The 57,671-nt window shown below is 65.5% G+C and carries 44 protein-coding genes (1 of these 44 running past the window's edge); 26 read left to right on the forward strand and 18 right to left on the reverse strand.

Translation table 11 applies throughout. The features are described 5' to 3' along the window. Positions 1–82: 82 nt before the first annotated feature. Positions 83–1,498, reverse strand: a complete 1,416-nt coding sequence (gene glgA / locus ACQR0Z_RS23530) for a glycogen synthase GlgA (protein WP_434856598.1) — start codon at positions 1,496–1,498, stop codon at positions 83–85. A gap of 240 nt (positions 1,499–1,738) precedes the next feature. Between glgA and ACQR0Z_RS23535 the strand changes: the two genes are divergently transcribed. The 3 genes from ACQR0Z_RS23535 to ACQR0Z_RS23545 all read left to right on the forward strand — a co-directional run bounded on the left by ACQR0Z_RS23535 (position 1,739) and on the right by ACQR0Z_RS23545 (position 5,425). Next, positions 1,739–2,908 carry a CaiB/BaiF CoA transferase family protein gene (locus ACQR0Z_RS23535; protein ID WP_434920223.1) on the forward strand — a complete coding sequence of 390 codons (1,170 nt, stop codon included), beginning with the start codon at positions 1,739–1,741 and terminating at the stop codon, positions 2,906–2,908. A gap of 232 nt (positions 2,909–3,140) precedes the next feature. Then, a complete protein-coding gene (locus ACQR0Z_RS23540) occupies positions 3,141–4,208 on the forward strand; it encodes an alcohol dehydrogenase (RefSeq protein ID WP_434920527.1) in 1,068 nt (355 codons plus the stop codon). A gap of 137 nt (positions 4,209–4,345) precedes the next feature. Continuing rightward, on the forward strand, positions 4,346–5,425 hold the full coding sequence (locus ACQR0Z_RS23545; RefSeq protein ID WP_434920224.1) for an isocitrate/isopropylmalate dehydrogenase family protein: 1,080 nt from the start codon (positions 4,346–4,348) through the stop codon (positions 5,423–5,425). Here ACQR0Z_RS23545 and ACQR0Z_RS23550 read toward each other — a convergent pair. The 3 genes from ACQR0Z_RS23550 to ACQR0Z_RS23560 all read right to left on the reverse strand — a co-directional run bounded on the left by ACQR0Z_RS23550 (position 5,422) and on the right by ACQR0Z_RS23560 (position 8,264). Next, entirely contained in the window at positions 5,422–6,243 is an 822-nt protein-coding gene (locus tag ACQR0Z_RS23550) for an enoyl-CoA hydratase (protein WP_434920225.1), read from the reverse strand. The two genes, ACQR0Z_RS23545 and ACQR0Z_RS23550, sit on opposite strands and share 4 nt — an antisense overlap. Before the next feature lie 391 nt (positions 6,244–6,634). Further along, the gene (locus ACQR0Z_RS23555) at positions 6,635–7,030 is read right to left on the reverse strand and encodes a helix-turn-helix domain-containing protein (protein ID WP_015668220.1); all 396 of its coding nucleotides are present in this window, start codon (positions 7,028–7,030) and stop codon (positions 6,635–6,637) included. A gap of 7 nt (positions 7,031–7,037) precedes the next feature. Next, positions 7,038–8,264: a LysR family transcriptional regulator gene (locus tag ACQR0Z_RS23560; RefSeq protein WP_434920226.1), complete on the reverse strand. Its 1,227-nt coding sequence runs from the start codon at positions 8,262–8,264 to the stop codon at positions 7,038–7,040. Between the two features lie 526 nt (positions 8,265–8,790). On the opposite strand from ACQR0Z_RS23560, the gene ACQR0Z_RS23565 reads away from it, so the two are divergent. Continuing rightward, on the forward strand, positions 8,791–9,036 hold the full coding sequence (locus tag ACQR0Z_RS23565; RefSeq protein WP_434857227.1) for a hypothetical protein: 246 nt from the start codon (positions 8,791–8,793) through the stop codon (positions 9,034–9,036). 310 nt (positions 9,037–9,346) lie between these two features. Further along, positions 9,347–10,081 (forward strand): cytochrome c biogenesis CcdA family protein, encoded by a 735-nt coding sequence (locus ACQR0Z_RS23570; RefSeq protein ID WP_434920227.1) that lies wholly within the window; start codon positions 9,347–9,349, stop codon positions 10,079–10,081. A 16-nt stretch (positions 10,082–10,097) separates the two neighbouring features. Here ACQR0Z_RS23570 and ACQR0Z_RS23575 read toward each other — a convergent pair whose 3' ends face one another. Together ACQR0Z_RS23575 and ACQR0Z_RS23580 are read right to left on the reverse strand one after the other, a co-directional pair. Beyond that, positions 10,098–11,612, reverse strand: a complete 1,515-nt coding sequence (locus tag ACQR0Z_RS23575) for a sensor histidine kinase (RefSeq protein ID WP_434920228.1) — start codon at positions 11,610–11,612, stop codon at positions 10,098–10,100. Between the two features lie 234 nt (positions 11,613–11,846). Then, on the reverse strand, positions 11,847–13,121 hold the full coding sequence (locus tag ACQR0Z_RS23580; RefSeq protein WP_434920229.1) for a serine hydrolase domain-containing protein: 1,275 nt from the start codon (positions 13,119–13,121) through the stop codon (positions 11,847–11,849). 560 nt (positions 13,122–13,681) lie between these two features. Between ACQR0Z_RS23580 and ACQR0Z_RS23585 the strand changes: the two genes are divergently transcribed. The 9 genes from ACQR0Z_RS23585 to ACQR0Z_RS23625 all read left to right on the forward strand — a co-directional run bounded on the left by ACQR0Z_RS23585 (position 13,682) and on the right by ACQR0Z_RS23625 (position 24,750). Beyond that, positions 13,682–14,998 carry a CmpA/NrtA family ABC transporter substrate-binding protein gene (locus ACQR0Z_RS23585; protein ID WP_434920230.1) on the forward strand — a complete coding sequence of 439 codons (1,317 nt, stop codon included), beginning with the start codon at positions 13,682–13,684 and terminating at the stop codon, positions 14,996–14,998. Between the two features lie 64 nt (positions 14,999–15,062). Next, the gene (gene ntrB, locus ACQR0Z_RS23590; RefSeq protein ID WP_434920231.1) at positions 15,063–15,971 is read left to right on the forward strand and encodes a nitrate ABC transporter permease; all 909 of its coding nucleotides are present in this window, start codon (positions 15,063–15,065) and stop codon (positions 15,969–15,971) included. Between the two features lie 10 nt (positions 15,972–15,981). After that, positions 15,982–16,776 carry an ABC transporter ATP-binding protein gene (locus ACQR0Z_RS23595; protein ID WP_434920528.1) on the forward strand — a complete coding sequence of 265 codons (795 nt, stop codon included), beginning with the start codon at positions 15,982–15,984 and terminating at the stop codon, positions 16,774–16,776. 87 nt (positions 16,777–16,863) lie between these two features. Beyond that, positions 16,864–17,289, forward strand: a complete 426-nt coding sequence (locus tag ACQR0Z_RS23600) for a globin family protein (RefSeq protein WP_434920232.1) — start codon at positions 16,864–16,866, stop codon at positions 17,287–17,289. 5 nt (positions 17,290–17,294) lie between these two features. After that, positions 17,295–18,509: an NAD(P)/FAD-dependent oxidoreductase gene (locus ACQR0Z_RS23605; protein ID WP_434920233.1), complete on the forward strand. Its 1,215-nt coding sequence runs from the start codon at positions 17,295–17,297 to the stop codon at positions 18,507–18,509. A gap of 17 nt (positions 18,510–18,526) precedes the next feature. Next, on the forward strand, positions 18,527–21,220 hold the full coding sequence (locus ACQR0Z_RS23610) for a nitrate reductase (protein ID WP_434920234.1): 2,694 nt from the start codon (positions 18,527–18,529) through the stop codon (positions 21,218–21,220). 162 nt (positions 21,221–21,382) lie between these two features. Then, positions 21,383–22,222, forward strand: coding sequence for an aldo/keto reductase (locus ACQR0Z_RS23615; RefSeq protein WP_434920235.1), 840 nt, complete (start codon positions 21,383–21,385; stop codon positions 22,220–22,222). 196 nt (positions 22,223–22,418) lie between these two features. Next, positions 22,419–23,372 (forward strand): DMT family transporter, encoded by a 954-nt coding sequence (locus ACQR0Z_RS23620; protein WP_434857225.1) that lies wholly within the window; start codon positions 22,419–22,421, stop codon positions 23,370–23,372. Between the two features lie 205 nt (positions 23,373–23,577). Beyond that, positions 23,578–24,750, forward strand: coding sequence for a fumarylacetoacetate hydrolase family protein (locus ACQR0Z_RS23625; RefSeq protein WP_434920236.1), 1,173 nt, complete (start codon positions 23,578–23,580; stop codon positions 24,748–24,750). A 130-nt stretch (positions 24,751–24,880) separates the two neighbouring features. On the opposite strand, the gene ACQR0Z_RS23630 is transcribed toward ACQR0Z_RS23625, so the two are convergent. The 4 genes from ACQR0Z_RS23630 to ACQR0Z_RS23645 form a co-directional block, all read right to left on the reverse strand. Next, positions 24,881–25,831, reverse strand: coding sequence for a hypothetical protein (locus tag ACQR0Z_RS23630; protein WP_434920237.1), 951 nt, complete (start codon positions 25,829–25,831; stop codon positions 24,881–24,883). 739 nt (positions 25,832–26,570) lie between these two features. Then, positions 26,571–27,827, reverse strand: a complete 1,257-nt coding sequence (locus ACQR0Z_RS23635; RefSeq protein ID WP_434862090.1) for a 2Fe-2S iron-sulfur cluster-binding protein — start codon at positions 27,825–27,827, stop codon at positions 26,571–26,573. A gap of 57 nt (positions 27,828–27,884) precedes the next feature. Next, on the reverse strand, positions 27,885–29,066 hold the full coding sequence (locus ACQR0Z_RS23640; protein WP_434920238.1) for a ferredoxin: 1,182 nt from the start codon (positions 29,064–29,066) through the stop codon (positions 27,885–27,887). Between the two features lie 1,602 nt (positions 29,067–30,668). Further along, complete coding sequence (locus ACQR0Z_RS23645) at positions 30,669–31,130, reverse strand: Lrp/AsnC family transcriptional regulator (protein WP_006613390.1); 462 nt, start codon at positions 31,128–31,130, stop codon at positions 30,669–30,671. Between the two features lie 142 nt (positions 31,131–31,272). Here ACQR0Z_RS23645 and ACQR0Z_RS23650 point away from each other — a divergent pair, with 142 nt between their 5' ends. Together ACQR0Z_RS23650 and ACQR0Z_RS23655 are read left to right on the forward strand one after the other, a co-directional pair. Continuing rightward, complete coding sequence (locus ACQR0Z_RS23650; protein WP_434920239.1) at positions 31,273–33,672, forward strand: transketolase; 2,400 nt, start codon at positions 31,273–31,275, stop codon at positions 33,670–33,672. Positions 33,673–34,163: 491 nt separating this feature from the next. After that, positions 34,164–35,594 (forward strand): aldehyde dehydrogenase family protein, encoded by a 1,431-nt coding sequence (locus tag ACQR0Z_RS23655; RefSeq protein ID WP_434920240.1) that lies wholly within the window; start codon positions 34,164–34,166, stop codon positions 35,592–35,594. 130 nt (positions 35,595–35,724) lie between these two features. Here the strand turns inward: ACQR0Z_RS23655 and ACQR0Z_RS23660 are convergent, their stop codons facing one another. Beyond that, on the reverse strand, positions 35,725–36,693 hold the full coding sequence (locus tag ACQR0Z_RS23660) for an SMP-30/gluconolactonase/LRE family protein (protein ID WP_434920241.1): 969 nt from the start codon (positions 36,691–36,693) through the stop codon (positions 35,725–35,727). Between the two features lie 89 nt (positions 36,694–36,782). On the opposite strand from ACQR0Z_RS23660, the gene ACQR0Z_RS23665 reads away from it, so the two are divergent. Both ACQR0Z_RS23665 and ACQR0Z_RS23670 read left to right on the forward strand, forming a co-directional pair. After that, on the forward strand, positions 36,783–37,601 hold the full coding sequence (locus ACQR0Z_RS23665; protein ID WP_434920242.1) for an NAD-dependent epimerase/dehydratase family protein: 819 nt from the start codon (positions 36,783–36,785) through the stop codon (positions 37,599–37,601). 135 nt (positions 37,602–37,736) lie between these two features. Beyond that, the gene (locus ACQR0Z_RS23670; protein WP_434920243.1) at positions 37,737–39,443 is read left to right on the forward strand and encodes an IlvD/Edd family dehydratase; all 1,707 of its coding nucleotides are present in this window, start codon (positions 37,737–37,739) and stop codon (positions 39,441–39,443) included. 8 nt (positions 39,444–39,451) lie between these two features. Here the strand turns inward: ACQR0Z_RS23670 and ACQR0Z_RS23675 are convergent, their stop codons facing one another. Continuing rightward, entirely contained in the window at positions 39,452–40,237 is a 786-nt protein-coding gene (locus ACQR0Z_RS23675) for an enoyl-CoA hydratase/isomerase family protein (RefSeq protein ID WP_434920244.1), read from the reverse strand. A 150-nt stretch (positions 40,238–40,387) separates the two neighbouring features. On the opposite strand from ACQR0Z_RS23675, the gene ACQR0Z_RS23680 reads away from it, so the two are divergent. After that, on the forward strand, positions 40,388–41,623 hold the full coding sequence (locus tag ACQR0Z_RS23680; protein WP_434920245.1) for an NAD(P)/FAD-dependent oxidoreductase: 1,236 nt from the start codon (positions 40,388–40,390) through the stop codon (positions 41,621–41,623). Here ACQR0Z_RS23680 and ACQR0Z_RS23685 read toward each other — a convergent pair. Then, entirely contained in the window at positions 41,620–42,528 is a 909-nt protein-coding gene (locus ACQR0Z_RS23685) for a ribokinase (protein ID WP_434920246.1), read from the reverse strand. The two genes, ACQR0Z_RS23680 and ACQR0Z_RS23685, sit on opposite strands and share 4 nt — an antisense overlap. 21 nt (positions 42,529–42,549) lie before the next feature. Then, positions 42,550–43,443, reverse strand: coding sequence for a sugar kinase (locus ACQR0Z_RS23690; RefSeq protein WP_434920247.1), 894 nt, complete (start codon positions 43,441–43,443; stop codon positions 42,550–42,552). A gap of 203 nt (positions 43,444–43,646) precedes the next feature. Between ACQR0Z_RS23690 and ACQR0Z_RS23695 the strand changes: the two genes are divergently transcribed. From ACQR0Z_RS23695 to ACQR0Z_RS23710, 4 genes are all read left to right on the forward strand, one after another. Next, positions 43,647–44,906 (forward strand): Glu/Leu/Phe/Val family dehydrogenase, encoded by a 1,260-nt coding sequence (locus ACQR0Z_RS23695; RefSeq protein WP_434862078.1) that lies wholly within the window; start codon positions 43,647–43,649, stop codon positions 44,904–44,906. Beyond that, positions 44,903–45,751: a VOC family protein gene (locus tag ACQR0Z_RS23700; protein ID WP_434920248.1), complete on the forward strand. Its 849-nt coding sequence runs from the start codon at positions 44,903–44,905 to the stop codon at positions 45,749–45,751. The genes ACQR0Z_RS23695 and ACQR0Z_RS23700 overlap by 4 nt, the downstream gene beginning before the upstream one ends. 172 nt (positions 45,752–45,923) lie before the next feature. Beyond that, the gene (locus ACQR0Z_RS23705) at positions 45,924–46,247 is read left to right on the forward strand and encodes a hypothetical protein (RefSeq protein WP_434920249.1); all 324 of its coding nucleotides are present in this window, start codon (positions 45,924–45,926) and stop codon (positions 46,245–46,247) included. A gap of 140 nt (positions 46,248–46,387) precedes the next feature. Next, positions 46,388–47,329 carry an NAD(P)H-binding protein gene (locus tag ACQR0Z_RS23710; protein WP_434920529.1) on the forward strand — a complete coding sequence of 314 codons (942 nt, stop codon included), beginning with the start codon at positions 46,388–46,390 and terminating at the stop codon, positions 47,327–47,329. A gap of 1,163 nt (positions 47,330–48,492) precedes the next feature. On the opposite strand, the gene ACQR0Z_RS23715 is transcribed toward ACQR0Z_RS23710, so the two are convergent. After that, complete coding sequence (locus ACQR0Z_RS23715) at positions 48,493–49,713, reverse strand: cytochrome P450 (protein WP_434920250.1); 1,221 nt, start codon at positions 49,711–49,713, stop codon at positions 48,493–48,495. Between the two features lie 269 nt (positions 49,714–49,982). On the opposite strand from ACQR0Z_RS23715, the gene ACQR0Z_RS23720 reads away from it, so the two are divergent. The 3 genes from ACQR0Z_RS23720 to ACQR0Z_RS23730 all read left to right on the forward strand — a co-directional run bounded on the left by ACQR0Z_RS23720 (position 49,983) and on the right by ACQR0Z_RS23730 (position 55,047). Then, on the forward strand, positions 49,983–50,669 hold the full coding sequence (locus tag ACQR0Z_RS23720) for a TetR/AcrR family transcriptional regulator (protein ID WP_434862097.1): 687 nt from the start codon (positions 49,983–49,985) through the stop codon (positions 50,667–50,669). A gap of 1 nt (position 50,670) precedes the next feature. Continuing rightward, on the forward strand, positions 50,671–51,861 hold the full coding sequence (locus tag ACQR0Z_RS23725; RefSeq protein ID WP_434875268.1) for an efflux RND transporter periplasmic adaptor subunit: 1,191 nt from the start codon (positions 50,671–50,673) through the stop codon (positions 51,859–51,861). An 84-nt stretch (positions 51,862–51,945) separates the two neighbouring features. Next, on the forward strand, positions 51,946–55,047 hold the full coding sequence (locus ACQR0Z_RS23730) for a MexW/MexI family multidrug efflux RND transporter permease subunit (protein WP_434920251.1): 3,102 nt from the start codon (positions 51,946–51,948) through the stop codon (positions 55,045–55,047). A 231-nt stretch (positions 55,048–55,278) separates the two neighbouring features. On the opposite strand, the gene ACQR0Z_RS23735 is transcribed toward ACQR0Z_RS23730, so the two are convergent. The 3 genes from ACQR0Z_RS23735 to ACQR0Z_RS23745 all read right to left on the reverse strand — a co-directional run. Continuing rightward, a complete protein-coding gene (locus ACQR0Z_RS23735; protein ID WP_434920530.1) occupies positions 55,279–56,109 on the reverse strand; it encodes an ABC transporter permease in 831 nt (276 codons plus the stop codon). 61 nt (positions 56,110–56,170) lie between these two features. Further along, complete coding sequence (locus ACQR0Z_RS23740) at positions 56,171–57,112, reverse strand: ABC transporter permease (RefSeq protein WP_434920252.1); 942 nt, start codon at positions 57,110–57,112, stop codon at positions 56,171–56,173. Between the two features lie 409 nt (positions 57,113–57,521). Continuing rightward, positions 57,522–57,671, reverse strand: partial view of an ABC transporter substrate-binding protein gene (locus tag ACQR0Z_RS23745; protein ID WP_434920253.1) — the 3' portion only. 1,323 nt of this gene lie beyond the right edge of the window; only the last 150 of its 1,473 coding nucleotides appear in the window; its start codon lies off the right edge, out of view; it ends in the stop codon at positions 57,522–57,524.

Raw genomic sequence — 57,671 nt, forward strand, 5'->3', positions numbered from 1 at the left:
AGCGTCTCGCGAGCGCGCTTATAAATCGCGCCGTAGCGAGCGAGACGCTCGGGTGGTCGGCCCGTTACCCCATCTACTGCAATCAAGACGCCAGCATCTTCCGATATAGCGCGTTGTAGCAGGCGGCCGAGAGGTCCCAGCTGAACGAGCGCGCCATCGCCGACAGCCGCATCGCGTTCAGCTGTTCGGTGCGTTTGAAGGCCGAGAAGGCGCGCTTGACGCCGCCGAGGAAGGATTCCGCCGACGGCTTCTCGAACAGGAAGCCGGTCTCGCCGTCGGTGATCGTCTCGGCGAGGCCGCCGGTCTGATGCCCAATCGGCAATGAGCCGAAGCGCTGCGCATACATCTGGCTGAGGCCGCAGGGCTCGAAGCGCGACGGCATCAGGGTGAAATCGCTGCCGGCGAAGATGCGCCGCGCCTGGGCATCGTTGAAGCCGATCGCGACCCCGATCGCATCCGGCCGGCGGCGATGCGCGTCCATCAGCGCCCGCTCGATCGACGGCTCGCCGGTGCCGGTCACGACGATCTGGCCGCCGGCGCCGACGATCTCGTCGGCGGCTTCCAGCACCAGATCGATGCCCTTTTGATGCACCAGCCGCGCCACGATGCCGAACATCGGACCACGCGACACCGCCAGCCCGAACTGCTTGCGGACGTAGTCGGCGTTGGCCTTCTTGCCGTTCCAGTCCCCGGCGGCGAAGGGCTGCGCAAGCTGCTGGCAGTAGCGCGGGTCCCAGCTCTCGTCGATGCCGTTGAGAATGCCGGTCAGCTCATGCGCATTGGAGCGCTGGCGCAGCAGGCCCTCCAGGCCGCAGCCGAGCTCGGAGGTCGTGATCTCCTTGGCGTAGGTCGAGCTGACGGTCGTCAGGTGCGAGGCATAGATCAGGCCGCCCTTGAGGAACGACAGCTTGTCGTAGAACTCGAGACCGTCGATGTGGAACGAAGACTCCGGCGCGCCGATCCGGCGCAGCGATTCCCGCGGGAACAGGCCCTGATAGGCAAGGTTGTGGATCGTCAGGATCGAGGGAACCTCGACCCCGCGCCACGCCAGATAGGCCGGCACCAGCGCAGCCTGCCAGTCGTTGGCGTGCACCAGGTCCGCCGCCCAGCTCGTGTCCAGGGTTCCGGCGGCAAGCTCGGCAGCGGCTGCGGCCAGCCGGCCAAAGCGGATGTCGTTGTCCGCCCAGTCGTTGCCGTTCTCGTCGCCGTAAGGGTTGCCCGGCCGGTCGTACAACTCGTCGCAGAGCAGGACATAGACCGGCAGGCCGTCGCGCGTCGATGATCGGCCGAGCGCGCATCCGGGCATCTCTGCCAGCGGCGCGCAGTGGCCGACGATCTCGATGTGAGTGAGTTGCTCGATCACGTCCCGGTAGCCGGGCAGCATGATCCTGACGTCGGTGTGAGAGCGCAGTGCCCGGGGAAGTGCTGCGGAAACCGCAGCCAGTCCGCCCACCCGGACGAAATCGTCCATTTCGGTCGTAACGAACAGAACCCGCAAGAGATGTCCTCGATCAAGCCCCATGTTCGTCCTATGCAAGAAAGGGTCCAAAGTCTGCCATCAATAAAAGAGCGATGCCGCAGCGCCGCAAAAGGCCAAACGCTTTCGACATCGAATGGTTCGATCTAGACTCTGAGCTCACCGCAGCCGATGGCTACCGCTTCGTGAATCGGCGAAGGCCGGTCGGAAGTTCCGTCCCGATCTGCGGAAAAGAGAGAACTCCACGAGGGAGCTACGTCTGTGAGTCTAGTTGGGAACGATGAGGGCCGTTTGACAGGGTGTTTTGCAGGACTACGCGTCCTGGATTTTTCGACGACGATCGCGGGCCCGCACTGTGCACGCATGCTTGCAGATATGGGTGCGGAGGTGATCAAGATCGAGTCAGCCGAAGGTGAAACCATGCGCACCCGGCCGCCCGTGCGCAGCGGCTGCTCCACCGCCTTCGGCCAGCTCAACGTCGGCAAGAAGAGCGTCGTGCTCAATCTGAAATGCGCAGGGGATATCGACGCGGTGCGTCGGCTGGTCGCAACCGCCGATATCCTGGTCGAGAATTTCCGGCCCGGCGTGATGCAGCGGCTCGGGCTGTCCTATGCCGCCCTGAGCGCTTTGAACCCGCGGCTGATCTACTGCTCGATCTCGGGCTACGGCCAGACCGGCCCGTCGGCGGAACTGCCGGCCTATGCGCCGGTGATCCATGCCGCTTCCGGCTACGACATGGCGCATCTCGCCTATCAGCCCGGACGCAACCGTCCAGATCATTGCGGCATCTATCACGCCGACGTCGTGACCGGGACCTATGCCTTCGGCGCCGTCGCCTCGGCCCTCTACCAGCGCGAGCGCACCGGGCAGGGCCAGCATATCGACTGCTCGATGCTGGAATCGATGCTGAGCCTGACGCTCAACGAAATCCAATGGTCGCAATTTCCGGTTGCCCCGCCGTCACGGCCGACCTTCGGTCCGGCGGAGTGCCGCGACGGCTACGTCATGATCGCGATCGCCAGCGAGAAGACCTTCCAGAACCTGATGGGTGTCATCGGCCATCCGGAGTGGGTGCAGGATGCGAGGTTCGAGAAATATTCCGACCGGCGGGCAAACTGGGGTGCGCTGATGGATGGCGTCGAGGCCTGGTCGCGGCGGCTCAGCGTGGCCGAATGCCTGGAGGCGTTGAACGCGGGCGGCGTGCCCAGCTCGGCCTATCGCAGCGTGGCCGATGCGCTGGCTGATCCGCAGATCGCGCATCGCGGCGCGCTGGCGGAGGTCGAGGATGCGGCCGGCACTTTCAAGGTCGTCAATTTGCCGTTCCGGATGTCGGCGGCAAAGGTCGGCGCGGCGCCATGGGCGGCGGGTCTCGGGGAGCATACGGCGGACGTTCTCAGCGAGGTCGGCGCCGACGCCGCCGCACCGCGCTGACTCGGCCGAGGCAAAAGGCTGCAGGGCAGCCATGACCGCGCGCATTGCGCGCGGCCTTGCCGCTCCGCGCGTTTCCCGCCAATGTTCCCGGCGTTGCAACAACAGTCCGGACCAGCCGGACGCGCTCGTGCCGGGAGGATGTCCGAAGGCGCTGCTGTAATGCGCAGCCGCCGTTCGCCCCGTCGATGCGCCGTCCGGTCCCGCCAGCCAACCGGACCACGGGAGTGAAATGATGAAGAGCTTCAAGGTCACCGATTTCAATGCGGCGCTGACCGAGGTCGACGAGCCGACGCCGCAGCCGTTCGGCAAGCAGGTGCTGATCAAGGTGAAGGCGGCGGGCGTCTGCCACAGCGACCTGCACATCTGGGAAGGCGGCTATGATCTCGGCCACGGCCGCAAGCCGTTGTCCTTGAAGGACCGCGGCGTTTCGCTGCCGCGGACGATGGGCCATGAGAGTGCGGGCGAGATTGTCGCATTCGGCCCTGATGTGACCGAGGCGGAGAAGGGCGGGCTGAAGGTCGGTGACGTCGCGCTGGTCTATCCCTGGATCGGCTGCGGCAAATGCGCCACCTGCCTGGCCGGCGACGAGAACATGTGCCTAAAGCCGGCCTCGCTCGGCGTGTATTGCGACGGCGGCTATGCCGACCACATGACCGTGCCGCATCCGCGCCACCTGATCGACCTCAAGGGCCTCGATCCGGTGACCACAGCGCCTTACGCCTGTTCGGGCGTCACCACCTACAGCGCGCTGAAGAAGGTCGAGAAGGATTTCGACACGCCGATCGTGATCTTCGGCGCCGGCGGCCTCGGCCTGATGGCGCTGTCGCTGCTCAAGGCGATGGGCGGCAAGGGCGCGATCGTGGTCGACATCGACGCGCGCAAGCGCGAGGCCGCGCTCGAGGCGGGCGCGCTGGCGGCTGTTGACGGCAAGGCGCCGGACGCGCTGGAGCAGCTGAACAAGGCGGCCGGCGAGCCGATCCGCGCCGTGATCGACCTGGTCGGCAATGCCGCCACCGCGCAGCTCGGCTTCGACTGTCTCACCAAGGGCGGCAAGCTCGTCATGGTCGGCCTTTTCGGCGGCGGCGCGCCGTGGGCGCTGCCGCTCATCCCGATCAAGGCGGTGACGATCCAGGGCAGCTATGTCGGCAATCTCCGCGAAACGAAAGAGCTGCTCGATCTCGTCCGCACCAAGAACATCCCGCCGATTCCGGTGACCCCGATGCCGCTCGCCAAGGCCAACGACGCCCTGCACGGCCTGCAGAAGGGCCAGCTGGTCGGCCGCGCGGTGCTGACGCCGTAGTTCTCGTTGTCATTCCGGGGCGATGCGAAGCATCGAATCCGGAATCTCGAGATTCCGGGTTCGGCCCTCTCGACAGAATTGAAGTCAATTCTGTCGAGAGGACCGCCCCGGAATGACAATCCCCGTAAGGACAATTGATGCCCTCCACCAACGCCCTCCACATTGCAGTTCTCCCCGGTGACGGCATCGGGCCGGAGGTCATGTCGCCCGCCCTTGAAGTGTTGCGCAAGGTCGAGGCCAAGGCCGGCCTGTCGTTCCGCTTCACCGAGGCTCAGGCCGGGGCCAACAACTATCTCGCGACCGGCGCCTCGATCGCGGAGTCGACGATCCGGTTGTGCGAGGAGGCCGATGCCATCCTGCTCGGCGCCTGCGGCCTTCCGTCGGTGCGCTATCCCGACAACACCGAGATCGCGCCGCAGATCGAGCTGCGCTTCCATTTCGATCTCTATGCCGGTGTGCGGCCGGCGCGGCTGATCCCGGGCGTGCCGAGCCCGATCGTCGGCGCTGATGCCAAAGGCATCGACTTCGTCGTCATCCGCGAATCCACCGAGGGCCTGTTCGCCTCGATGGGCAAGGGTGTGGTGACACATGAAGAGGCGCGCGAGACGCTCGTCATCACCCGCAAGACATCCGAGCGGCTGTTCAACTTCTCCTTCAAGCTCGCCGAGCGGCGCAAGGCGCGCGGCCGCCCGGGCACGTTGGGCTGCGTCGACAAGGCCAATGTGTTCAAGGCCTTCGCCTACTTCCGCAAGATATTCGACGAGGTCGCGGAGCTTCATCCTGACGTGAAGACGGAGCGGCTCTACATCGATGCCTGTGCGCTGATGCTGGTGAAGCGCCCGTGGGATTTCGACGTCCTGGTCACCGAGAACATGTTCGGCGACATCCTGTCTGACCTCGCCGCGGGACTCGTCGGCGGCATGGGCATGGCGCCGTCGGCCGACATCGGCGACCGCCACGCCGTCTTCCAGCCCTGCCACGGCACCGCGCCTGACATCATGGGGCAGGGCAAGGCCAACCCGACGGCGATGATCCTGTCGGCGGCGATGATGCTGGACTGGCTGGCGGACACCCACGGCATCGAGGGCGCGGCCGAGGCGGCGCAGCGGATCGAGCGGGCCGTCGATCAGGTCTACGCGTCCGGCCTCAAGCCGTTCGAGTTCGGCGGCCACGCCGGCACGATCGACGTCACCAAGGCCGTCCTGGAGGCGCTTTAGCGTCCTTTGAACCGCGGCTTGCGCTTCTCCATGAAGGCGCGGCGGCCCTCGCGAAAGTCGTCCGAGTCCATGCAGGCGTCGCCGATGCGCTTGATGGCGTCCATGTCGCGGCGGCTCTCGTCCTTGAGCACCTCGGCGATGGTGATCTTGGCGGCTTGCACGGCCAGCGGCGCGTTGGCGGCGATGGTGCGGGCGATGTCGAGCGTGGCCGGCATCAGCTGGTCCGCGTCCATCATCCGGTCGATCAGCCCGACCCGCAGCGCCTCCGCCGCATCGATCCGCATCCCCGTATAGAGTAGCAGCCGCGCCTGGGACGGGCCGACCAGCGACACCAGATTGCGCAGGCCCTCATAGCCATAGGCGATGCCGAGCCTGGCGGCGGGAATGCCGAACTGGCTGTCCTCCGATGCGAAGCGCATGTCGGCGTACATCGCGATCTGCAATCCCCCACCCAGGCAGAAGCCCCGGACGCAGGCGATCGTCGGCTTCGGATAGGCCGCGAGCAGCGCGCGCTGGGCGGCGCTCTTCTGCGCATAGGCCTCGGAGGCCGCGGCGTTGTGGCGGCTCTGCTCGAACTGGCTGATGTCGGCACCGGAGACGAACGCCTTGCCGCCGGCGCCGGTGAGCACGACGACCCGGATGTCCTGGTCGTCGCGCAGCGCGACGAGCGCCTCGCCGAGCCCCTCCCACATCTCCAGCGACATCGCATTGCGCTTGTCGGGATTGTTGAAGGTGATGGTGCCGACGCCGTCGCCGGTCTTGCCCATGAGGATCTTGCCGTCGGCAAAGGCGGAGGAATGCGCGGGACTGGTCGGCATGAGAGTCCGTCGACTGGAGGGCAGGCGGCCTGCATCGTTCGCCGTTTCGCGCTGCGGCGTCAATGCGAGATCAAACGGGTAATGGATCGGCCCGCCGAAGGCGGATGGCTCCGGCCCCGACCTGCGGAGGCGGGACGCCGGCATGCCGCCACTTCCTATGACGGCAGTGATCACGAGATCAGAACAGTGACGCAGCCTCGGGCCGCTCAGCCATTGCCGGGCGGACGAGAGGGGCCGGGAGGACCGGCCGCGTCGATCGGTCGGCCTTCAGGCCGATGCAGTGAACTCGCCCGAGCCGGCAGAGCGCCTGGCGCCCCCAAGTTGCGCCCTCGAGCGAAGATGGCCCATACCCATCACGGGCAAGCCGGTCTGACGGAGCAGACGGCGTTGCCTATTCTTCGTTCGCTGCGATCGATTCCATCAGGGACACCAGCTGACGCTGAACGGTCTGGTCCTTGATCTTGCTGTAGGCGCGCAGCAACCGCAGGCTGAAGGCCGAATCCAGGAACAGGAGGCTCTCGACCTCGCGGGCCTTGCTGTCGCCGTCGTAGAAGAACGTCACGGGCACGTCGAGCGCGGTGGCGATCTGCTGCAGGCGCGCAGCGCCAACCCGGTTCACGCCCTTCTCGTACTTCTGGACCTGCTGAAAGCTCACGCCGAGCTTTTCGCCGAGTTCAGCCTGCGAGATCTTCTGCTCCACACGCCGGAGGCGAATGCGCTTGCCGAGCTCAATGTCCGGCTTGCCGGCACTGCGCTGCTTCATTTTCTTTGCCGCTGATTTATTCATACTGATTTTACCGTCCTTCCATCGGAAATCCCCCGAAAAGATGGGTCAGGGGTTCACCCATATATACTGTTTTAAGTTGCTGTGGATGGATGAATTCGTCTTTAAACCACGGGTATTTGCCAGGGTTAAAAGCCTCCACCAGCCAGTCGATCATGTGGCGCACCCTAGGGATGCGGCCGGTGGTGGCGTGGTAGGACAGCCAGATGTCGTACGACCATTTCAGCTCGACCTCCAACGGGACAATCTTCCCGCCCAGCGCACTCGCATAGGTTGGGAATACCCCGATACCGGCGCCATGGGCGACCGCCCAGTAGTTGGCGCTGGAGACGTTGGTGGTCATGACGATCAGGTCGCGCTGCTCGTAGCCGGGGAAGATGGTCGCGAAGGCTGCATTGGCCGCGGCCTCGTCCGCCACCTGCAGCACCAGCCGGTGCTTCACCAGCTGGTCGATCGACTTCGGCGTGCCATAGGTTTCGAGATACTTCTCGCTGGCGAAGCACATCAGATGCATGCGGCCGAGCCGCACCAGCTTGACGTCGAGCGCCGCCGGCCGCGACAGGTGAATGGCGACGTCGGCTTCATGGCGCGACACGTCGGCCGAACGCATCGCGCAATAGAGGTCGACCATGACGTTCGGGAAGTTCTGCTGAAACTCCACCAGCCGCGGCGCCAGCCAGAACGTGCCGAGCCCCTCGGTGACGGCAACCCGCACCTCGCCCGAGGCCGCGCCGGCGAGCCCGTCCCCAGCGCGCAGCAGTTCGAAGGAGGCTGCCTCCATGCGCTCGACGGCGGAGACCACCAGCGCGCCTTCGTCGGTGAGGCGAGCGCCGTGAACGTCGCGCGTGAACAGCGTCGCGCCGATCTGCCGCTCGAAATCGTCGATCCGGCGCCGCACCGCGTTGATCGAGAGCGTCAGCCGCTCGGCAGCCGAACGGAAGCTGCCGGCCCTGACAACTTCGAGGAAGATGCGCGCGGCATCCCAGTCGGTGAGACTGGCGAGCGCGGATTTGCTGATCGCGGCCTTGCTTGGTGTGGGCCGGCCGATCGCGCTACGCGTCGACGACTTGGTCTCGGTCGCGCCCTTCGGGTTGGCGCCGCTGTCGGTCGCGGACTTGCTGTCAGAGTCAGGCACTACGGACGAATCACTTTCGCTCGCCGGCGCCAGCGGCGCGCCAGGGTCGGCCAGGTCCTGGCGTTCCTTTTGAGGAACGCCCCGTTCCGCCGCAACGCGCATACAAGCTGTCTCCGCCTGCTAGAGTGATTCCGAGAAAGTACGGACATGGCCAGTCGTGGCCGGGGTTGGTTCAGAGATCGAGGATCGATTGGGTCGAGTGTCTTCAGTCCTCTGCAGCATGCTGTTACCGCCCGCAACGGCGCGGAAGGTCATGTCTTGTACGACGTGGACACGTTTAGCGCGAGTCGGCGCCAGCATCGACGGTTTTTGTCCCGACTGCAATGAAATGGTATTCGAAGATGGCCCCTCGTCATGCTATCTTGATGAACGGATTGTGGCGCTGACTCCTCGAATGCCGGGATTTTCTCATTCGTCTTTGCGACGGGTCATGGCAGGATGCGTGTGGACGGGTCATGTGTCTGGGCGCGATGGTGCGGCCGGAACACGAGTCTCGGCAAGACGCACGGAGAACGCGCAGGGGAACAACGACGCGACGAACTTGGAAGCCATGTGGTCGGGACTTGCTCGGCTCCATCTCGTTGCACGCTAGAACGGAACGACGCCGGTGGCCAATTCAGACGAACAAATGCTTGCAGTGCTTGCATCCCTGGAGCAGTGCCGCGCGGCTCTCGCCGCGACGGGCAATCGCGAATCGGCGCATCTGGTCTCCGTGGCCATCCTTGACCTGCGCATGAAGCTCAACCGGCTGAGCGAGGACGATCTGAAGTCGCTGTGCGATGAGATGGTCCAAGCCGACAACCCCGACAAGCTGCGTGATTCGAAGCTGCAGCCGGGCCAACGTCGTCAGCCGCTCCTGCGCGTCGTGAAATAGCACGGTTCGTTATGTGCACAAAGGTGCATTTAGCGCAATCGTGATATGCTTTCCTTACAGATTTGGGCTGCGCTCCGGTCGCACGATTCGGGCTTGAGTTTTTGATGCCGGGCTCGCGGGCGGGCTGCGGCTTGCCTGGAGCGCGCGGCGCGGTCGATTGGCCGGCGTGGCCGGGCCGGCTGCCGGGGCCCGCGCTGTCCGGCGCCTTCCGTAATATCGGCGCGTCTGTTGCGTATTCCCGGTATCGGCGGCAAGAAGCGTCGTGCCCCGGCCTGATCGCGCCGCTCGTGGGGCGTATCGCGGGAACAGCATGATCCAGAACGTATCGATACCGGCCGCGTTCATCGCCGGACTGGTGAGCTTTCTTTCTCCCTGCGTGCTGCCTCTGGTCCCGCCCTACCTGGTCTATCTCACGGGTGCCACGATCGAGCACATCGAGAGCGAGGAGCCGCCGTCGGCCTCCCGCCGTGCGGTGATGATCTCGGCGGCGCTGTTCGTGCTGGGCTTCTCCACCGTGTTCGTCATGCTCGGCGCGAGCGCCTCGCTGATCGGCGGCCTGATCCGGGCCTATTCCGAGCAGCTCTCCATCCTCGCCGGTATCGTGATCATCGTGATGGGCCTGCACTTCCTCGGCCTCACCCGGATCGCCTTCCTGATGCGCGAGGGGCGGCTGCCGATCCCCAAGCCGGTCGGTCTCTGGGGCGCCTACGTGATGGGGCTCGCCTTCGCCTTCGGCTGGACGCCGTGTATCGGTCCGATCCTGGCAGCGATCCTGTCGATCGCGGCCGCCGAGTCGACCGTCGCCAAGGGTGCCGGGCTGCTGGCGGTCTATTCCGCGGGCCTCGGCATTCCTTTTCTTGCCGCAGCCTTCATGATCGAGCAGTTCTCGGCGCTGTTCATGCGCATGCGCGGCCACCTCGCCAATGTCGAGCGCGCGATGGGCGTGCTGATGATCGCAACCGGCATCGGCTTCCTCACCGGTGCGGTGTCGACCTTCAGCATCTGGCTGCTCGAGACCTTCCCGGCGCTGCAGCGTTTCGGTTGACCAACCAAGCCGCGCATCAGTCTTCCAGCTTGCAGCTGATCGTGTAGACGACGCCGGGCGGCAGGAAGTCGACGGTGGCCTCGCCGCCGAGTTGGTCGCGCGCCGAACGTTCGATCAGGCGCGAGCCGAAGCCGCGCTGGATCGGCGCGGAGACGACGGGACCGCCGGTCTCGCGCCACACCAGCCGCAGCCGCGCCGGCAGCTTCTTGACCGGATCGGCCTCGGTGAACTCCCAGGCGAGGTCGACCATGCCGGTGTCGTTGGACAACGCGCCATATTTGGCGGCGTTGGTCGCGATCTCGTGCACGATCATCGACAGCACCACGGCGAGGCGTGGCGACAGCGCGACCTTGGGTCCGGAGATCTGGATGCGCTCTGGATTGTTCAGCCGATAGGGCATGAGCACGCGTCCGATCACGTCCTCGAGCTCCGAACCCTGCCACTTCTCCTTGCTGAGCAGATTGTGCGCCTCGGCCAGCGCGCCGAGCCTTCCCTCGAATTTCTCGCGCTCGGCGCGGCTGGCGCTGCGGAAGCTCTGCACCGCGATGGCCTGCAGGATCGCCAGCGTGTTCTTGACGCGGTGGTTGAGCTCCTCGATCAGCAAATCGTGCAACGTCTCGGCGCGGGCAATCGTGGTGGCCATGCGCACCGCGAAGGCCAGGCCGATCGCCAGCATGATGCCGCCGAGCAGGCTCGTAATCGCAAGGTTGCGCCACAACGGCGCGACCAGCGAGGTCTCGCTGATCCCGGCGCCGATGATCCAGCCGGTCAGGTTCGAATGCGTGAAGCTCGACAGCAGCGGCACGCCTTCGAGCGAGGTGCTCGACAGCGTCGTCTCGTGCTCGCTCATCATGCGATCGATCACCGTCGGGGAGGCCTTCTTGCCGATCGTGGCCGCCGGATTGGGGACGCGCGCGAACACCGTGGCCTGACGATCGAGGAGAGACAATGTCCAGTCCGCACTCGGAAGCTGCTTTTCGAGCATGTTCTGGAACATGTCGACCGGCGGGCTGAACGAGATGTCGTAGATGACCTGACCATCGCGAAACACCGGCACCTCGACGGTGACGATCAGGCTCTTTTTCACGATGCCGTAGAACAGGTCCGAATATTGCGGCTGCCGGGTTTCGAAGACGGCCCGCGTGATCTCGCGGTTGCTCCGGAGCGGCAGATTGGCCGTATCCGTCGTGGCCGAGGAGAACAGCTGGTGACCCTCGCGGTCGGCGACCAGGATCGTGCCGTCCTTGCCGTACTGCTGGAGAAAGCCCATCGCGATCGGACGGAAGCGCTCGAAATCTCCCGATGTCAGCGCATCGGTCAAGGCGAGGACCTGAATGCCGCCGGTCATGCGCTGCATCTCGGCATCCAGCGTCAGCCTGATGCTGCGCACCGTGTCGAGCACGCGCTGCCGCGCCTCGTTGCGGTCCTGCGTGTAGTTGTGAAACACGATCCCGCCCGCGAACAGGATGAGCGGCAGCGTGGTCCCTGCGACCAGAAGAGCAAGCCTGACCGGCAGGGAGAGCTTCGGCACGGATGCCCCGTTGATGGCGTTTTCGATCACCGTGCCGCGGAATGAAGATGCGAGGGCGCGGGAAGGTGATCGTCTGCGGCGAGCGGATATCAGGCTGCAACGGCCGCATTCGCAATTGCTTTGCGATATCGGCCGTTCACTTCCCTGTCAGCATAGGAGCACGCGCTGCGCGCGCCAAGCTCAATGCGTCACGATCCCTCGGTTCCTGCAGAGGCTTTCCTGCAACGGCGGCTGCTACAGATTGCTCTCGGTGATCGCGGCGTACACCATCGAGCGCAGCTCGCGGCGGATCGGGTAAGCGCTGGACGGCAGCACCTGGGTCATGAAGATCGTGATCAGTTCTTCCGCCGGATCGATCCAGAACGCGGTCGACGCCGCGCCGCCCCAGGCATATTCACCGGCGCTGCCGGCGATCAGCGTCTTGGCCGGATCCATCGTCACCGAGAAGCCGAGACCAAAGCCGATGCCGTTGTAGGCGGCCTCGGCGAACATCGAGCGGGACAGCGCCGGCAGGTCGACGCCGCCAGGCAGATGGTTCGACGTCATCAGCTTCAAGGTCTTCGGTCCGAGCAGCCTGACGCCGCCGAGCTCGCCGCCATTGATCAATGCGCGGCAGAAGGTGAGATAGTCCGCCGTCGTCGAACACAGGCCGCCGCCGCCGGAGATGAAGTCGGGCGGGCTCAGGAAGGTGCTGGTGGCGGGATCGTCCTGCAGGGTCAGGCCGCCCTTGCGGTCGGCCGCATGGAACGACATCATGCCCGCGGGATCGGCCGAGTAGCATGCGGCCAGACGGTGCGCCTTGGCGGCGGGGACATGGAAGTCGGTGTCGGCCATGCCCAGCGGATCGAAGATGCGCTCCTTCAGGACTTGCTCGAACGGCTTGTCGGCGATCTTGCCGACGAGATAGCCGACCACGTCGGTCGAGACCGAGTAGTTCCAGGCCTCGCCGGGCGAGAACTCCAGCGGAATCTTCGCGAGATCATCGATCATCGACTGCAAGGTGCCGGCCTTCTCGACCGCGCCGATCTTGGCGTCGCGATAGGCGGCATCGACGTTGGAGCGCTGCTGGAAGCCGTAGGTCAATCCCGACGTGTGGCGCAGCAGGTCGACGATCAGCATCGGCCGCGTCGGCGGCCGGCTGATGAAGGCCGGCGCCGTGCCCGCGACGAAGACGCCGAGGTTCTTCCATTCCGGAATGTACTTCGCGACCGGCTCGTCCAGCGCGACCTTGCCTTCTTCCACCAGCATCATGAAGGCGACCGAGGTGATCGGCTTGGTCATGGAGTAGATGCGGTAGATCGTCTGATCGCTGACCGGCACCTTGCGCTCGACATCGGCGTAGCCAATCGAGCTCGCATGCACGATCTTGCCGCGGCGATAGACCATTAGCTGGGTGCCCGGGAAGCGGCCGGCCTCGACATAGCGCTGTTTCAGATGCGCATCGATCCGATCGAGCGCGGCTTTCGACATGCCGACGGAGTCGGGCGAGGCGGGGGTCGGGGCGAGCATCGGCGTCTCCGCAGTCTTTGTCTCGTTGTCACGATGCGCCTGGGATCATCGAGCTGCGCACCGGAAGGGGCGAAGGCGTGATAGCCGAATTCGCCAGTCGTTCCAATGCCGGCCGCTGTACGTGTGCCGTGATCTCGACGACGATCCCATGCCTGCAGCACGACGTCCGGCCTTGCCTTGCTGGGCTCTCAACGGACTTCATAAATCTCAGTGGGGCGGAGCCCGCGCTGCGTCCAAATGCGATCGCCCACTTCTTGTGCAACGCACAGGAAGTGGGCGAATCGCAAATTTTCGATGCGGCTCGGCGCCTTAGGAGTGGCCGGCGCTTTGGTCTATCCCATTGATCGAACAGCGCTTTGTCTAAAGTCAATGCTTGGCACAATGCTTGAATAGATAGTTCCGACGCCATCGATGCCGTCTGCGCAAACCCCATCCGACATCTGACGCTGCCCCTCCGAGGCTCTCCTCGGAACGCGCCCCTGTGCGCGGGTCGAACGGCGACTGAAGGACGGGCCTTTTCAACCGATCGAGCGCTTTTCAGACAAAGGACGACAGCACTCATGACGAAGACTGCCAATCCTGCTCGCCGCAACGGCATCAGCCGTCGTCAGCTTCTCAAGGCCGGCGCCGGCACGGCTGCGCTGCTCGCCGCTGCCAAGCTGAACCTGCCCGGCGGCGCGTTCGCGCAAGGCGCGGGACCGGAGGTCACAACTGCCAAACTCGGCTTCATTGCGCTGAGCGATGCCGGTCCGCTGTTCGTCGCCAAGGACAAGGGCATCTTCGCCAAATACGGCATGCCCGACGTCGACGTGCAGAAGCAGGCCTCGTGGGGCACCACGCGCGACAACCTCGTGCTCGGCTCGGAGGGCAACGGCATCGACGGCGCGCATATCCTCACGCCGATGCCGTATCTGATCTCGTCGGGCAAGGTGACGCAGAACAATCAGCCGACGCCGATGTACATCCTGGCGCGGCTCAATCTCGATGCGCAGTGCATCTCGGTCGCCAAGGAATATGCCGACCTCAAGCTCGGCCTCGACACCGCGCCGTTCAAGGCCGCGCTGGAGAAGAAAAAGGCCTCCGGCAAGTCCGTGAAGGCGGCGATGACCTTCCCGGGCGGCACGCATGATCTGTGGATCCGCTACTGGCTCGCCGCCGGCGGCATCGATCCCGACAAGGACATCGAGACGATCGTGGTGCCGCCGCCGCAGATGGTGGCCAACATGAAGGTCGGCACCATGGACTGCTTCTGCGTCGGCGAGCCATGGAATGCGCAGCTCGTCAACCAGGGCATCGGCTACACCGCCGTGACCACCGGTGAGATCTGGAACAAGCATCCCGAAAAATCCTTCGCGATGCGCTCAACCTTCGTCGACAAATATCCCAAGGCCGCGAAGGCGCTCACCATGGCGGTGATGGAGGCGCAGCAGTGGTGCGACAAGATGGAGAACAAGCAGGAGCTTGCGACCATCATGGCCAAGCGGCAGTGGATGAACTGCCCGGTCGACGACGTCGCCGGACGCACCGCCGGCAAGTTCGACTACGGCACCGGCAAGGTGGTCGAGAACTCGCCGCACATCATGAAGTACTGGCGCGACTTCGCCTCCTATCCGTTCCAGAGCCACGATCTCTGGTTCATCACCGAGGACATCCGCTGGGGCAAGTACGAGGCCGGCTTCGACGCCAAGTCGCTAATCGCCAAGGTCAACCGCGAGGACATCTGGCGCGAGGCCGCCAAGGAGATGAACGTGCCGGTCGCCGAGATTCCGACCTCGAAGTCGCGCGGCAAGGAGACGTTCTTCGACGGCAAGGTGTTCGATCCGGAAGATCCTGCCGCCTATCTGAAGTCGCTGTCGATCAAGCGCATCGACGCCTGATCAGGACCTCACGCCGCGCGCGAACTTGCGCGCGGCCCTCTCATTGCACGGAGAAAGGCTTCCGATGTCCATGCCAGCGTTGACCAATGACAGCGTGCCCAAGGTTGTCCCGACTGCATCAGCATCCACCACGGCGTCGGTGGTGACGATGATCCCGAAGCAGCCGCCGAAGGCCGAGCGTTATGTGAAGATGGCCCGCGAGGCCGCGGTGCGCGTGGTGCCGCCGCTGATCGTGCTGGCGCTATTCCTGATCGTGTGGGAGCTGTTGTGCCGCCGCGCCGGCTCGGCGCTGCCGCCGCCGTCGCGCGTGTTTTCTGACACCCGCGAGCTGATCTTCGATCCGTTCTTCGATCATGGCGGCATCGACAAGGGCCTGTTCTGGCATCTCGAGGCCAGCCTCCGCCGCGTCGCGATCGGCTATGCGATTGCCGCTGTCGTCGGCGTCGCGCTGGGCACCCTGATCGGCCAGTCGGTATGGGCGATGCGCGGGCTCGATCCGATCTTCCAGGTGCTGCGCACGATTCCGCCGCTTGCCTGGCTGCCGCTGTCGCTCGCCGCGTTCCGCGACGGCCAGCCGTCAGCGATCTTCGTCATCTTCATCACCTCGGTGTGGCCGATCATTATCAACACCGCGGTCGGCATCCGCAACATCCCGCAGGACTATCGCAATGTCGCGGCCGTCGTGCAGCTCAATCCGCTGGAGTTCTTCGCCAAGATCATGATCCCGGCGGCCGCGCCCTACATCTTCACCGGCCTGCGCATCGGCATCGGCCTGTCCTGGCTCGCGATCGTGGCGGCGGAAATGCTGATCGGCGGCGTCGGCATCGGCTTCTTCATCTGGGACGCGTGGAATTCCTCGCATATCAGCGAGATCATTCTCGCCCTGTTCTATGTCGGCATCATCGGCTTCGTGCTCGACCGCCTGATCGCGGTCGTCGGCAAGATCGTCACCCGCGGCACCGCGACGAACTGAGAGGGACAGCATCATGGCCTATCTGAAGCTCGACCACGTCGACAAGACTTTCACCCGCGGCGCCGCGACCACCGAGGTGCTGAAGGACATCAACCTGACGATCGAGAAGGGCGAGTACGTCTCGATCATCGGTCATTCCGGCTGCGGCAAGTCGACGATGCTCAACATCGTCGCCGGCCTCACCACGGCCACCACCGGCGGCGTGCTGCTGGAGGAGCGCGAGGTGAATTCGCCGGGACCCGACCGCGCCGTCGTGTTCCAGAACCACAGCCTGCTGCCGTGGCTCACGGTCTATGAGAACGTGCGCCTCGGCGTGGACAAGGTGTTCGCCAAGACCAAGACCCGCGCCGAGCGCGACGCCTGGACCATGCACAATCTCAACCTGGTGCAGATGGCCCATGCCAAGGACAAGCGTCCGAACGAGATCTCCGGCGGCATGAAGCAGCGCGTCGGCATTGCGCGTGCGCTCGCCATGGAGCCGAAGGTGCTGCTGCTCGACGAGCCGTTCGGCGCGCTCGACGCGCTGACGCGCGCGCATCTGCAGGACTCGGTGATGGCGCTTCATCAGAAGCTCGGCAACACCATCCTGATGATCACCCACGACGTCGATGAGGCCGTGCTGTTGTCGGATCGCATCGTGATGATGACCAATGGTCCCAGCGCCCATATCGGCGAGGTGCTCGAGGTCGCGTTGCCGCGCCCGCGCAAGCGGCTCGAGCTCGCGACCAATGCCACCTACGTCAAGTGCCGCCAGCGCGTGCTCGAATTCCTCTACGAGCGGCACCGCTTCGTCGAGGCGGCCTGATCATTGCATGACCGAGTCGGAGAGCGGATCGAACCGCTCTCCGCCTCCGGCGACTAACGGGTTCTCGTTTCAGCAAAAGGATTTCCCATGACGCCGTCTCAGATCGCATTGGTCCAGGAGAGTTTTGCCAAGGTCGCACCGATTTCCGACCAGGCTGCCGTGATTTTCTACAACCGCCTGTTCGAGGTCGCGCCGCAGGTGCGCGCGATGTTTCCCGAGGATCTCACCGAGCAGCGCAAGAAGCTGATGGCGACGCTCGCCGTGGTCGTGAACGGGTTGTCGAACCTGCCGGCGATCCTTCCTGCGGCGAGCGCGCTTGCCAAGCGCCATGTCGGCTACGGCGCGAAGCCCGAGCATTACCCGGTCGTCGGATCCGCGCTGTTGTGGACTCTGGAGAAGGGATTGGGAGCGGCCTGGACGCCTGACGTCGCCGACGCCTGGACCGCCGCCTATGGCACGTTGTCGGGCTTCATGATCGCCGAGGCCTATGGCAAGGCGCAGGCCGCGGAGTAAGCGCATTGAGTGAGCCGCTCGTCATCGTCGGCAACGGCATGGCCGCTGCGAAGCTGGTCGAGGAGCTGTCGCGAACGGCGCTCGGCCGCTATGCGATCGCCGTGATCGGCGAAGAGCCGCGGCTCGCCTACAACCGCGTGCTGCTGTCCTCGGTGCTGGCGGGCGAGGCGGCCTCGCACGAGATCGAGCTCAAACCGGCCACCTGGTGGCGTGAACGCGGCGTGACGTTGAAGTACGGCGCGCGTGTCACCGGCATCGATGTCGGCCGGCGCGAGCTCCAGATCGATAACGACGAGAACGTCGCGTTCTCGCGTCTGGTCCTCGCCACCGGCTCGCTGCCGCTGCGGCTGCCCGTGCCCGGAGCTGATCTGGCGGGCGTGCACACGTTTCGCGACAGCCGCGACACCGATGTGCTGCTGAGCCTCGCTGCAAAGAAAGCGCGCGTCGTCGTGGTCGGCGGCGGATTGCTGGGGCTGGAAGCCGCCTACGGTCTGGCGCGCGCCGGCGCCCAGGTCACGCTGCTGCACCTGATGGACCGGCTGATGGAGCGGCAGCTCGATGCGCCCGCGGCGGCGCTGTTGAAAGTGCTGGTCGAGCGCAAGGGCATCGAGGTCCTGCTGCAGGCGAGCACGGCGGCGATCCATGGCGAGGCCCGGGTCGAAGGCGTCGAGCTCTCCGATGGCCGGCGCATCGCTGCCGATGCGGTGATCTTCGCCGCCGGCATCAAGCCCAACGTGGCGCTCGCCAGAGAGGCGGGGCTTGCCGTCAATCGCGGCATCGTCGTCGACGACACCATGCAGACCTCGGCGCCCGGTATCTTCGCGCTCGGCGAATGCGCCGAGCATCGCGGCACCTGCTACGGCCTCGTCGAGCCCGCCTACGAGCAGGCGCGGGTGCTGGCCCGGCATCTTGCCGGCCGCAAGGCAGCCTATGGCGGCAGTGTGGTGTCGACCAATCTGAAGGTCTCCGGTGTGGCGGTGTTTTCCGCCGGTGACTTCATGGGCGCCGACGGCAGCGAGGCGATCGTGCTCAACGATGCCAGGCGCGGCATCTACAAGAAGCTGGTCATCGCCGAGGGACGGCTGACCGGCGTCGTGCTGATCGGCGACACGCAGGATGCGCTCTGGTATCGCGATCTGATCCGCAACCGTGAATCGATCGTATCGATCCGGACCGAGATGATGTTCGGCCGCGTGGGGACGCGGCCGAAGGCGGCGTGAGAGAGGGGCCTCGCACGATGACGAGCGTTGATCCGAAATTGCGTACGGTTCGCACCGCCTGTCCTTACTGCGGCGTCGGCTGCGGCGTGCTCGCCACGCCCGACGGCAGCGGCGGCGCGGCCATCTCCGGGGATCCCGTGCATCCCGCCAATCTCGGCCGGCTGTGTTCGAAGGGCTCCGCGCTCGGCGAGACGCTGGGCCTCGAGAACCGGCTCTTGTATCCGATGGTCCGCTGCAAGCACGGCATGGAGCGGGTGGCCTGGAGCGATGCGCTCGACCACGTCGCGACGCGGCTGAAGCACATCGTCGCCCGCGACGGCGAGGACGCGGTGGCGTTCTATCTCTCGGGCCAGATGCTGACCGAGGACTACTACGTCGCCAACAAGCTGATGAAGGGTTTTCTCGGCTCGGCCAATGTCGACACCAATTCGCGGCTGTGCATGGCCTCTTCGGTCGCCGGCCATCGCCGCGCGTTCGGCAGCGATACCGTGCCCGGCACCTATGAGGATCTCGACCAGGCCGATCTGCTCGTCTTCGTCGGCAGCAATGCCGCCTGGTGCCACCCAGTACTCTACCAGCGCATGCTGGCCAACAAGCAGAATCGTGGCGCGAAGTTCGTCGTCATCGATCCGCGCCGCACCGACACGTCCAGCGAAGCCGATCTGTTCCTTGGCCTGAAGCCCGGCAGCGACGCCGCGCTGTTCTCCGGCCTGCTGGTGCATCTCGCCGACAGCGGCGCGCTCGATCGCGACTACATCGCGCGTCACACGAGCGGCTTCGATGAAACGCTGGCGCGCGCCCGCAATCTCGCCGGCAGTGCTGCCGCGACCGCGCTCGCCACGGGTCTCGCGGAGGCCGACGTCGCCGCCTTCTTCAAGCTGTTCCGGGACACGCCCAAGGCCGTCACGCTGTATTCGCAGGGCGTCAACCAGTCGGCGCAGGGCACCGACAAGGTCAACGCGATCCTCAACTGCCATCTCGCCACCGCGCGCATCGGCAGGCCGGGCATGGGGCCGTTCTCGCTGACCGGCCAGCCCAATGCGATGGGCGGCCGCGAGGTCGGCGGTCTCGCCAACCAGCTCGCCGCGCACATGAGCTTCACGCCGCCCGACATTGATCGTGTCAGACGCTTCTGGAAGGCCTCCGACATCGCGACCCATGAGGGCTTGAAGGCGGTGCAGATGTTCGAGGCGATCGCGCGCGGCCAGATCAAGGCGCTATGGGTGATCGGCACCAATCCGGCGGTGTCGCTGCCGGAAGCCGATCTGGTCCGCACGGCGCTGAAGAAGCTCGAACTGTTCGTCATCTCCGAGAACGTCCGCTCCAACGACACCGTCGATGTCGGCGCGCATGTGCTCTTGCCGGCGCAGGCCTGGGGCGAGAAGTCGGGCACGGTGACGAATTCCGAGCGCCGCATCTCGCGCCAGCGGGCGTTCATGACGCCGGCCGGCGAGGCCAAGCCCGACTGGTGGATCCTCAGCGAGGTCGGCAAGCGGCTCGGCCACGCCGCCGCGTTCAACTACACCTCCGCCGCCGACGTCTTCCGCGAGCACGCCGCACTGTCGGCGTTCGAGAACGACGGCAGCCGCGACTTCGACATAGGTGGTCTCACGACCCTGTCGGACGAGGAATACGACACGATGGCCCCGGTCCAATGGCCGGTGCGGGCCGGCAAGCCGCCCGAGCCACGCTTCTTCGCCGACGGCGCCTTCTACACCCACGACCGCAAGGCGCGCTTCGTCGCACCCGAGGTGCCGGCGCTGCGCAGCGAGACCAACGCCGCGCGTCCGTTGCGGCTGAACACCGGGCGCATTCGCGATCAGTGGCACACGATGACGCGCACGGGCCTAAGCCCACGCTTGGGATCGCATCTGCCGGAGCCGTTCGTCGAGGTGCATCCGGACGACGCGCTGCGCTACGGCCTGATGCATGACGGCTTTGCCAAGGTGACCACCGAGCACGGCCAGTGCATTCTCAAGGTCGTGGTCAGCGAGCGCCAGCAGCGCGGCATGCTGTTCGCGCCGATCCATTGGAATGCGACCAACTCATCCCACGGCCGCGTCGGCGCTCTGGTCGCCTCCCACACCGATCCGTTCTCCGGGCAGCCCGAAGCCAAGGCGACGCCGGCCGCGATTTCACCTTACGAGTACGTCTTCCGCGGCTTCATCCTGTCGCGCACCGAGTTGACGCTGCCGTCGAACCTGTGGTGGGTGCGCGCGACCGTGCCCGGCGGCTTCGGCTATCTGTTCGCCGACAATGGCGACCTCATGCGCTGGCCCGGCTGGTTCAAGGCGCGCGCCACCGACAACATCGCCGACTACATGGATGTCGGCGGCGGCGTCTATCGCGCCGCGTCGTTCGACGGCGACCGCATTGCGACCTCGGTGTTCGTCGGTCCCGGCCATGACGCCGGCGACTGGAACGTCGTCAAGACGATGTTCGCCGCCGACCGCCTCGACGACGAGCAGCGCCGCATGCTGCTGTCGGGGCGCGCGCCGGATGGCACGGGCGGCGGCCCGATCGTCTGCGCCTGCTTCGGCGTCGGCCGGGACACGATCTGCGACGCGATCGCGTCGGGCGCCCGCACGCCGGCGGTGATCGGCGCGCAGCTCAAGGCCGGCACCAATTGCGGCTCCTGCATCCCCGAGATGAAGCGCCTGATCGCGCAGGTGCCGGCGCAGGCGGCTGATGCGGTGAAGGTGGCGAGCTAGCCAATTCGACCTCCAGGCGAGGGCGCAGCCCTCGTCATTGCGAGCGTAGCGAAGCAATCCAGAGCGGCGTGCGCAACCCCTGGATTGCTTCGTCGCTTCGCTCCTCGCAATGACGGCAGTGGCCAATCGACGCCACGTCAGCCATCCTCTATGCTCTCCCACATGAAGCACAAGACATTCGGAGCCGGCGGTGCTGGCGTGTCCGTGATCGGGCAGGGCACCTGGTATCTCGACCACGCCGATCGCAAGCGCGCCATCGCGACCTTGCAGCGCGGGCTCGACCGCGGCATGACGCATATCGACACCGCCGAGATGTATGGCGACGCTGAGCTCGTCATCGCCGAGGCGATCGCCGGCCGGCGCGACGAGGTGTTCCTGGTCTCGAAGGTGCTGCCGAGCAACGCCTCGCGCGAGGGTACCCTCACCGCCTGCGAGCGCTCGCTGAAGCGGCTCAAGACCGACCGGCTCGATTGCTACCTGCTGCATTGGCGGGGCTCTTATCCGCTGGAAGAGACGGTCGCGGCATTCGAGGAGCTGAAATCCACCGGCAAGATCGCCTCCTGGGGCGTCAGCAATTTCGACGTCGACGATCTCGACGAGCTGCTCGACGTGGCAGGCCCCGGCAAGATCGCCTGCAACCAGGTGCTCTATCATCTGCAGGAGCGCGCCATCGAGCACGCGGTCATCCCGTGGTGCGGCCAGCACGGCGTCGCGGTGGTCGCTTATTCGCCGTTCGGCCATGACGACTTCCCCGAGCGCCGCAGTCCCGGCGGCGAGGTGCTGCAGCGCATCGCCGAGCAGCACCAGGTGACACCGCGGCAGATCGCGCTCGCCTTCCTCACCCGCGCGTCCTCGCTGCTCGCGATCCCGAAGGCCTCGCGCCCGGAACACGCCGAGGAGAATGCCGCCGCCGGCGACGTGGAGCTGACCGCGGCCGACATTGCCGCGATCGACCGCGCCTTTCCGCGCGGGCCCAAGCCGCGGGGATTGCCGATGCTGTAGCGCAGCATCACGGAGTATTACGGATTTTTGCTACTCCGGCGCGACCAGCGCATAGATGCTGCCCGCTTTCAACGGGTTGTCGCCACGGCGTGATTGGCGTTTTGTCGCCTCTCACCGAATCGTTCCGTCTCTCAACCTTTCGAGTTCGACCGTGACCCCGCCCCCGAGTGCGGCAGCCGCCGCGCGACTCGACGACGTGCCGACCTCCGTGCAGCAGAAGCCCGCCGCTTCGCCCAAGCGTGCGCCCGCACGCGCCGACCGCCCGTTCCGCGGCATCGCGCTGATCTTGCTCTCGACCGTGTTCCTCGGCACCTCGGACGTCACGGCGAAATATCTCTCCAAGACGTTGCCCTCGATCGAGATCACCTGGATCCGCTTCGTGGTGTTCGCGCTGATCATGGTGCCGGCGATGATCCCGGCCTCGCCGCTGTTCGCGATGCGCACCGAGCGGGTCGGGTTCCATCTGCTGCGCGGCGTCGCGCTGCTCGGCTCGTCGATCATGTTCATCTCCGGCCTGCGCTATCTGCCGATCGCGGAAGCCTCGGCCACCGGCTTCGTCGCGCCGCTGTTCGTCACGGCGCTGTCGATCGTTTTCCTCAGCGAGAAGGTCGGCCTGCGCCGCTGGATCGCGACCGCCGTCGGCCTGTTCGGCGTGCTGATCATCCTGCGCCCGGGCACCGGCGCCTTCCATCTCGCCGCGCTGTTTCCGATCGCCTCGGCGTTCGCCTGGGCCTGCACCCTGATCATGACGCGGATGATGAGTGGTCGCGAGCATGCCATCACCATCATGACCTATTCGTCGATCGCCGGCGTCTGCCTGCTCTCGGCGATGGTGCCGTTCGTCTGGGTGACGCCGTCCTGGCAGGACATCGGCTTCGGCGTGCTGGTCGGCGTCGCCTCGACCATGGGGCAGTGGATCGTCGTGCTCGCCTTCCGTTATGCCGACGCCTCGGTGCTGGCGCCGTTCTCCTACACCCAGCTGTTGTGGGTCAGCATCCTCGGCTTCCTGGTGTTCGGCGAACTGCCGGATGTCTGGACCATCGTCGGCGCCGCCTTCATCGTTTCCAGCGGCCTCTACACCGCCCATCGCGAGCGCGTCCGCCGCTCGCAACTGCTGCAAGTCGCCGGCGAGAGCTCGCCGAATCCCTGAGCCTCCACGCCCGTCATTCCGGGGCGAGGCCGAAGGCCTCGAACCCGGAATCTCGAGCTTGTCTTGCTCCCGCGTCTCATCTCGGGATTCCGGGTTCAAGGCCTCTCGGCCTTGCCCCGGAATGACCGAGCGTGTGGCTTGGAGTTGGCTCCAGCCGATGCTACCTCTGCTCCCGAGCAACAAGAACAATGGGGAGCACGCCGCGATGATCGATCTGACGCCCGAGACCGTATTGCCTGATGACGGCGCCAGCGGCACGCTGGTCGGCCGGGTCTGGCGCCCCGAGGCCGACGGCCCGGCCGTGGTCGCTGTGCGCGCCGATGGCGTTTATGACGTCACCTCGGCCTTCCCGACCGTCACCGCGCTCTGCGAGCACGACGATCCCGCCGCGGCGCTGAATGCGATGAAGGGCGAGCGCATCGGCGACCTCGCCGCCATTCTCGCCAACACGCCCCCGGATCGCCGCGATCCCGCCAAGCCGTGGCTGCTCGCGCCGGTCGATCTACAGGTGCTCAAGGCCGCCGGCGTCACCTTCGCGATCTCGATGCTGGAGCGCGTGATCGAGGAGCGCGCGCGCGGCAATCCGGCCTCGGCCGAGGCGATCCGGAAAGAGGTCGTGCGCCTGGTCGGCGACGATTTCTCCAAGCTCAAGCCGGGCTCGGAGCAGGCGATGCATCTCAAGCAGGTGCTGATCGAGCAGAACGCCTGGAGCCAGTATCTGGAGGTCGGCATCGGCCCCGACGCCGAGGTGTTCACCAAGGCGCCGACCCTGTCGTCGGTCGGCACCGGCATGGACGCCGGCCTGCATCCGAAATCGACCTGGAACAACCCGGAGCCGGAGGTCGTGCTGGTGGTGTCGAGCCGCGGTACGATCGTCGGCGCGACGCTCGGCAACGACGTCAATCTGCGCGACTTCGAGGGCCGCTCGGCGCTCTTGTTGTCTAAGGCCAAGGACAACAATGCCTCCTGCGCCATCGGCCCGTTGCTGCGCCTGTTCGACAAGAGCTTCACGCTGGATGATGTTCGCAAGATGGACGTCGCGCTCAACGTCACCGGCAGCGACGGCTTCGTGCTCGACGGCCATTCCTCGATCAGCAAGATCAGCCGCGATCCGACCGATCTCGTCGCGCAGACCATCGGCGCCGTGCATCAATATCCCGACGGTTTCGCGCTGTTCCTCGGCACGATGTTCGCCCCCGTGAAGGACCGCGACGCGCCGGGCCAGGGGTTCACGCACAAGCGCGACGACATCGTCACCATCTCCGCGCCCCAGCTCGGCCGCCTCGTCAACCGCATGCGCAACAGCGACGAATGCGAGCCCTGGACGTTCGGCGTGAGTGCGCTGATGCGGAGTCTCGCGCGGCGGAAGCTGATCTGAGGTACGGCGGCTTCCACAAACTCGGTGTCATTCCGGGGCGCGCGACAGCGCGAGCCCGGAATCCATACGCCGCAGCAATGATGAGTGAGGCCCATGCAGTGACAGGCAACTCGTCATTTGCGCGCGGTTGTTACAACTTGGCTCGAAAGCTGTCGACCATGGTACGAAACTCAGGCGCGATGGCGTCAAACCGCTCGGAAAGAGCGGAGCCCATCATCACGACCGGACGTCCGCCAGGATAGAGAACAACAATCAAGTAGCTTCGCTGCTGGCCGCCGGACTGTTTACCCCGCCCTAGGAACTCGAATCCGGCGACACCTGCGACCTCAACGGGCTTTCCGCTCAAGATGCTCTTGTCGGAAATTGCACGAGACGTCAGAAACTGATTCTCGCCAAATTGCCGTTGATCTGCAGGGGCGACCGGCGCGTCGCCGGCCAACGTGGTGATGAAGACCGCATCGTCGATCTGTCCGTTCGGAGGCGGCGGGCTCTCTTTGAGCATCAAGGATCGTCCGCTGACTGGTAAGCGATATTTGAAGCGCGATGTCGGTTGAACCGAAAACGGCAGCGCCGCGATCGGATCGACCGAAGCCGCAGTGGCGATGCGCACACTCGCCAAGGCGGTGCGGATGGCAGCGTCCGTCAGACCGGCGGCGGGTGATTTGGCGACCGTAACAGTGACTGATCCGACAAAATCCTTGGCGTCGAAGAAGAGCAGCCATTTGTCATAAACCTCGCTGCCGACAGGCTGCTCTGCTCGTGCCATCAGGTGGTCGTAAGGAAACTTGTCGATTTGCTCAGTTGCCAGCAGGCGCATGCCGTGTTGGGCCATCGCGCCGGACGATAGGCCGCGGCGGATCTGCTCAAGTCCACCGGCTGGCATCTCCGTCATGACAATCGATGCCTTTTGGGCGGGAGCGACGAAACCGGTGAAGCTGGACGAAGCAGCGAAGCCGGCCGGAAGTTCGATTCCGATGCGACTGCCTTTAGGAGTAACAATTTCGGTTGCAACCGACTTTGTGGACAGAATTGGTATGAACGCAAGCAGCCAAAACGAGAGGGCAACAGTCCAACGTCTCATCAGAAATCGTCCTTTTACACGTAGTCCGAAAAGCTACATTGCTTGCTGAACGGATGGCAAGTGCCGAAGAAGCATGCTGCTAATCGATCCGCATCATAGACCAATCACGCTGCGACTGCAGGAAACAAGGCTCTGATCCAAATTCGCCATGCCGATCGTGATTTCTCCAGGCGGGACGCTCTCGCCAAGTAGCGCGCGGCGAGGGACTGCCGGTCCGCCGAGAAGCGATGAACATGAGCCATTGTGTTTTCACATCGGCATTTACAGACGCAGCCTCACTTAGTGCGCGCTGATCGGCGCGCAGCCTTCCAGAACTGGTCGTCATTGCGGGGCGCGCGACAGCGCGCGCGGAATCCATACGCAGCAGCGCTCGTGAGTAAGGCGATTCGGGCGACAAACGTGGCCTGTCACGTCCGCTCGTGGTTATGGACTCCGGGCTCGCTCGCTCTTGCGAGCGCCCCGGAGTGACAGCGGGTTTGGAGTTGCCGCTGCTGCCCCCCTGACACATGCAGGGCTGCCGCATATGGAAATCCTGAGCTGTCGCGACGAGCGATGCTGTAAGTTGGGTTACTCCGTCATGCCCGGGCTTGTCCCGGGCATCCACGTCGTTCCGAGCACACCGTAGGACGTGGATGGCCGGGACAGGCCCGGCCATGACGATGTGGAGAGACAGGGGCCCAACTGCGACGTCGCCTCGCTTTCAAAATCGTTGTCGAACTAGCAATGCCGATACGCCGCCTTACGCATGCCCCGACGCCATCTGCCCCGCGGCGCGGCGGGGGCGCTCGGAGACCTGCTCGCCCAGCGCGCGCTCGCGGACCAGCGACAGCGCGTGGTCGCGTTCGGCGGCCGTGCTGCGGCGGGGCTCGGCAACACGGGGCAGGACCATGTCGTCCTCGATCGGGTCCTTCGGCACCAGCGACAGCGCCCGGGCGAACGGATCGAGCGAGGCATCGTGGCCCTTGCCGCTGTCGCGGCTCGGCTCCGGCTCGGCGGGACGCCGCGCGACCAGTGTCTTGATGCGGCCGAGGATGCCGGACGGCGCCTCGTGCGGAGCGGACTCGAACGGATCGGCATAGAACGTCGCGCCAGCCTTCTCCACCATGCCGGCAAGCGCGGTGACCATGCGCGGCGAGCCGCAGGCATAGACCACGTCGGAGGCCGTCAGCGTCGGCATCGCCGGCTCGATGCGTCCGGTGCGGATCGAGGGGTGATTGATGGGACCTTCCTCCACGGTCGGGATCACCGTGACGTTCGGCAGCCGCGCGAGCTGCGCCAGGATCGGCGTCATGTAGAGCTGCGGCAGCTTCTTGGCGCCGGCGATGATCACCATGGGGCGGCTGCGGTTCTCGCGCAGCGCCATCGCCGCGATCGCCCAGATCGGCGCGAAGCCGGTGCCGCTGCCGGCGAGCACCAGGCGCCCGGTGCCGCCCGGCCGCAGGAACGCATGACCATACGGCCCCTGGATGCGCAGCCGATGCCCGGGGCGAATGCCGTTGCCGAGCGCCTGCGTGACGCGGCCGCCGCGTACCTTCTTGATGTTGAGATGGATGACGCGGCCGCCGATGCGGCCGTCGAACGACGCGGTAGGGCTGTAGGCGCGCGCCGGATAGCCGGCGAAGGTGAACTTGAAGTACTGGCCCGGCAGGTAGCTGATGCTCTTCTCCGGCGCGATCATCAGCTCCATGATATCGGGCGCGACCTCGCGCAGGCCCACCAGCCGCGCCTTGCTGATGTCGATCTCCGGCACGTCCTCCACCTCGACGTCGAGGTCGGAGACGACGCGCGCCTGGCACGCATAGATCATCCCTTGTGTATGCGTCTCGCCGCACACCGTCTGTCCCTTGGCGACGTGAACCATGCAGGTGCCGCAGGTGCCCGCGCGGCAGTCGAACGGAATCTCGACGCCGTTGGCGAGCGCGCCGTCGAGCAGCACGTCACCCGCGCGAAGGCGGAACTGGCGGCCTTTGACGGTGACGGTCCTGAAGTTCGACATGATCAACTCCTCGCTCGATACGCTATTGACGGTGTGGGCTGTCGTGACGCCGCGGGATCAGGCCTTGCCGGGCGAGACGCGGATCAGGTTCTTGTTGGCTGTGCTCTCGAACCGGCTCGACCAGTAGTTCGACGCCATCACCGGCCGCTTCAGCCAGCTTACCTTCGGATTCCGCAGCACCAGGAACCAGAAGAAGAACGGCGTCGTGACGAGATGCGAGACCAGCGGAAACCAGTCCGGCAGCAAGGAGGCCGGACCGGGTAGGCGATACCAATAATAGGTGCTGATCGCGGTGGCTGCGAAGATGCGGTGCATCCGCGTCCGCGACGCGGGCTTGTAGCGCAAGACGTGCTCACCGATCTTGAAGATGATGTAGCTGATGATCGCAGCGACGAACGGCCACGCATAGGCCGAGATGATCTCGGCCTGTCCGACCTGCTGTGGTGGATAGTCCGGCACCTGGAACCAGCCCCAGACGAAGCCGGGGAAGCTGCCGATCAGGAAGTTGCCGAGGAACTGCTGGACTTTCGTCGGCACGCCCGCGGTCGGCGTCAGCTCGGGCGTGGAGTCGGGGCAGGGATTGCTGCAGGCTTCGCAGATATTGCAGCGGGCGTTCTTGAAGGTGAGGGCCGGATTAGTGCCATAGAGGCGCTCGACGGGATGGATCGGGCACAGCGACGTGCACCAGCCCGAGCGCATCTCGAACACCGAGCCCATCGCGAACGCCATGAACGCGGCCGACAGCAGCATCAGCGCGGTCAGCGGGCCATCGACATTCAGGCCGATGCGCCGCATCGGCACGACGATGAACAGCAGCGTCACGCTCACCACCGCAAGCGTCGCTGCGCCCCATTCGGGCATGCGGATATTCTGCGAGATGCCCATCTTGTTGGGCAGCAGATGAAACGTCGCCATCGGGCAGATGTTGCGCCACAGGCCCGGCGAGATCGTCACCAGCGCCGGCGCGACCGGGATCAGAAGATTCCACATCAGCGCGATGCCGAGCGGCGGAAAGAACAGCAGCAGGTTCACCAGGAGAACACCGACGACCAGCATGACCGTCTGCATCGTCAGCCAGAACCGCCGCTCGGCGCGCCCCGTGCTGCGGCTGCCCGGCTGCGCCGCCGGTTGATACTTCGCGGGGGCCACCTTGACGGCCACATGGGCGAGCGGCGGGGCGTCTCCATACTGCGAACCGAAATCGTACCGGGGCGAACGTTGGGCGCTGTTGTTTGGCATTGCTTTCCAGGACGCGTTGTTCTGCACGATCGCGCCGACGTCACGATCCCAGGAGCTGGACTTGTTAGTCCGACAATTCCTGTCAGTTCGTGTCTCAGCGCATGCTGTGCTGCAGAATCTGACGGCGAGATGTGGCGCTTTTTGACGGCCAATATGGACGTCCCTGGGCCATGCTGCGGTTGGGTTGCGGCCGTTTGATCTGGATCAAACCGAGGAACATCAAGGATTTGATCGGGATCTGGAGAGGTTTTTGCGAGGCGTTTGATCTGGATCAATGACGGCCTTCAGTGTGACAGATCATGGGCCCGATCGAGTTCGATCTTGACCCTCATTCGGAGTGCGCTGATGGGGGCATCTCGCTCTATCGCACGTCATGACCGCCACTCCTCACCCTGAGGAGACCGCCTCAAGGCGGTCGTCTCGAAGGGCGAGGCCTCGCTGGGGCCTCATGGTTCGAGACGCGCCGCGAGGGACGCTCGTAGTTCGCATTGACTTGCTTGGCGCGGCGCTCCTCACCATGAGGAGAGGCTTCGAGGGCGGCGCCGCACACGGGATCATGGGAACGTCAGCCGGCGTCTTCATTCGGAACAGCGATCGCCGAGGCTGACTGTCGGGAGATGTGACGATGTGACTGCTCGACGGGCAAATCAGTTGCCCGCTGCAAAACCTGTCCAGCCCTGGCTGCAAAAATAAACCGCTTGTCGACTTCGTAAAATCAGCATTATGATTTGATCGTTCCGTTGCGTCGGAGGGGACGTATCGCGGTCGTCACGGACGTCGGCAGCGGAATGCGGTGGGCGTGTGTCGTTGCAGCGTGATCATTCGCGCCGACGAACAAGGATGCACGCACGGTCAAGTCGCACGGTCCTGACACCCCGATGCTGGTGTCACGCTTGTGCCGGCGCTCACGCGCCGCACGGGCAACGGTGGCCAGAAAGCCCGGCGCACCGGGGAGAATGCGAAGCAGCCGTTCAAACCATCGCGCAGGGAGGGCCGGGCGTTCTCGGCCAGACCTGTGGTACCCACCGCCTGCATATTTTTCCGCAGGCGGGCCACGGGCGCGGCCAGCGCCCGGCCTTCCCTGCGCCCTTCACTGACAAAAGGGCGATGATCAGCATGACCCGGGCGAAGTGCGTCGCGGGACGGCGAACGCATGTGGTGATGATGCGGATGAATCCTGCGCTCGTGTGGCGCTTCAGATGCTTGTGGCAATTCCATCGACACGACAAAGGTCGTCATTCCGGGACGCGACGCGCAGCGGCGCGGGCCCGGAATCCATACTCCCGATCGTGGTTATGGATTCCGGGCTCGCGCTCCGCGCGCCCCGGAATGACGGAGGAGAGAGATGAGCACATGCGCGCATACCTTTATGCGGGGCAAGACACATCGCACGAGGGAGTCCAGGCGCCTCAGCCAGCTCCGCTGTCGTCCCGGACAAGCCCGGCAACGCGCAGCGTTGTCGGGCGCCGATCCGGGACCCATACCCCCAGGGAGGAGTTCGTGGCTGGATGGCCATTGGCCTTTTCCCGCCTCACAACCGCCACGGAGTATGGGTCCCGGCGTTCGCCGGGACGACGGCGGTGGGCGGGGAGGCGGCTTGGCTCACACCGGCAATGCGATCGAGTACTTCACCTGGCTCAGCGCGAAGCTCGACTCGATCGACGCTATGCCGTCGAGCCGTGTCAGCTTGGTCTTCAGGAACGCCTCATACGACGACAGATCGGCCGCGACCACGCGCAGCAGGTAGTCGCGGTTGCCGGTCATCAGATAGCACTCCAGCACTTCGGGCCAGGCCGAGATCGCCTTCTCGAAGCGCTTGAGATCCTCCTCCTTCTGACGCGCCAGCTTGATCGAGATGAAGACCGAAACGTGAAGCCCCAGCGCCTTCTGGTCGACGGTGGCGAGATAGCGGGTGATGACGCCGCGCTCCTCCAAGAGCTTGACGCGGCGGTGGCAGGGCGAGACCGACAGGCCAACCTTGTCGGCGAGCTCCTGCATGGTGATGCGGCCGTCGGCCTGGAGGTGGCCGAGGATCTTGCGGTCGATGGCGTCGAGGTCGGGCATTGGGATAGGGTACCGGAAATGGTCGATATGGTAGGAAATTATCCCAATAATGACCCGCCGTGCGCGAAAATTTGAGAATTATGGCCGCTCCCGCGGGATTAAAGTCAACGAATCCACCGAACGCCCCTGGGAGCCGCGCGCCATGGCCAAGCCATCCGCATTGACGCCATCCGCATCAACGCCATCCGCATCGTCAGACCGTCTCGCCATCCTGAACGCGCTGACCCGCAAGGCGCTGTGGCTGTCGTCCTGGACCATTCATCACGCCAACCACATCCGGCCGAACGTCGATGGCCTCAAGGTCGGCGGCCACCAGGCGTCCTCGGCCTCGCTCGCGACCATCATGTCGGCGCTGTACTTCTCGGTGCTGCGTCCCGAGGACCGCGTCGCGGTCAAGCCGCATGCGAGTCCCGTCTTCCACGCCATTCAATATCTGTTCGGCCGCCAGACGAAGGAGAAGCTGGAGAATTTCCGCGGCTTCAAGGGCGCGCAGTCCTATCCATCGCGCACCAAGGATGTCGACGACGTCGACTTCTCCACCGGCTCGGTCGGCCTCGGCGTGGCGCAGACGCTGTTCTCCTCGCTGGTGCAGGACTACGTCAAGGCGCATGGCTGGATGAAGGACCGCCGCGAGGGCCGCATGATCGCGCTGGTCGGCGACGCCGAGATGGATGAGGGCAACATCTTCGAGGCCCTGGCCGAGGGCTGGAAGCACGGCCTGCGCAACACCTGGTGGATTGTCGACTACAACCGCCAGAGCCTCGATGCCGTGGTGCGCGAGGGTCTCTGGGAGAAGTTCGAGACCATGTTCCGCAATTTCGGCTGGGACGTGGTGATCGTGAAATACGGCCGGCTGATGCGCGAGGCGTTCGCCGAGGCCGGCGGCGAGGCGCTGCGCCGCTGGATCGACAACTGCCCCAATGCGCTGTACGCGGCGCTGTGCTTCCAGGGTGGGGCTGCCTTCCGCAAGCACATCCAGGACGAGATCGGCGACCAGGGCGACGTGACGCGGCTGCTGGACAAGCGCAGCGACGACGAGCTGCTGGCGCTGATGTCCAATCTCGGCGGCCACGACATGGCGAGCATGCTGGAGGCGTTCGAGTCCATCGACCACGACCGCCCGGTCTGCTTCATCGCCTACACCATCAAGGGCGTCGGCCTGCCGTTCCAGGGCCACAAGGACAACCACGCCGGCCTGATGACGGTCGCGCAGATGGAGACCTGGCGTGCGCAGCAGAACATCCGCCCGGGCCATGAGTGGGACAAGTTCGAGGGCCTGACGCAGGATGCCGCCACGCTGGAGGCGTTCCTCAAGTCGGTGCCGTTCAACCGCGATGGCCGCCGGCTGGACGATGCCGTCTTCGACGTGCCGGAGCGGCTGACCTTCACGGCGGCGGCGCAGATGTCGACGCAGCAGGGCTTTGGCCTGATCCTCAACGACCTCGCCCGCAGCGACAGCGCGATGGCCTCGCGGATCGTGACGTCGTCGCCGGACGTGACCGTCTCGACCAATCTCGGCGCCTGGGTCAACCGCCGCGGCCTGTTCGCGCATGCCGAGAAGGCCGATCTGTTCCGCAGCGAGAAGATCCCCTCGACCTTCAACTGGGCGGCGTCGCCGAAGGGCCAGCACATCGAGCTCGGCATCGCCGAGATGAACCTGTTCATCATGGCCTCGGCGCTCGGCCTGTCGCATTCGATCAACGGCGCGCGGCTGCTGCCGATCGTGACCTTGTACGATCCCTTCATCGAGCGCGGCCTCGATGCGCTGAATTACGCCTGCTATCAGGACGCGCGTTTCATGGTCGTGGCGACGCCGTCGGGCGTCACGCTCGCGCCGGAGGGCGGCGCGCACCAGTCGATCGCGACGCCGCTGATCGGCATGGCGCAGGATGGCCTGTCGTCGTTCGAGCCGGCCTTCGTCGACGAGCTCGCCGCGATCATGAAGTGGGGCTTTGCCCACATGCAGGCCGCGCCGGGCGAGGGCGGCTCGGTCTACCTTCGGCTGTCGACGCGCCCGGTCGACCAGCCGCAGCGGATCATGACGCCGGAGCTGGAAGCCGATATCGCCGCCGGCGCCTATTGGCTGCGCAAGCCGGGGCCGAACGCGGAGGTGATCATTGCCTATACCGGGACGGTCGCGCCGGAAGCGATCGAGGCCACCGGGCTGATCGGCGAATCCCGCCGCGACGTCGGCCTGCTGGCGATCACCTCGGCGGACCGCCTGCATGCCGGCTGGACCGCCGCGCGCAGCCTGCGGCGGCATCGCCGCGGCGTGCAGCATCTCAGCCATATCGAGCAGTTGCTTGCCCCGCTGCCGCGCGATTGCGGCATCGTCACCGTTATTGACGGTCATCCGGCGACGCTCGGCTGGCTCGGCTCGGTGCGCGGCCATCGCGTCGAGGCGCTGGGTGTCGAGAAGTTCGGCCAGACCGGCACGATCGACGATCTCTATCGCCACAACGGCATGGACGCGAACGCGATCATCGACGCCGCCGAGAGCCTGACCGGCGCGCCGGTCAGGCATCGCAAGATGGCGGTGTGAGGGTGGCCAAAAAACGAGGACGCCGCCTCCCTCACCTGGGGTGCGGGAGACGGCGTCGCAACTTGGATCAAATGTCTACGTACTGAAAGGCCACGCAATAAGGACAGGCGAAAATATCAGCTTCTGAAATGATGTCGGCATCCTTTCGAGATGCCGCGATGTCTATGGAGGACAAGTTAGCGAGTGCGATTGGCGCGCGCTGTGAAGCAGTTCACATTTGGGCAGAAAATTTACGGGAGATGAATTCTGCGCTCCGGAATGACGCGATGGTCCGCCGGATCGGAGAAGACCGCTGTTTGCTGCGGCGCAAAATAGAGCGGCGACGAAACGCAGGCCGCTCGGCTTGCGCCGGTCGCGGCCTTGATCCTATATCCGCGGGACGCAACCCCGGTCCCCGCATGTGGCGGGTTCATCCCGCGGATCGCGCGTGCCAGGATGCCGGTCCGCGCGCAGCCGCTCCCCCATATGCTTCCACCTGAAGAGGTTTTCCGATGGTCAATCGCCTGCAATTCTACATCGACGGCGCCTGGGTCGATCCGGTCGTCAAGAAATCCACCCCGGTCGTCAATCCCGCGACCGAAGAGGCGATGTACGAGGTTGCGCTGGGCTCCAAGGCCGATGTCGACAAGGCCGTCGCCGCCGCCAAGCGCGCCTTCGAGACCTTTTCCCAGACGAGCCGCGAGGAGCGCGTCGCACTGCTCGAGAGGATCATCGCGATCTACAAGGGCCGCATGAAGGAGATCGGCGCCGCCGTCTCCGACGAGATGGGCGCGCCGCTGCCGATGGCGGAGAAGCTGCAGGCCGGCGCCGGCCTCGGCCATCTGATGTCGACGCTCGACGTGCTCAAGAAGTACGAGTTTGAGGAGACCTTGCCGTCGTCAGTGGTGGTGCGCGAGCCGGTCGGCGTCGTCGGCATGATCACGCCGTGGAATTGGCCGCTGAACCAGATCGCCTGCAAGGTCGCGCCGGCGCTGGCGGCGGGCTGCACCATGATCCTGAAGCCGTCGGAGTTCACCCCGACCTCGGCGCTGATCTTCGCCGAGATCCTGCATGAAGCCGGCGTTCCGAAGGGCGTGTTCAACCTGATCAACGGCCTCGGGCCGGAGGTCGGTGCCGCCATGAGCGAGCATCCGGACATCGACATGATCTCGTTTACCGGCTCGACCCGCGCCGGCATCGACGTCGCCAAGCGCGCCGCGCCGACCGTCAAGCGCGTCAGCCAGGAGCTCGGCGGCAAGTCGCCGAACGTGATCCTCGAAGGCTCCGACCTGACCAAGGCGGTCATCGGCGGCGTCATGCACATGTTCAACAATTCCGGCCAGTCCTGCAACGCGCCGTCGCGCATGATCGTGCCGGCTGCGCGGATGAAGGAAGTGGCTGCGATCGCCAAGGGCGTCGCCGACAAGACCAAGGCCGGCGATCCCCGCGGCGAGGGCACCACGATCGGACCGGTGGTCAATCGCGGCCAGTGGGACAAGATCCAGGCGCTGATCAACAAGGGCATCGAGGAGGGCGCGACCCTCGTCGCCGGCGGTCCGGGCCTGCCCGAGGGCGTCAACAAGGGCTTCTACGTCCGCCCGACGATCTTCGCCGACGTCAAGCCCGAGATGACCATCTCGCGCGAGGAGATCTTTGGGCCGGTGCTCGTCATCATCGGCGCGCAGGACGAGAACGAGGCGGTCAAGATCGCCAACGACACGCCCTATGGTCTCGCCGGCTACGTCACGGCGCCGACCATCGAGAAGGCCCGCGAGGTCGGCCGCAAGATCCGCGCCGGCAACGTCAACCTGCAGGGCGTCCCGAACGACCGCACCGCGCCGTTCGGCGGCTACAAGCAGTCCGGCAACGGCCGCGAGTGGGGCCGGTTCGGTCTCGAGGAGTACCTCGAGGTCAAGGCCGTCGCGGGCTACAACGCGGCTTGATCGGTCTCCGTCATTGCGAGCGCAGCGAAGCAATCCAGGGCCAGGAAGGAAGTCTGGATTGCTTCGTCGTGGAGCATGTCCTCGGGCTCGCCAGAGGCGAGACCCGGGGGCTCCTCGCAATTACGATCCATCACCCGCCCAGCGCGCCCTGCGTATTCACGTAGAGCGCGTAGATCGACTGGCTGGCGGCCATGAACAGGCGGTTGCGCTTGAGGCCGCCGAAGCAGACATTGGCGCAGCGCTCGGGCAGGGCGACGCGTCCGATCGGCGCGCCGTCCGGCGCGAACACCATGACGCCGTCGAGCTCAGGGCTGCCCATGCCCCAGCCGCACCAGAGATTGCCGTCGACGTCGCAGCGCATGCCGTCCGGCGTGCCCGGCCCGGCATCGATGTGGGCGCGCTTGTTGGCCAACTTTGTCCCGTCGGCCGAGACGTCATAGGCCAGGATCTTGCGCGTCGGTTGCCCGCGGGACTCGACGATGTAGAGGATGGATTCATCGGGCGAGAAGCACAGCCCGTTCGGCCCCAGCACGCCCTCAGCGACGATGCTCGCCTGGCCGGTCGCGCCGTCGATCCGGTACACGTGGGTGTCGATCTCCGGCTCGGCCTTGTAGCCCTCGTAATTGCCGAGCAGCCCGAAGGTCGGATCGGTGAACCAGATCGAGCCGTCGGACTTGACCACGACGTCGTTCGGCGAGTTCAGCCGCTTGCCGTCGAACGAGTCCATCAGCACGGTGATGGAGCCGTCGTATTCGGTCCGCGTCACGCGGCGGCCGCCATGCTCGCAGGTGACGAGCCGGCCGTGCCGATCCCTGGTGTTGCCATTGGCGAAATTGGACGGCTTGCGGAACACCGACACCGCGCCGGTCTCTTCTTCCCATTTGAGGATGCGCTGGTTGGGAATGTCGCTGCACAAGAGATAGCGCCCGTCGCCGAACCACACCGGTCCCTCGGCCCAGCGCAGGCCCGTGGCGAGACGTTCCACGGCCGACAGCTTGAGCCAGTATTTCTCGAAGCGCGGGTCGAGCGCCTGGATCGCGGGATCGGGATAGAAAGTGGCAGGGCGCCAGCCCTGCGTGTGAGCGTTTCCGTCGGACATTTGGCTGGTCCCGTTATTGTGCCCTGGCGATCTCTGCTATCATCGGCTTGTCACGACCGCAAACCTGCGGATCCAACACGAGGGATGAAATGCCACGTATCTTGATGACCGGTGCGAGCGGTGGAATCGGCACGTCTTTGCGGAAGCTGCTGCCGCCGATCTATCCGGACCTTCTGCTCAGCGACCTCAAACCGCCGGCCGATCTCTCCAGCCAGGAGACCTTCAAGGCGGCCGATCTTGCCGACCTCGCCCAAGTCGAGGCGCTGTGCGAAGGCGTCGACGGCATCATCCATTTCGGCGGCTATTCGGTCGAGGGCCCCTGGAACGACATCCTGCAGGCCAACATCATCGGCGGCTATAATTTGTTCGAGGCGGCACGCCGCAAGGGTGTGAAGCGGGTGGTGTTCGCCTCGTCGAACCACGCGGTCGGTTTCTATCCGCGCCACCGCAAGATCGACAATGATGTGCAGCCGCGCCCTGATGGCCGTTACGGCGTCAGCAAGGTGTTCGGCGAGGCGGTGGGCTCGCTCTATGCCGACAAGCATGGGCTGAAGGTGACGTGCCTGCGCATCGGCAATTTCGGCGAGAGGCCGCTCGACAAGCGACGGCTGTCGATCTGGCTGAAGCCCGAGGATCTCGTCCAGCTCTGCCGCATCGGTCTCGAACATCCGGACATCCACTTCGAGGTGCTGTACGGCGCGTCGCTCAACGAGCGCGCCTGGTGGGACAACCAGCGCGCCTATGATCTCGGCTACCGCCCGACCGGCCGCGCCGAGGATTTCCGCGAGCACGCCATGGCCGAGCAGGCCAAGCTACCCGCCGATCCGATCGGGGACTATTTCCAGGGCGGCGCGTTCTGCACCACGGAGTTCGACGCCGACACCAGCCGGATCATCGACTGGGGTTAATAAGACATCGTCATTCCGGGGCGCGTCCGCAGGGCGCGAACCCGGAATCTCGCAGTGAGAGTACAAACTAATTTCTGGATTCCGGGTTCGCGCTTCGCGCGCCCCGGAATGACGTAGACAACGAAAGAGAAGACCATGACCGATGGCTTGCGCAAGGGATTGACCGCTTACGGCGATGCCGGCTTCTCGCTGTTCCTGCGCAAGGCCTTCATCAAGGCCGCCGGTTATTCCGACGACGCGCTCGATCGTCCGATCGTCGGCATCACCAACACCTACAGCGACTACAATCCCTGCCACGGCAACGTGCCGCAGATCCTGGAGGCGGTGAAGCGCGGCGTCATGCTGTCGGGCGCGATGCCGTTCGTGTTTCCGACGATCTCGATCGCCGAGAGCTTTGCGCATCCGACCTCGATGTACCTGCGCAACCTGATGGCGATGGAAACCGAGGAGATGATCCGCGCGCAGCCGATGGATGCCGTGGTCGTCATCGGCGGCTGCGACAAGACGTTGCCGGCGCAGATCATGGCCGCGGTGTCGGCCGATCTGCCGACGGTGGTCATTCCTGTGGGGCCGATGGTCGTCGGTCATCATAAGGGCGAGGTGCTCGGTGCCTGCACCGATTGTCGCCGCTTGTGGGCGAAGTACCGCGCCGGCGAGATGGACGACAGCGAGATCGAGGCGGTCAACGGCCGGCTCGCGCCGTCGGTCGGCACCTGCATGGTGATGGGCACGGCCTCGACCATGGCCTGCATCACCGAGGCGCTCGGCCTGTCCCTGCCGATGAGCGCGACAATACCGGCACCGCATGCCGAGCGTTTCCGCTCGGCTGAGGCCAGCGGCCGGGTTGCGGCGGAAATGGCCAAGGCCAAGGGGCCGAAGCCGAGCGAGTTGCTGACGCCGGCCGCCTTCAAGAACGCGCAGGTGGTGATGCAGGCGATCGGCGGCTCGACCAACGGGCTCGTGCATCTCACCGCGATCGCGGGTCGCACGCCGCACAAGATTGATCTCGACGCCTTCGACAGGATTGGTCGCGAGGTGCCGGTGCTGGTCGATCTCAAGCCGTCCGGCGATCACTACATGGAGCACTTCCACCACGCTGGCGGCGTGCCAAAGCTGATGAAGCAGCTCGGCGATCTCATCGATCTCGACTGCCGCTCGATCACCGGCCAGTCGCTGCGCGAGATCGTTGCTGCCGCCGAGGACGTGCCTGGGCAGGACGTGGTCCGCTCGCGCGCCGACGCGATCAAGCCGGAAGGCGGCCTTGCCGTGCTCAGGGGCAACCTCGCGCCGCGTGGCGCCGTCATCAAGCATTCGGCCGCAAGCCCGAAGCTGCTCCAGCATACCGGCCGCGCGGTCGTGTTCGAGTCGGTTGAGGACATGACGTTGCGGGTCGATGATCCCGACCTCGATGTCTCGGCCGATGACGTGCTCGTGCTGCGGAATGCAGGACCTAAAGGCGCGCCCGGGATGCCGGAAGCGGGTTATCTGCCGATCCCCAAGAAGCTGGCGCGCGGCGGCACCAAGGACATGGTGCGGATTTCGGATGCGCGGATGAGCGGCACGGCGTTCGGCACCATCGTGCTGCACATCACGCCGGAATCGGCCGTCGGCGGCCCGCTGGCGCTGGTGCGGACCGGCGACAGGATCCGCCTCGATGTCGCCAAGCGCAGCATTGATCTGCTGGTCGACGACACAGAACTTCAGCGGCGACGCGCTGAGCTGAAGCCCGCGGCAACGCCTGACTGGGCCGAGCGCGGCTACGCGCATCTGTTTCATGAAACGATCCTGCAGGCCGATGACGGCTGCGATTTCGATTTCATGCGCAGGAAAGGGAAAAGTTGAGCGCAGTCCTACTTTCCCTTGCTGGTGAACCGCTTCACGGCCGCGCGGAATTCGTCGGTATGCATGCAGTTGACGATCGCGTCGCGCTCGGCGGCGAGTTGGTCCTCGACCGAGCTGGTCGGCGCCCGGTGGATCAGCGCCTTGGTCGCCGCGATTCCCGCCGCTGTATTCTGCGCCAGCCGCTGCGCGAGCGCATCCGTGGCGGCAGTGAGTTCGGAGACGGGGACGACTTTCGCGACCAAGCCCCATTCATAGGCTTGCGCGGCCGTAAAGCTGTCCTCGGCCAGGAATATCTGCAGCGCGCGCCGGACGCCTGCGGTGGCGACGACGCCAACCGTGCCGCCGCCATCGGGCGAGACGCCAAGCTTGGCATAGGCGGGCGTGAAGCGCGCCTCCTCCGCGGCGATGCAGAGGTCGGCGGCGAAGGCGAGCGACATCCCTGCACCGGCCGCGGAGCCGTGCACGCTCGCGAGCACGATCTTGGGCATGCGCCGCAGGCTCGCGATGAAGGCGTGGTAGTGATGCAGCAGCTCGCCCACGACGGGCGTGATGGTATCGGCCTCGGCCGCGGCGCCGATCGTCTGCAGGTCGCCGCCGGCGCAGAAGGCGCGGCCCTCGCCCTTGATCACCAGCACCCGGATGCTCGGATCGGCCTCGACCTGCGCAGCGAGACGCTCCAGGCGCTTGGCGATGGCGAGGTTGATGGCGTTGAACGCCGCCGGGCGGTCGAGCGTGATCGTGGCGATTGGGCCGTCAATGCTCAGGCGAGCGGGTTCCGCGGCTGCGTCCGACATTCAGTCCTCCCTCGTATCGTCGTTGCCGCATTTAAGGCGCACAGCGGCCCGGTGACAATGCCGGGGAAGTCTGCGACAAGGCGGTTCCGCTGGCGCGACGGGAGGTAAACCCGCAGCAGGCAAGGCTTGCAAACACGGGATATGGATCGAATGGGGCAGGGTGCTGTGACGAAGGGACCGGTGGTGATCGTGGGCGCGGGGCATGCGGGCTTCCAGCTCGCGACCTCGCTGCGTCAGGCAGGCTTTGCCGATCCCATCCATCTGATCAACGACGAGCCGCATCTGCCGTATCAGCGTCCGCCGCTGTCGAAGGCGTATCTCAAGGGCACCGGCGGCCCCGAGACGCTGATGTTTCGCCCGCAGAAGTTTTATGCCGACCAGACCGTCGACCTCGTCTATGATCGGGCCGTCGCGGTCCAGCGCGAGCAGCGCAAGGTGCTGCTTGCCTCGGGCAAGACGCTCGACTACGGCCACCTCGTATTCGCGACCGGCGCGCGCAACCGGCTGCTCGATATCCCCAATGCCAGCCTTCCGGCGGTCCGCTACCTGCGCATCCTCGACGACAGCGAAGCGCTGAGGAGCCTGCTCGGCGATGCCAAGCGGGTCGTCGTCATCGGCGCCGGCTTCATCGGCCTCGAATTCGCGGCCACCGCGCGCATCAAGGGCCTCGAGGTCGACGTGCTCGAGCTTGGCGCGCGCGTGATGGCGCGGGCCGTCACGGCGGAAATCTCCGACTACTTCCAGAAGCAGCATGCCGAGGCCGGCGTGCGCATCCATCTGGGTGTGCAGTCCACCAGCATCGAGGCCGACGGCACCAAGGTGACGGGCGTCAGCCTCAGCGACGGCCGGCACATCCCGGCGGACCTCGTGGTGGTCGGCGTCGGCGTGCTGCCGAATGTCGAGCTCGCGGCGGAGGCGGGATTGCAGGTCGCCTCGGGCATCGTGGTCGACGAGTACCTGCTGACCAGCGATCCGCACATCTCGGCGATCGGCGACTGCGCGCTGTTCAAAAGCCCGCGCTTCGGCGGAACGCTGCGGCTGGAGTCGGTGCAGAACGCCACCGATCACGCCCGCTGCGTCGCCGCGCGGTTGACCGGCGACGTCAAGCCGTATGACGGGCAGCCGTGGTTCTGGAGCGACCAGGCCAATGACAAGCTGCAGATCGCGGGGCTCACCACGGGCTATGACCAGGTCGTGCTGCGCGGGGACCCGGCGCAAAAGGCATTCTCCGCATTCTGCTACAAGGAAGGCCGGCTGGTCGGCATCGAGTCCGTCAATCGCGCCGGCGATCACATGTTCGGCCGCAAGCTGTTGGCTGCGGGCGGCACGATCGACGCGGCCAAGGCGGCTGATCCGAGCTTCGACCTGAAGAGCGCTCTCGCCTAGAGAGCCGCGCGCACCTCCTCTGCCGTCGGCATCGACGGGCCGGCGCCCATCCACTGCACGGAGATCGAGGCGGCGACATTGGCATAGGCGATCGCGTCCGCGATCCCCGCGCCTTGCGACAGCCGCGCCGCCAATGCGCCGACGAAGCAGTCGCCGGCGCCGGTGGTGTCGACGGCCTTCACCATGCGGCCCTCGACCAGCTTCGCGTCGCCGCCACGAACGGCGATCGCGCCGCGGGCGCCGAGGGTGACGCAGATGGTCTGGTCCGCGCGCGGATGGAGCCTCCCGACGGTCTCGACAACTTGCTGCGGCGTCGGCGTGTCGCCGAGTTCGACGCCGGACAAGAAGCCCAGTTCGGTCTCGTTGAGGACGAGGACGTCGACCAGCGCGAACAGTCCTTGAGCGAAGGTGGAAGCAGGAGCAGGGTTCAGGATCGTCGTCGCACCGGCGGCCTTCGCGCGCTGGAAGAACGCGGCGATGGTCGCTTGCGGGATCTCGAACTGGCTGACCGCCACGTCGCCAGCCGTCAACGCGATCCGCGCCGCATCATCGCTGCTCACCTCGGCATTGGCGCCGGGGATCACCACGATCATGTTGTCTGCATTCGCCAGCGTGATGATCGCCGTGCCCGTCGAGGCGCTTGCCGAGTCTCTCACCGCCGCGAGATCAATGCCTTGATCGGCGAGAAACGCCCGCAACTGCTCGCCGAACGCATCACGGCCAAGCCGGCCGATCATCACGGTCGGCGCGCCGAGCTTGGCCGCTGACACCGCCTGGTTGGCACCCTTGCCGCCGGGGAAGTACATCACCGACTGGCCCGCGACGGTTTCGCCGACGCGCGGATGACGCTCAGCCGTCGCCACGACATCCATGTTGATGCTGCCGGCAACGACGACCCGCCCCATCCGCTCTCTCCCCGACAGCCGCTAGACGCGGGCTTCGAATTCCTGCTTCACCAGCTCGATGTCGGCGAGCGTCGGCAGGCCGGCCTCGTTGCCGAGCTTCTGGATCTTGAACGTCGAGGCCGCGCGGGCAAACTCGAAATGCTCCTTCCAGCTCTTTGCGGGGTTGGCGAGATACGAGTACACATAGGCGCCATGGAACACGTCGCCGGCGCCGTTGGTGTCGATGACGCGCTCGCGCGGGATCGGATAGGCGGGCAACGTATGCACCGCGCCGACCTCGTCGTACCACAGCAGGCCCTTCTCGCCCTGGGTCACGCCGCCGATGCGGCAGCCGCGGCCCTTGAGGTAGTCGAGCATCTTCTCCGGCGTGAGATCCATCTGCTCGCACAGCCGCTCGGCGACGATGGCGACGTCGATGTATTCCAACAGCTCATGCGTATTGGTGCGCAGGCCGCCGCCGTCGAGCGAGGTCAGGATGCCGGCCTCGCGACAAAGCTTGGCATAGTGCAGCGCCGCATCAGGCTGGTGGCCATCGACATGCAGCGCCCGGCAATTGCCGAGATTGAGCAGCGGGAACGGATGGATGTGGGCATCGTCGCGGCAGCGCACGATGGCGCGCTTGCCGTCCTTGGGCATGATGAAGGACAGCGAGGAGGCGTTCACTTTCCGTGGATGTACGGAGATGCCGTATTTCGCGGTCATGTCCTGGAACATCCGCCCCAGCCAGTCATTCGCGATGGTGGCGATGAGGTCCGGCACAATGCCGAGTTTGGCGCAGCAAAATGCCGCAGTGACCGCATTGCCGCCGAACGAGACCGCGTAGTCGGAGGCGACGTGCTTCTCGTCTCCCGTCGGCATGTGGTCGGTAATGAACGTCACGTCGATGTAGGTCTGTCCGATAAAGAGGGCCTGCATTGGCATTTCTGTCTCACTAAGGGGGGATCGCGGCCCCGGCGCCGCAGATTAGCAAGCGGTTAAGGCGGATCAACGCTGAAATTCTTCGTCAAATCGTCACCATGGTGGTTGAGATCGCCCCCTTGCAACCGGCGGCCCCCTGCCGCCGGCCGTTGGGTCGCGCTATGGTTGCCGGCCTGCAGGAGCAGATTCGGGAGTGGAAGATGACTGTCTATGCGGGTCCGGTCTTCGAGATGGCGACCAATCAGTTCAACGTGATTGCCGACCATCTTGGCATCCCAGGCGACGAGCGCGACCGGCTGCTGCTGCCCAAGCGGGCGATCACCGTCTCGTGTCCGATCCACAAGGACGACGGCACCATTGCCGTCTACGAGGGATACCGCGTCCAGCATCTCCTGACCATGGGGCCGACCAAGGGCGGCACCCGCTTTGCGCCGACCGTGGATATCGGCGAGGTTGCCGCGCTCGCGATCTGGATGAGCTGGAAATGCGCGCTGGTGGGGCTGCCCTATGGCGGCGCCAAGGGCGGCGTCAATGTCGATCTGTCGAAACTCTCCCGGCGCGAGCTGGAGTCCCTGTCGCGCCGCTACATGCAGGAGATGATTCCCTTCGTCGGCCCGCACACCGACGTGATGGCGCCGGACATGGGCACCAACGAACAGGTGATGGCGTGGTTCATGGATACGTACTCCATGTATCAGGGCCAGACCGTGACCGAGATCGTCACCGGCAAGCCGGTGTTCTCCGGCGGCACGCTCGGTCGCCGCGAGGCGACGGGGCGGGGTGTCGCCCATACGTCGCGCCGGGTCATGGACCTCCTGGGGATCGATCCCGCCAAATCCACTGCGGTGATACAGGGCTTCGGCAATGTCGGCTCCTATGCCGCGCTCGGCTTTCACCAGATGGGCATGAAAGTGATTGCGGTGAGCGATCATACCGGCGCGCTCCACGACGCGCGTGGCCTCGATATCCCCAAGCTGATGGAGTACGCGAGCGCGCGCGGTAGCATCGCTGGCTTCTCCTCCGAGCTCGCTTTCGACCCGAACGAAATCCTCACGCTCGCCTGCGACATCCTGGTGCCGGCGGCGGTCGAGCGTGTCATCGACGCCAAGGTGGCAGCCAAGCTGAAATGCCGCGTCCTGGCGGAGGCCGCCAACGGTCCGACCACGCCGGATGCCGATCTGGTGCTCGACCAGCGCCGCGACGAGATCTTTCTCATTCCCGACATTCTCTGCAATTCCGGCGGCGTCATCGTCAGCTACTTTGAATGGGTGCAGGATTTGCAGCAGCTGTTCTGGGAGGAGGACGAGGTGACGCGGCGCGAGTACCAGATCCTCGACCGCGCCTTCGAGCGGATGGTCGCACGCGCCAAGGCCGACGACATCTCCCATCGGACGGCGGCGATGGCGATCGGCGTCGAGAAGGTCCGCAACGCCAAGAACACGCGAGGGCTGTTCCCGTGATCACCGGTCTCGACCACGTCGTCGTCCTGCTCGAGGACATCAAGGCCGGCAGCGCCGCGTTCGAGACGCTGCTGGCGCGCAAGCCGTCGTGGCAAAATTCGGGCGAGGGCGCCGACCGCGTGCTGTTCACGCTCGACAACATGACCTTGGAGCTGATGGCGCCGTCGGGGCAGGGCCCCGCCGCCGACCGCATCCGCAACGTCATCAAGATCTGGGGTGAGGGCCTCGCCAGCATCTGCTTCGCGACCATCGACATCGGCAAGATGCATCGCCGGCTCGAACGCGTGGCGCTGAAGCCGGATCCGATCGCCGAGGTCGACAGCACCGACCGCGTGACCGGCCAGACTTTGCACTGGAAGCGCACGCGCGCCATGACCGATCTCACCCGTGGCGTGCGGATGTTCTTCCTCGAGCTTGCGGGGCCGCGTCCGGTCTCGGAGACAACCGCCGACTCCGCGGTGCTCGGCCTGGATCACATCGTGGTCTCCACTGAGGACCCCGAACGCGCCGCTGCGCTCTACGGCGCGCGGCTCGGCCTGGACATGGCGCTCGACCGCAGCCACCAGGAATGGGGCCAGCTGATGTTCTTCCGCTGCGGCGATCTGATCGTCGAGGTGGTCAAGCGCCCGGTCGCCGGCAACGACAAGGCCAACGACAAGCTGTGGGGCCTGAGCTGGCGTGTCGCCGACATCGAGGCCACGCGGGCACGGCTGCTTGCCGCCGGCTTGCAGGTGTCCGAGCCCAGGGCAGGGCGCAAGCCAGGGACGCGGGTGATGAGCCTGTACAGCGGCACCTGCGGCATCCACACGCTGATCCTGGAGAAGACGCCGCAGGCGGCGGAATGAGCTGGTTCGGTGCGGCCGCAGCCTCCGAGCCTGCCCTGACGCGCGTTCAGGCGCTGTCGCATCGAGTTCGATTGAGCATGCTTGACTCCCCACGCCGCAGCCCTCGACCCTCACCCTGAGGAGACCGCCGCAGGCGGTCGTCTCGAAGGGCGAGGCCCACGACCGGGGCCTCATGGTTCGAGACGCTCCGCGCCTGACTACATTGCCCTTTATCGGCGTGCTCGGCGCGTCGCTCCTCACCATGAGTGTCAACAGCCGGGGCGGCTCTGCACACTGGACCATGAACACGCCAACGGGCGTGTTCATGGAGAGATTGCAGTGCGATACGCAGCCGTGCGGGCGAGCGATCCTGCTCATTTGTTACTCCGTCATGCCCGGGTTTGTCCCGGGCATCCACGTCGTTCTCAGCGTGCCGGACGACGTGGATGGCCGGGACGAGCCCGGCCATGACGACGTGGTGAGAGACGAGCGCATATCGGCCTCCCAGCGCGCGTGAGGAGGATGCCCATTGCGAGATCGGCTGCATCCCAGGGCGACTGCGCGTAATATAGTTCGACGCAGGTCTCGGAGCCGTTCCCGCCGATGATGTCCTCGTCTGATCCCGCAGCCGCCGTGTTCCGTCCGCGCCGCATCTTCATGCTCGGCGCCACCGGGACGATCGGCCGTGCCACCGTGCGCGCGCTGTTCGCGCGCGGGCACAAGGTGGTCTGCTTCGTCCGCCCGCGCAGCGAGGCCATCACGATCCCGGGCGCCACCGTGCGAACCGGCGACGTCACCGATCCCGGTTCGCTCGCGCGCGACGGCTTTTGCGGTGAGCATTTCGACGCCGTCATGTCCTGCATGGCGTCGCGAACCGGCGTTCCGAGGGAGGCGCAAGCGATCGACTATCAGGCCCATGTGAACGTGCTGGACGCCGTGCGCGAGGCCGGCGTCACGCACTTCGTCCTGCTGTCCGCCATCTGCGTGCAGAAGCCGCTGCTGTCGTTCCAGCAGGCCAAGCTGGCGTTCGAAGCGAAATTGATGGCAGCGGGCCTGACCTATTCGATTGTCCGTCCCACCGCGTTCTTCAAGTCGCTGTCCGGGCAGGTCGCTCGCGTGCAGCAGGGCCGGCCCTATCTCGTGTTCGGCGACGGCCGTTTGACCGCGTGCAAGCCGATCAGCGACGCCGATCTCGGCGACTATCTTTCCGGCTGTCTCGATGACGAGAGCCGCTGGAACCGGGTGCTGCCGATCGGCGGCCCCGGACCCGCGATCACGCCGCTCGATCAGGCCGAGCATCTGTTCGCGCTGCTCGGCCGCAAGCCGACCATCCGCCGCGTGCCGGTGGCGCTGCTCGACCTCATCATCGGCGCGCTTGACGTCGCCAAGCGGATCGTGCCGTCGCTCGCCGACAAGGCGGAGCTCGCCCGCATCGGCCGCTACTACGCGACGGAATCGATGCTGGTGCTCGACCCCGCCACCGGCCGCTACGACGCCGATGCCACGCCGTCGACTGGCTCCGACACGCTGTTCGACTATTACGCCAAGCTGATCCGGGGCGAGACCATGGCCGAGCGCGGCGACCACGCGGTGTTTTGAGCCCTGATCTCTCCTCGTCATGGCCGGGCTTGACCCGGCCATCCATCCATCTTCGCGAAAGAGATGGATGCCCGGGTCAAGCCCGGGCATGACGAGCAATCTATTGAAGCGCCTCCGCGCGGTCTCATTTCTCGCATCGTCATTGCGAGGAGCCAACGGGTCCGCGCAACGCGCGGCCCGATGACAGGCTCCGCGACGAAGCAATCCAGGGTCACGCGCGTCGCCCTGGATTGCTTCGCTTCCGCTCGCAATGACGGTGGTGAGAGCGGTGATCACGGCGGTGAGACTTGTAATGGCCGTTGTGAGACATGCGGTTACCATCTCGCAACGCGTTTCGCGTCCGAGCTGTGCTCTTCGTCCTGCCCTCTTCGAAAAGAGGGCACGGGGAATGCCGGGCGCTGGCCGCACCCATGGCCCGCCTGCGGAAAAAATGCAGGCGGCAGGAACCACAGGTTCAGCCGAGAAACACCCGGCATTCCCCGCGCGATGGTTTGACGGCTGCTTCGCGCTCTCCCCGGTGCGCCGGGCTTTCTGGCCACCGTATCGCGACAATGCGCTTGCGCGCATTGCGCTGGACACCAGCATCGGGGTGTCAGGACCACGCGACTTGACCGTGCGCATCGTTGCCGTTCGTCCGGGTGGAAACCCACGCCGCAGCACCAACACGCCCACCGCATCCCGCCTCGACGTTCGTGACGACCGCGAAGCGTCCCTCTTGTGAGACGGGATGGGGATATACAATCATAATTTCTGGAAAAAAGAAAGTAGTTTTTTGCAGCTGGACGGACTGGACGGGTGATGTCCTTGAGCTGGTTCCTGAACAATCTGTTTTGACGCACGCCGGATGTCCCAACACGGCGGTGCAGGTGAGGGATCGTGTTCTGCAATTCGCCGCAGCGACGTTCTTAGAGAGTTCGTCATTCCGGGGCATTCGCGCGCAAAATGGCGTAGCCATTTTGGAACAGCGCGAATGAGCCCGGAATCCATAGCCAACGGAGCGATGTCGTCAGGCGAGCTGGCAACTCCGTGCGTGCCTCACACGGCATCCTGTGGTTATCGATTCCGGGCTCGCGCTGCGCGCGCCCCGGAATGACACCGAGCCGAATGGCTGGCGATATCGGCTCGGGACCGAGCGCATTTGGGGGGGGCCACTGCGATCTTCCTTACCCCTCAACCACACACGGCACGCTCGCAAACCCGCGAAACCGGACCCGCCCGCCGCGCACCGGCTCGCCTGCGAGCTGATAGTTCGGAAACCGGTTCACAAACCGCGCGATCGCCACCGCGCCCTCCAGCCGCGCCAGCGCCATGCCGGCGCATTGATGCGCGCCGGTGCCGAAGGCGAGGTGGCGGTTGGCGAGACGGGTGATGTCGAAGCGTTCGGGGTCGTCGAACTGGGCGGGGTCGCGGTTGGCGGCGCCGATGCAGAGCGTGACGGAGGTGCCGGCGTCGAGCCTGACGCCGCCGAGTTCGACGGCCTCTGTCGTCATGCGGTTGCCGAGCTGGTTGGAGCTTTCGTAGCGCAGGATCTCCTCGACGGCGGTGCGGATCAAGGCCGGCGCCTCGATCAGCTTTCGCCGCTCTCCCGGATGCTGGCACAGCAGCACGAGGCCGTTGCCGATCAGATTGGTCGTGGTCTCGTGGCCCGCATTGAGCAGGAAGATGCAGTTGTGCAGCAGCTCCTTCTCGCTGAGACGCTCGCCGTCGGCTTCGCCCTGGATCAGCCGCGTCAGCACGTCGCGCTCCGGATTGCCCGGCGCCGCGCGGCGGCGCGCGACGAGTGTTTCGAGGTAGGCGAGGAAATCGCCGACAGCCTGGTTGCCGCGGGCGAACTGCGCGGGCGTCAGCACCGGCTCCAGCGCGCCGAGGATGGCGAGCGACCAGTCCCGCAAGGGAGCGCGCTCCTCATGCGGCACGCCGAGCAGATTGCCGATCACCTCGATCGGGATCGCCGCGGCAAAATCCTCGATCAGCTCGAACGTCTCTTTTGCGACGATCCGGTCGAGCAGCCCGTCGACGAGCGCGATCAGCGCAGGCTCCATCTCGGCGATCGCGCGCGGCGACAGCGCGCCCATGATCAGGCGGCGGACGCGCGTATGCGCCGGGGGATCGTTGAAGACCAGGCTCGTGGTGTGGTGCTCGTAGAGCAGCGACGAGCCGTATTTCGGCGCGAACTCGCGCTTCTTGTCGGACGAGAACGTCTTCGTCACCTTGTAGGCGGTGACGAGATCATCGTAGCGGGTGAGGAAGTAGGAGCCGTTGCGCAGGCGCTTGACCGGTGCATGCTCGCGCAGCGCGCGATAGGTGGGGTAGGGATCGGTGTAGAACGCAGGCGTCAGGCATTCGAGGTCGAAATCGTCGGCGAGCGCGGCGTCGTCGGTCATCCCTGGTTCTCCCGGCCGATTCTGGTTTGTTGACGGGACCGTCGCACGGCCGGCGGGGGAAGAAAATCCGCCTGACGGTGTGAGCCTGTCCGCGCACCACCGGGGCGTGCCGCAGAACCGCCTTGATGCGAAGGTACATTATTGCCTCCGGCGCGGACGCTTTGTTTCCAACGAATCAAATACTTGGCCAACCGTTTCCGCTGCGCCGCGGCATGTTTCTTGACATGGATCAAGTGAGTATTTACTCACGGGCGATGTCCAGTTTGCGCATGACAAGCGATCTCCGGAGGCAACTGATCCTCGGCGCGGCCAAACGCTGCTTCGCGCGACATGGCTATGCCGGTACGACGACCAAGAGCGTCGCTGCGGCGGCGGCAATCTCCGAAGCGCTGCTGTTCAAGCATTTTGCGTCGAAGGCCGCGCTCTATGCCGAGATCCTCACCGAGGAGTGCGAGGCGGACCCTGACTTCGAGATGCTGCTCGGGCAGGAACCTTCGACCGCGACGCTCGTCAAGCTGATGGCCGGCATGGTCCAGCACTTCCTCGGCATCGCCGACGGACCCAACGAGGAAGAGGAGCAGCGGCTGCGGCTGATGGCGTCTAGCCATCTCGACGATGGCGAATTCGCCCGGCTGCTGTATACGAAGATCCACGATCTGATCGGCGCCCAGTTCGTTAACTCCCTGGAAAGCGCGATTGGGTGTGGTGAGGCTGTGAGGCTCGGGGCGGCGCCGCTCGACCTGTTCTGGTTCGCGCACCACACCGTGTTGATGACGGCTCTGACCCGGCTTCCCTCGACACCGTGTCTGGCCTATGGAACCGCTGATCGCCTCGAGCGCCAGCTCAGTGAGTTCATCCTGCGCGGCATCGGAGTGACCGACGCCGCCATTGCGTACCATCTCGATCACGAATTGTCGCAACCTCCGGCCCGGCCGGCGACGGCAGAAAGTGCATGACATGAACATTGCGACGGAACCCAAGCTCTCAGGCAAGCCGATCGACGACAAGCCGCGCAAGCGCACCCGCCCGGTGCTGTGGTTCATCATCGTCGGCACTCTGCTCGCGGCGCTGGTCGGCGGCTTCGTGTGGTTCAACATGTTCCGCGACAAGATGATCGCGCAGTTCTTCGCCAACATGAAGCCGCCGCCGCTCAACGTCACCGCCGCCACGGCGTCGACGGAGACCGTGCCGAACCTGCTGACCGCCGTCGGCGACCTCGCCGCCGTGCACCAGGTCAATGTCACCTCGGACGCCTCCGGCCGCATCACCGAGATCATGTTCACGCCGGGTACGACGGTGAAGCAGGGCACGCCGCTGGTGCAGCTCTACGACGCGCCGGAGCAGGGCGATCTCGCCAACTACAAGGCCCAGGTCACGGTGGCGCAGCTCTCGCTGGACCGCGCCAAGCAGCTCGCCTCGCGCCAGTTCGGCCCGCAGGCGACGGTGGACCAGGCCCAGGCTGCCTACGACCAGGCGCAGGCGGGCGTCGCCAAGACCGAGGCGCTGATCGCGCAGAAGCTGGTGCGCGCGCCGTTCGACGGCGATCTCGGCGTCCGCAAGGTCGAGGTCGGCCAGTATCTGTCGGCCGGCACCCAGATCGTGTCGCTGACCGATTTGTCGCAGCTCTGGGTCAACTTCACGGTGACCGAAAAGGACAGTGGCCAGCTCAAGGTCGGGCAGACCGTGCGCATCGGCGTCGACGCCTATCCGGGCAAGACCTTCGAGGGCAAGATCACCACCATCGAGCCGCAGATCGCGACCGACACGCGCAATATCCGCGTGCAGGCGACGATCGCCAATCCCGAGCACATCCTCAAGCCCGGTATGTTCGCGACCACCACCGTGGTGCTGCCGGACAAGCCGCCGGTGCTGACGGTGCCGGAGACCGCGGTCGACTACACGCTGTATGGCGACTCCGTGTTCGTCATCAACGAGAAGAAGGCCGACGACGGCAAGGTCACGCTGACGGCCGACCGCACCTATGTGCAGACCGGCGACCGCATCAACGGCCGCGCCGTGATCCTGAAGGGTCTGAAGGAGGGCGACCGCGTCGTTGCCGTCGGCCAGCTCAAGATCCAGTCGGGCGCCGCGGTTGCGATCTCGACCGATCCGCCGCCGCCGGTGCCGGCGAAGCCGCCGCGCTACTGAGCGAACCTCTGAGCCAAAGCCGGGCCGCCGCGAGCAGGCGGCCCGTTCGGTCCTCATCTGACGTCTGCTGACGGGATTGCCGCGATGCGTTTCACCGATATCTTCATCAAGCGTCCGGTTCTGGCCGTCGTGGTCAGCATGCTCATCCTGCTGCTCGGCCTGCGCGCCGCGTTCGAGCTGCCGATCCGGCAATATCCGAAACTGTCGAACACGGTCGTGAACGTCACGACCGTCTATCCCGGCGCGTCCGCCGACCTCATCCAGGGCTTCATCACCACGCCGCTGGAACAGGCGGTCGCCTCGGCCGAAGGCGTCGACTACATCACCTCGTCCTCGGTGCAGGGCACCAGCACCATCCAGGTGTTCGTGAAGCTCAACTTCGATCCGAACCAGGCGCTCACCGAGGTGCTCGCCAAGGTGAACTCGGTCCGCTACCTCATTCCGAAGGAATCCAACGACCCGATCGTCACCAAGAGCACGGGTCAGACGACCTCGGTGATGTATCTCGGCTTCTCCAGCGAGGAGCTGTCGGGCTCGGCGATCTCCGACTATCTGACGCGTGTGGTGCAGCCGGTGCTGTCGACCGTCGACGGCGTCGCCGCCGCCAACATTCTCGGCGGCCAGACCTTCGCGATGCGCATCTGGCTCAATCCGGAGAAGATGGCCGGCCGCAACGTGTCGCCGACCGATGTCGCGCAGGCGATCGCCGCCAACAACTTCCAGTCCGCCGCCGGCCAGTCCAAGGGCTACTTCATCGTCTCCAACGTCACCACCAATACCGGCCTGACCGACGTCAACCAGTTCAAGCGGATGATCGTCAAGGCCAAGGACGGCGGCTTCGTCCGCATGGAGGACATCGCGACCGTGGAGCTCGCGGCGCAGAGCACCGACGCCAGCGTCGCCTTCAACGGCGAGCGCGCGATCTTCATCGGCGTCGACGCCACGCCGCAAGGCAACCCGCTCAACATCGTCAAGGGCGTGCGCGCGCTGTTCCCCGACCTCGAGCGCAATCTGCCGCCGTCGATGAAGATGAAGGTGGCCTACGATTCCACCAAGTTCATCCAGTCGTCGATCGACGAGGTCGAGCACACGCTCGGCGAAGCCGTGCTGATCGTCATCATCGTGATCTTCCTGTTCCTGGCGTCGCTGCGCTCGGTGATCATTCCGGTGGTGACGATCCCGCTGTCCCTGATCGGCGTCTGTACGCTGATGCTGGCGCTCGGCTTCTCCATCAACCTGCTGACGCTGCTGGCCATGGTGCTCGCGATCGGTCTCGTCGTCGACGACGCGATCGTGGTGGTGGAGAATATCCATCGCCATCTCGAGGAGGGCAAGACACCGGTGCAGGCGGCGCTGCAGGGCGCGCGCGAGATCGTCGGCCCGGTTATCTCGATGACGATCACGCTCGCCGCCGTGTACGCGCCGATCGGTTTCCTCGGCGGCCTCACCGGCTCGCTGTTCCGCGAATTCGCCTTCACGCTCGCGGGCTCGGTCATCGTCTCCGGCGTCATCGCGCTGACGCTGTCGCCGATGATGTGCTCGGTGCTGCTCAAGAGCGCCGATGAGGGCCGCTTCGCGCGCCTCGTCAACCGCGTGTTCGGTTCGATGACCAACTGGTATGGCCGCCAGCTCGACCGCTCGCTCGACTACCGGCCGGTCACCGGCCTGTTCGCTCTCACGATCCTCGGCCTGGTCGGCTTCCTCTACATGCACACGTCCAAGGAGCTGGCGCCGGAGGAGGATCAGGGCATCGTGTTCTCGATCACCAAGGCGCCGAAATACGCCAATATCGACTACATCAACTTCTACACCGACAAGGTCGACAAGGCGTTCGCGAAATTCCCCGAGACCGACCTGCGCTTCATCCTGAACGGCATCCAGGGCCCGCAGGGTGGCTTCGCCGGCATGCTGCTCAAGCCGTGGGACGAGCGCACGCGCTCCTCGATCAAGCTGAAGCCGCTGGTGCAGGCGGAGCTGTCGAAGATCGAGGGCATCAACGCCTTCGCCTTCAACCTGCCGGCTCTGCCGGGCGGCCCCGGCGGTTTGCCGGTGCAGATGGTGATCAGCTCGACCAGCGGTTTCCAGGCCGTCTATGAGCAGATGGCCAAGCTGAAGGACGCGGCGCGCAAGAGCGGCATCTTCATCGTCTCCGACAGCGACCTCGATTTCAATCAGCCGGTGGTGAAGGTCTGGATCAACCGCAGCAAGGCGAGCGATCTTGGCATCACGATGCAGTCGATCGGCAACACGCTCGCGGTGCTGCTCGGCGGCAACTACATCAACCGCTTCAACCTCGAGGGCCGGTCCTACCAGGTGATTCCGCAGGTGCCGCGCGACAAGCGGCTGTCGCCGGATTCGCTGGCCGGCTACTACGTCGCGAGCGCGACGGGCCAGCAGGTGCCGCTGTCGACGGTGGTCAACATCGAGACCGCGACCGATCCGAACTCGCTGACCCATTTCAACCAGCTCAATTCGGCGACGTTCTCGGCGGTGCCGATGCCTGGCGTCACGGTCGGCCAGGCGGTCGACTTCCTGGAGAAGCAGGCCAAGAGCCTGCCGTCGGGCTTCAGCCATGATTATCTCGCCGACGCCCGCCAGTACGTGCAGGAGGGCAATCAGCTCGCCATCACCTTCGGTTTCGCGCTGATCATCATCTTCCTGGTGCTGGCTGCGCAGTTCGAGAGCCTGCGCGACCCGCTGGTGATCATGATCAGCGTGCCCATGGCGATCGTCGGCGCGCTGATCCCGCTGTTCTTCGGGCTGGCGACGATGAACATCTACACCCAGGTCGGTCTGCTCACGCTGGTGGGCCTGATCACCAAGCACGGCATCCTGATGGTGGAGTTCGCCAACGAGCTGCAGCTGAGCGAAGGGATGGATCGCCGCCGGGCGATCGAGACCTCCGCGCGCATCCGCCTGCGGCCGATCCTGATGACGACCGCCGCGATGGTCACCGGCCTGATCCCGCTCTTGACGGCGTCGGGCGCCGGCGCCGCCAGCCGCTTCTCGATCGGCCTCGTCGTCGTCGCCGGCATGTCGATCGGCACGCTGTTCACGCTGTTCGTGCTGCCGGCCGTCTACACCGTCATCGCCACCGACCACCAGGCCGCCGCCAAGTCGCAGCGCGCCAAGGAGATCGCGCAGTTCGATGCGGAGACGGACCACGACGTGGACAAGGCAGCGTAATCGGACGCTCCTAACACATCAAAGGCGGCTGCCCCGGCAGCCGCCTTTTTGTTTGGGCGGTCTCTCGACACCCCCCGGTGTCGTCCCGGCGAACGCCGGGGACCCATAACCACAGGCCGTGGTGTGGGGCAGGCGCGGAGTGACCTTCTCCGCCCAACAATGACCGACGGTGGCTATGGGTCCCGGCTCGGAGGCCGGGACGACCGCGGAGGGTGAAGCGCCGGCGTTGCCTCACTCTTCCTGCTGCGGATCCAGCGCGTCGCGCAGGCCGTCGCCCAGCAGATTGAGCGAGAGCACGACCAGGAAGATCGCAAGGCCCGGCCAGATCGCCATCCACGGCGCGTTGGTGAGGAAGCGCTGGGCGGCGTTGAGCATGCTGCCCCAGGACGGCGCCGGCGGCTGCTGGCCTAACCCTAAGAACGACAGCGCGGCCTCGGCGATGATGGCGGCGGCGACCGACAGGGTTGCCTGCACCAGCAGCGCCGGCATGATGTTCGGCAGGATGTGCCTGAGTGCGATCTGCAGGTCGGTGTCGCCGACGCTGCGCGCGGCCTCGACATATTCCTCGACCTTGACGCTCAGCACCTCGCCGCGGGTCAGCCGGACAAAGATCGGGGTTGCCGAGATGCCGATCGCGATCATCGCATTGCCAAGGCTCGGGCCGAGGAACGCGGCGAGCGCGATCGCCAGGATCAGGAACGGGCAGGCCAGCATCGCGTCGGTGATGCGGCTGATCAGCGCGTCGATGAAGCCGCCGCGATAGCCCGCGAGCATGCCGATCGGCACGCCGATCGCCAGCGCAATGACGACCGAAATGGCGCCGGCCATCAGCGAGGCGCGCGCGCCATAGATGACGCGGGCCAGCACGTCGCGGCCGAGATCGTCGGTGCCGAACCAATGCGCCGCCGACGGTGCTTTCCGCACCAGCGCCCAGCTCGTCTTGATCGGATCATAGGGCGCGACCAGCGGCGCTGATAGTGCGAGCAGGATGAAGGCTGCGATCAGGCCGAGCCCGACCATCGCTCCCTTGCGCTTGACCAGGCGGCGCCAGGTGCGCTGGATCGGCCGCTCGAGCGGGGCGAGGGTGCGGATGCCCGATGCTGAGAGCGTGGTCTCGGCCATATCAGCTTCTCAGGCGCGGGTTGACGAGAACATAGGCGAGATCGGCGATCAGGTTGAGCATGATATAGACGGTGGCGGTGACCAGCACGACGCCCTGCACGACGGCGTAGTCGCGGTTGAACACGGCGTCGACGATCAGCTTGCCGAAGCCGGGGATGGAGAAGATCTGCTCGGTCAGCACGGCGCCGGACAGCAACGTGCCGAGCTCGAGCGCGCCGAGCGTGATGACCGGCGTCAGCGCATTGCGCAGCGCGTGGCGCAGGATGACCTGGCGCTCGGAGATGCCCTTGGCGCGCGCGGTGCGGATGTAGTCGCTGCTCAGCACTTGAAGCATGGCGCTGCGGGTGTGGCGCATCAGGATCGCGGCGATAGCGTTGCCGAGCACGAAGGCCGGCATGATGGTGGCGGCGAGGCTGGCGCGCCAGTCCTCCGCCAGCGAGATATAGCCGGAAGCGGGCAGCCAGCCGAGCTGGATCGAGAACACGAAGATCAGCATGATGCCGAGCCAGAAGTTCGGCGTCGAGATGCCCCAGAGCGCGAACAGATTGGCGGCGTAGTCCCATCCTGTGCCGCGCTTCACAGCGGAGATGATGCCGGCGGGAATGCCGATCAGGAATGCGATCACGATCGCCATCGAGGCGAGCTGCAAGGTCACGGGCAGCTTCTGCAGGATGAGATCGCGCACTGGCATCTTGATGCGCAGCGACTCGCCAAAATCGCCTGAGAGGACGCCCTTGATCCAGTAGCCGTACTGGACGGGCAGGGGCTGATCGAGGCGATACTGCTTGCGGATCTGCTCGATCACCGCGGGATCACGCTCCTCGCCGGCCATGACGAGGGCGGGATCGCCGGGCAGCAGCTGCTGCAGCGAGAAGATCAGGATCGAGACGAAGATCAGGGTCGGGATGATCTGCGCGAGGCGCCGGGCGAGGAACGTCAGCATGTGCCGGGCCTCGCGGCGTAATGCTCATGCGTGCGATGAGAGGCCGGTCGCGCTCCCAGCGTTCCCTCCCCCCTTGTGGGGGAGGGACAGGGAGGGGGGTACTCCACGGGAGATCGGAGTGCGTGGCACCCCCCACCCCAACCCTCCCCCACAAGGGGGGAGGGAGCGCAGCGTGGGCGGGGCGCCGGCAACGCTCTCGCCAAGCGACCATGATGTTGGTGATTAGCAATCGGTCGCGCCCCCAGCGTTCCCTCCCCCCTTGTGGGGGAGGGACAGGGAGGGGGGGACCCCAAGCGAGATGGGCGTTCGTGGTACCCCCCACCCCAACCCTCCCCCACAAGGGGGGAGGGAGCAGAGCGAGTGCGGAGCGCCGACATCGCGTCCCAATGACCAGGGGCCAACCGACCGCTCACTTCAGCTTCAGCCCGATCAGGCGCACGAGGCCGTCGGGCATCTGCTTGTAGCCCTCCAGCTTCTTGGTGTGCGCGATCAGGATGCGGCGATGGTAGAGGTAGAGGATCGGCTCCTCCTCGATCTCGAGCTTGGCGAGCTTCTCGTA

Origin of the sequence: Bradyrhizobium sp. HKCCYLS3077, assembly GCF_051167555.1 — a bacterium.
Lineage (GTDB): Bacteria > Pseudomonadota > Alphaproteobacteria > Rhizobiales > Xanthobacteraceae > Bradyrhizobium.

Bases quoted from the DNA above. Each gene is read 5' to 3' on its own strand.
- ACQR0Z_RS23540 (WP_434920527.1), top strand. From the start codon at position 3,141: ATGAAGAGCTTCAAGGTCACCGATTTCAATGCGGCGCTGACCGAGGTC.
- ACQR0Z_RS23545 (WP_434920224.1), top strand. From the start codon at position 4,346: ATGCCCTCCACCAACGCCCTCCACATTGCAGTTCTCCCCGGTGACGGC.
- ACQR0Z_RS23550 (WP_434920225.1), bottom strand. From the start codon at position 6,243: ATGCCGACCAGTCCCGCGCATTCCTCCGCCTTTGCCGACGGCAAGATC.
- ACQR0Z_RS23555 (WP_015668220.1), bottom strand. From the start codon at position 7,030: ATGAATAAATCAGCGGCAAAGAAAATGAAGCAGCGCAGTGCCGGCAAG.
- ACQR0Z_RS23560 (WP_434920226.1), bottom strand. From the start codon at position 8,264: ATGCGCGTTGCGGCGGAACGGGGCGTTCCTCAAAAGGAACGCCAGGAC.
- ACQR0Z_RS23565 (WP_434857227.1), top strand. From the start codon at position 8,791: ATGCTTGCAGTGCTTGCATCCCTGGAGCAGTGCCGCGCGGCTCTCGCC.
- ACQR0Z_RS23570 (WP_434920227.1), top strand. From the start codon at position 9,347: ATGATCCAGAACGTATCGATACCGGCCGCGTTCATCGCCGGACTGGTG.
- ACQR0Z_RS23580 (WP_434920229.1), bottom strand. From the start codon at position 13,121: ATGCTCGCCCCGACCCCCGCCTCGCCCGACTCCGTCGGCATGTCGAAA.
- ACQR0Z_RS23585 (WP_434920230.1), top strand. From the start codon at position 13,682: ATGACGAAGACTGCCAATCCTGCTCGCCGCAACGGCATCAGCCGTCGT.
- ntrB (WP_434920231.1), top strand. From the start codon at position 15,063: ATGTCCATGCCAGCGTTGACCAATGACAGCGTGCCCAAGGTTGTCCCG.
- ACQR0Z_RS23600 (WP_434920232.1), top strand. From the start codon at position 16,864: ATGACGCCGTCTCAGATCGCATTGGTCCAGGAGAGTTTTGCCAAGGTC.
- ACQR0Z_RS23610 (WP_434920234.1), top strand. From the start codon at position 18,527: ATGACGAGCGTTGATCCGAAATTGCGTACGGTTCGCACCGCCTGTCCT.
- ACQR0Z_RS23615 (WP_434920235.1), top strand. From the start codon at position 21,383: ATGAAGCACAAGACATTCGGAGCCGGCGGTGCTGGCGTGTCCGTGATC.
- ACQR0Z_RS23625 (WP_434920236.1), top strand. From the start codon at position 23,578: ATGATCGATCTGACGCCCGAGACCGTATTGCCTGATGACGGCGCCAGC.
- ACQR0Z_RS23630 (WP_434920237.1), bottom strand. From the start codon at position 25,831: ATGAGACGTTGGACTGTTGCCCTCTCGTTTTGGCTGCTTGCGTTCATA.
- ACQR0Z_RS23635 (WP_434862090.1), bottom strand. From the start codon at position 27,827: ATGTCGAACTTCAGGACCGTCACCGTCAAAGGCCGCCAGTTCCGCCTT.
- ACQR0Z_RS23640 (WP_434920238.1), bottom strand. From the start codon at position 29,066: ATGCCAAACAACAGCGCCCAACGTTCGCCCCGGTACGATTTCGGTTCG.
- ACQR0Z_RS23645 (WP_006613390.1), bottom strand. From the start codon at position 31,130: ATGCCCGACCTCGACGCCATCGACCGCAAGATCCTCGGCCACCTCCAG.
- ACQR0Z_RS23650 (WP_434920239.1), top strand. From the start codon at position 31,273: ATGGCCAAGCCATCCGCATTGACGCCATCCGCATCAACGCCATCCGCA.
- ACQR0Z_RS23655 (WP_434920240.1), top strand. From the start codon at position 34,164: ATGGTCAATCGCCTGCAATTCTACATCGACGGCGCCTGGGTCGATCCG.
- ACQR0Z_RS23660 (WP_434920241.1), bottom strand. From the start codon at position 36,693: ATGTCCGACGGAAACGCTCACACGCAGGGCTGGCGCCCTGCCACTTTC.
- ACQR0Z_RS23665 (WP_434920242.1), top strand. From the start codon at position 36,783: ATGCCACGTATCTTGATGACCGGTGCGAGCGGTGGAATCGGCACGTCT.
- ACQR0Z_RS23670 (WP_434920243.1), top strand. From the start codon at position 37,737: ATGACCGATGGCTTGCGCAAGGGATTGACCGCTTACGGCGATGCCGGC.
- ACQR0Z_RS23675 (WP_434920244.1), bottom strand. From the start codon at position 40,237: ATGTCGGACGCAGCCGCGGAACCCGCTCGCCTGAGCATTGACGGCCCA.
- ACQR0Z_RS23680 (WP_434920245.1), top strand. From the start codon at position 40,388: ATGGGGCAGGGTGCTGTGACGAAGGGACCGGTGGTGATCGTGGGCGCG.
- ACQR0Z_RS23685 (WP_434920246.1), bottom strand. From the start codon at position 42,528: ATGGGGCGGGTCGTCGTTGCCGGCAGCATCAACATGGATGTCGTGGCG.
- ACQR0Z_RS23690 (WP_434920247.1), bottom strand. From the start codon at position 43,443: ATGCAGGCCCTCTTTATCGGACAGACCTACATCGACGTGACGTTCATT.
- ACQR0Z_RS23695 (WP_434862078.1), top strand. From the start codon at position 43,647: ATGACTGTCTATGCGGGTCCGGTCTTCGAGATGGCGACCAATCAGTTC.
- ACQR0Z_RS23705 (WP_434920249.1), top strand. From the start codon at position 45,924: ATGGTTCGAGACGCTCCGCGCCTGACTACATTGCCCTTTATCGGCGTG.
- ACQR0Z_RS23710 (WP_434920529.1), top strand. From the start codon at position 46,388: ATGCTCGGCGCCACCGGGACGATCGGCCGTGCCACCGTGCGCGCGCTG.
- ACQR0Z_RS23715 (WP_434920250.1), bottom strand. From the start codon at position 49,713: ATGACCGACGACGCCGCGCTCGCCGACGATTTCGACCTCGAATGCCTG.
- ACQR0Z_RS23720 (WP_434862097.1), top strand. From the start codon at position 49,983: ATGACAAGCGATCTCCGGAGGCAACTGATCCTCGGCGCGGCCAAACGC.
- ACQR0Z_RS23725 (WP_434875268.1), top strand. From the start codon at position 50,671: ATGAACATTGCGACGGAACCCAAGCTCTCAGGCAAGCCGATCGACGAC.
- ACQR0Z_RS23730 (WP_434920251.1), top strand. From the start codon at position 51,946: ATGCGTTTCACCGATATCTTCATCAAGCGTCCGGTTCTGGCCGTCGTG.
- ACQR0Z_RS23740 (WP_434920252.1), bottom strand. From the start codon at position 57,112: ATGCTGACGTTCCTCGCCCGGCGCCTCGCGCAGATCATCCCGACCCTG.